The organism is Shewanella sp. GJ50-10 (genome assembly GCF_055808815.1).
In genome coordinates this window covers 4383032-4440702 of record NZ_JBVVSS010000001.1, presented here as the reverse complement: position 1 = coordinate 4440702, position 57671 = coordinate 4383032, and the positions used below count along the sequence as shown (strand labels likewise).

At 40.4% G+C, this 57671-nt stretch carries 47 protein-coding genes and 3 pseudogenes (2 of these 50 running past the window's edge); 21 read left to right on the top strand and 29 right to left on the bottom strand.

Annotation, left to right across the window (positions count from 1 at the left end; translation table 11 throughout):
- On the top strand, positions 1 to 43 hold the 3' portion of the coding sequence (locus tag AC0L4E_RS18755) for a glycosyltransferase family 9 protein (RefSeq protein WP_473681008.1). The gene continues 986 nt to the left of window position 1, outside the view; 43 of the gene's 1029 nt are visible here — the last part of the coding sequence; its start codon lies off the left edge, out of view; its stop codon occupies positions 41 to 43.
- Between the two features lie 3 nt (positions 44 to 46).
- On the opposite strand, the gene AC0L4E_RS18750 is transcribed toward AC0L4E_RS18755, so the two are convergent.
- From AC0L4E_RS18750 to AC0L4E_RS18740, 3 genes are all read right to left on the bottom strand, one after another.
- Entirely contained in the window at positions 47 to 898 is an 852-nt protein-coding gene (locus AC0L4E_RS18750; RefSeq protein ID WP_473681006.1) for a glycosyltransferase, read from the bottom strand.
- Between the two features lie 23 nt (positions 899 to 921).
- The gene (locus tag AC0L4E_RS18745; RefSeq protein WP_473681004.1) at positions 922 to 2040 is read right to left on the bottom strand and encodes a glycosyltransferase family 9 protein; all 1119 of its coding nucleotides are present in this window, start codon (positions 2038 to 2040) and stop codon (positions 922 to 924) included.
- 139 nt (positions 2041 to 2179) lie between these two features.
- Positions 2180 to 3247: a CDP-glycerol glycerophosphotransferase family protein gene (locus tag AC0L4E_RS18740; RefSeq protein WP_473681002.1), complete on the bottom strand. Its 1068-nt coding sequence runs from the start codon at positions 3245 to 3247 to the stop codon at positions 2180 to 2182.
- Between the two features lie 405 nt (positions 3248 to 3652).
- On the opposite strand from AC0L4E_RS18740, the gene AC0L4E_RS18735 reads away from it, so the two are divergent.
- The gene (locus AC0L4E_RS18735; RefSeq protein ID WP_473681000.1) at positions 3653 to 4519 is read left to right on the top strand and encodes an adenylyltransferase/cytidyltransferase family protein; all 867 of its coding nucleotides are present in this window, start codon (positions 3653 to 3655) and stop codon (positions 4517 to 4519) included.
- A 150-nt stretch (positions 4520 to 4669) separates the two neighbouring features.
- Positions 4670 to 5506 (top strand): glycosyltransferase family 25 protein, encoded by an 837-nt coding sequence (locus AC0L4E_RS18730; protein WP_473680998.1) that lies wholly within the window; start codon positions 4670 to 4672, stop codon positions 5504 to 5506.
- A 52-nt stretch (positions 5507 to 5558) separates the two neighbouring features.
- On the opposite strand, the gene AC0L4E_RS18725 is transcribed toward AC0L4E_RS18730, so the two are convergent.
- Both AC0L4E_RS18725 and wecB read right to left on the bottom strand, forming a co-directional pair.
- Positions 5559 to 6686, bottom strand: a complete 1128-nt coding sequence (locus AC0L4E_RS18725) for a glycosyltransferase family 4 protein (protein WP_473680996.1) — start codon at positions 6684 to 6686, stop codon at positions 5559 to 5561.
- Between the two features lie 2 nt (positions 6687 to 6688).
- The gene (gene wecB / locus AC0L4E_RS18720; RefSeq protein ID WP_473680994.1) at positions 6689 to 7819 is read right to left on the bottom strand and encodes a non-hydrolyzing UDP-N-acetylglucosamine 2-epimerase; all 1131 of its coding nucleotides are present in this window, start codon (positions 7817 to 7819) and stop codon (positions 6689 to 6691) included.
- Between the two features lie 254 nt (positions 7820 to 8073).
- Here wecB and coaD point away from each other — a divergent pair, with 254 nt between their 5' ends.
- A complete protein-coding gene (coaD, locus tag AC0L4E_RS18715) occupies positions 8074 to 8583 on the top strand; it encodes a pantetheine-phosphate adenylyltransferase (protein WP_473680992.1) in 510 nt (169 codons plus the stop codon).
- Complete coding sequence (locus AC0L4E_RS18710) at positions 8580 to 10079, top strand: capsule assembly Wzi family protein (RefSeq protein WP_473680990.1); 1500 nt, start codon at positions 8580 to 8582, stop codon at positions 10077 to 10079. The genes coaD and AC0L4E_RS18710 overlap by 4 nt, the downstream gene beginning before the upstream one ends.
- Before the next feature lie 86 nt (positions 10080 to 10165).
- Here the strand turns inward: AC0L4E_RS18710 and mutM are convergent, their stop codons facing one another.
- From mutM to AC0L4E_RS18670, 8 genes are all read right to left on the bottom strand, one after another.
- Positions 10166 to 10981, bottom strand: a complete 816-nt coding sequence (gene mutM, locus AC0L4E_RS18705) for a bifunctional DNA-formamidopyrimidine glycosylase/DNA-(apurinic or apyrimidinic site) lyase (protein ID WP_473680988.1) — start codon at positions 10979 to 10981, stop codon at positions 10166 to 10168.
- A gap of 39 nt (positions 10982 to 11020) precedes the next feature.
- Positions 11021 to 11476 carry a hypothetical protein gene (locus AC0L4E_RS18700; protein WP_473680986.1) on the bottom strand — a complete coding sequence of 152 codons (456 nt, stop codon included), beginning with the start codon at positions 11474 to 11476 and terminating at the stop codon, positions 11021 to 11023.
- 215 nt (positions 11477 to 11691) lie between these two features.
- Complete coding sequence (moaA, locus tag AC0L4E_RS18695) at positions 11692 to 12678, bottom strand: GTP 3',8-cyclase MoaA (protein ID WP_473680984.1); 987 nt, start codon at positions 12676 to 12678, stop codon at positions 11692 to 11694.
- Positions 12679 to 12701: 23 nt separating this feature from the next.
- Positions 12702 to 14516: a bifunctional molybdopterin-guanine dinucleotide biosynthesis adaptor protein MobB/molybdopterin molybdotransferase MoeA gene (locus AC0L4E_RS18690; protein ID WP_473680982.1), complete on the bottom strand. Its 1815-nt coding sequence runs from the start codon at positions 14514 to 14516 to the stop codon at positions 12702 to 12704.
- Positions 14517 to 14557: 41 nt separating this feature from the next.
- Positions 14558 to 15142 carry a molybdenum cofactor guanylyltransferase MobA gene (gene mobA, locus AC0L4E_RS18685; RefSeq protein ID WP_473680980.1) on the bottom strand — a complete coding sequence of 195 codons (585 nt, stop codon included), beginning with the start codon at positions 15140 to 15142 and terminating at the stop codon, positions 14558 to 14560.
- Positions 15126 to 15833 (bottom strand): ABC transporter ATP-binding protein, encoded by a 708-nt coding sequence (locus AC0L4E_RS18680; protein ID WP_473680978.1) that lies wholly within the window; start codon positions 15831 to 15833, stop codon positions 15126 to 15128. Before AC0L4E_RS18680 ends, mobA begins: the two co-directional genes overlap by 17 nt.
- Entirely contained in the window at positions 15833 to 16540 is a 708-nt protein-coding gene (locus tag AC0L4E_RS18675) for an ABC transporter permease (RefSeq protein WP_153915120.1), read from the bottom strand. The genes AC0L4E_RS18680 and AC0L4E_RS18675 overlap by 1 nt, the downstream gene beginning before the upstream one ends.
- Positions 16540 to 17361: an ABC transporter substrate-binding protein gene (locus AC0L4E_RS18670; RefSeq protein WP_473680976.1), complete on the bottom strand. Its 822-nt coding sequence runs from the start codon at positions 17359 to 17361 to the stop codon at positions 16540 to 16542. The genes AC0L4E_RS18675 and AC0L4E_RS18670 overlap by 1 nt, the downstream gene beginning before the upstream one ends.
- A 300-nt stretch (positions 17362 to 17661) precedes the next feature.
- On the opposite strand from AC0L4E_RS18670, the gene AC0L4E_RS18665 reads away from it, so the two are divergent.
- The gene (locus AC0L4E_RS18665) at positions 17662 to 19044 is read left to right on the top strand and encodes a sigma-54-dependent transcriptional regulator (protein ID WP_473680974.1); all 1383 of its coding nucleotides are present in this window, start codon (positions 17662 to 17664) and stop codon (positions 19042 to 19044) included.
- Positions 19045 to 19047: 3 nt separating this feature from the next.
- Positions 19048 to 21177 carry a sensor histidine kinase gene (locus AC0L4E_RS18660; RefSeq protein ID WP_473680972.1) on the top strand — a complete coding sequence of 710 codons (2130 nt, stop codon included), beginning with the start codon at positions 19048 to 19050 and terminating at the stop codon, positions 21175 to 21177.
- Positions 21178 to 21799: 622 nt separating this feature from the next.
- Here the strand turns inward: AC0L4E_RS18660 and AC0L4E_RS18655 are convergent.
- The 3 genes from AC0L4E_RS18655 to AC0L4E_RS18645 form a co-directional block, all read right to left on the bottom strand.
- Positions 21800 to 22255, bottom strand: a complete 456-nt coding sequence (locus AC0L4E_RS18655; RefSeq protein ID WP_473680970.1) for a GNAT family N-acetyltransferase — start codon at positions 22253 to 22255, stop codon at positions 21800 to 21802.
- Positions 22256 to 22457: 202 nt separating this feature from the next.
- On the bottom strand, positions 22458 to 23141 hold the full coding sequence (locus AC0L4E_RS18650) for a 7-cyano-7-deazaguanine/7-aminomethyl-7-deazaguanine transporter (protein ID WP_473680968.1): 684 nt from the start codon (positions 23139 to 23141) through the stop codon (positions 22458 to 22460).
- Between the two features lie 285 nt (positions 23142 to 23426).
- Positions 23427 to 24785: an isochorismate synthase gene (locus AC0L4E_RS18645; protein ID WP_473680966.1), complete on the bottom strand. Its 1359-nt coding sequence runs from the start codon at positions 24783 to 24785 to the stop codon at positions 23427 to 23429.
- A gap of 339 nt (positions 24786 to 25124) precedes the next feature.
- Here AC0L4E_RS18645 and AC0L4E_RS18640 point away from each other — a divergent pair.
- From AC0L4E_RS18640 to AC0L4E_RS18630, 3 genes and pseudogenes are all read left to right on the top strand, one after another.
- Positions 25125 to 26302: pseudogene (locus AC0L4E_RS18640) on the top strand (HD-GYP domain-containing protein).
- Positions 26303 to 26478: 176 nt separating this feature from the next.
- Positions 26479 to 27105: a paraquat-inducible protein A gene (locus AC0L4E_RS18635; RefSeq protein ID WP_473680964.1), complete on the top strand. Its 627-nt coding sequence runs from the start codon at positions 26479 to 26481 to the stop codon at positions 27103 to 27105.
- 196 nt (positions 27106 to 27301) lie between these two features.
- Complete coding sequence (locus AC0L4E_RS18630) at positions 27302 to 27511, top strand: hypothetical protein (protein WP_473680962.1); 210 nt, start codon at positions 27302 to 27304, stop codon at positions 27509 to 27511.
- A 145-nt stretch (positions 27512 to 27656) separates the two neighbouring features.
- On the opposite strand, the gene AC0L4E_RS18625 is transcribed toward AC0L4E_RS18630, so the two are convergent.
- Positions 27657 to 28598: a YeiH family protein gene (locus AC0L4E_RS18625; protein ID WP_473680960.1), complete on the bottom strand. Its 942-nt coding sequence runs from the start codon at positions 28596 to 28598 to the stop codon at positions 27657 to 27659.
- Between the two features lie 190 nt (positions 28599 to 28788).
- Between AC0L4E_RS18625 and AC0L4E_RS18620 the strand changes: the two genes are divergently transcribed.
- The 4 genes from AC0L4E_RS18620 to AC0L4E_RS18605 all read left to right on the top strand — a co-directional run bounded on the left by AC0L4E_RS18620 (position 28789) and on the right by AC0L4E_RS18605 (position 34897).
- Entirely contained in the window at positions 28789 to 30243 is a 1455-nt protein-coding gene (locus tag AC0L4E_RS18620) for a sigma-54 interaction domain-containing protein (protein ID WP_473680958.1), read from the top strand.
- 194 nt (positions 30244 to 30437) lie between these two features.
- The gene (ccoG, locus tag AC0L4E_RS18615) at positions 30438 to 31943 is read left to right on the top strand and encodes a cytochrome c oxidase accessory protein CcoG (protein WP_473681750.1); all 1506 of its coding nucleotides are present in this window, start codon (positions 30438 to 30440) and stop codon (positions 31941 to 31943) included.
- Positions 31944 to 32167: 224 nt separating this feature from the next.
- The gene (locus AC0L4E_RS18610; protein ID WP_473680956.1) at positions 32168 to 33004 is read left to right on the top strand and encodes a formate/nitrite transporter family protein; all 837 of its coding nucleotides are present in this window, start codon (positions 32168 to 32170) and stop codon (positions 33002 to 33004) included.
- 69 nt (positions 33005 to 33073) lie between these two features.
- Complete coding sequence (locus AC0L4E_RS18605) at positions 33074 to 34897, top strand: bifunctional protein-serine/threonine kinase/phosphatase (protein WP_473680954.1); 1824 nt, start codon at positions 33074 to 33076, stop codon at positions 34895 to 34897.
- A 148-nt stretch (positions 34898 to 35045) separates the two neighbouring features.
- Here the strand turns inward: AC0L4E_RS18605 and cynS are convergent, their stop codons facing one another.
- Both cynS and AC0L4E_RS18595 read right to left on the bottom strand, forming a co-directional pair.
- A complete protein-coding gene (gene cynS, locus AC0L4E_RS18600) occupies positions 35046 to 35486 on the bottom strand; it encodes a cyanase (RefSeq protein WP_473680952.1) in 441 nt (146 codons plus the stop codon).
- A gap of 261 nt (positions 35487 to 35747) precedes the next feature.
- On the bottom strand, positions 35748 to 36266 hold the full coding sequence (locus AC0L4E_RS18595) for an aldolase/citrate lyase/malate synthase family protein (protein ID WP_473680950.1): 519 nt from the start codon (positions 36264 to 36266) through the stop codon (positions 35748 to 35750).
- A gap of 216 nt (positions 36267 to 36482) precedes the next feature.
- On the opposite strand from AC0L4E_RS18595, the gene AC0L4E_RS18590 reads away from it, so the two are divergent.
- Positions 36483 to 38006 (top strand): DUF3612 domain-containing protein, encoded by a 1524-nt coding sequence (locus AC0L4E_RS18590; RefSeq protein WP_473680948.1) that lies wholly within the window; start codon positions 36483 to 36485, stop codon positions 38004 to 38006.
- A 74-nt stretch (positions 38007 to 38080) separates the two neighbouring features.
- On the opposite strand, the gene AC0L4E_RS18585 is transcribed toward AC0L4E_RS18590, so the two are convergent.
- Together AC0L4E_RS18585 and AC0L4E_RS18580 are read right to left on the bottom strand one after the other, a co-directional pair.
- Entirely contained in the window at positions 38081 to 38728 is a 648-nt protein-coding gene (locus AC0L4E_RS18585; protein WP_473680946.1) for a type 1 glutamine amidotransferase, read from the bottom strand.
- Positions 38729 to 38743: 15 nt separating this feature from the next.
- A complete protein-coding gene (locus tag AC0L4E_RS18580) occupies positions 38744 to 39457 on the bottom strand; it encodes a hypothetical protein (RefSeq protein ID WP_473680944.1) in 714 nt (237 codons plus the stop codon).
- Between the two features lie 461 nt (positions 39458 to 39918).
- Here AC0L4E_RS18580 and AC0L4E_RS18575 point away from each other — a divergent pair, with 461 nt between their 5' ends.
- Positions 39919 to 41832 (top strand): alpha/beta hydrolase family protein, encoded by a 1914-nt coding sequence (locus tag AC0L4E_RS18575; RefSeq protein ID WP_473680942.1) that lies wholly within the window; start codon positions 39919 to 39921, stop codon positions 41830 to 41832.
- Positions 41833 to 42160: 328 nt separating this feature from the next.
- Positions 42161 to 44112, top strand: a pseudogene (locus tag AC0L4E_RS18570) (BCCT family transporter).
- A 275-nt stretch (positions 44113 to 44387) separates the two neighbouring features.
- Here the strand turns inward: AC0L4E_RS18570 and AC0L4E_RS18565 are convergent.
- From AC0L4E_RS18565 to AC0L4E_RS18545, 5 genes are all read right to left on the bottom strand, one after another.
- Positions 44388 to 47072: a DEAD/DEAH box helicase family protein gene (locus AC0L4E_RS18565; RefSeq protein ID WP_473680940.1), complete on the bottom strand. Its 2685-nt coding sequence runs from the start codon at positions 47070 to 47072 to the stop codon at positions 44388 to 44390.
- Positions 47062 to 48903, bottom strand: a complete 1842-nt coding sequence (locus AC0L4E_RS18560) for a site-specific DNA-methyltransferase (protein WP_473680938.1) — start codon at positions 48901 to 48903, stop codon at positions 47062 to 47064. Before AC0L4E_RS18560 ends, AC0L4E_RS18565 begins: the two co-directional genes overlap by 11 nt.
- A 45-nt stretch (positions 48904 to 48948) precedes the next feature.
- Positions 48949 to 51819 (bottom strand): ATP-dependent helicase, encoded by a 2871-nt coding sequence (locus AC0L4E_RS18555; RefSeq protein ID WP_473680936.1) that lies wholly within the window; start codon positions 51817 to 51819, stop codon positions 48949 to 48951.
- 107 nt (positions 51820 to 51926) lie between these two features.
- Entirely contained in the window at positions 51927 to 52349 is a 423-nt protein-coding gene (locus AC0L4E_RS18550) for a PD-(D/E)XK nuclease superfamily protein (RefSeq protein WP_473680934.1), read from the bottom strand.
- Between the two features lie 395 nt (positions 52350 to 52744).
- Positions 52745 to 52915 carry a hypothetical protein gene (locus AC0L4E_RS18545; RefSeq protein WP_175427307.1) on the bottom strand — a complete coding sequence of 57 codons (171 nt, stop codon included), beginning with the start codon at positions 52913 to 52915 and terminating at the stop codon, positions 52745 to 52747.
- A gap of 223 nt (positions 52916 to 53138) precedes the next feature.
- On the opposite strand from AC0L4E_RS18545, the gene AC0L4E_RS18540 reads away from it, so the two are divergent.
- Positions 53139 to 54050 (top strand): BrxR family helix-turn-helix transcriptional regulator, encoded by a 912-nt coding sequence (locus AC0L4E_RS18540; RefSeq protein WP_473680932.1) that lies wholly within the window; start codon positions 53139 to 53141, stop codon positions 54048 to 54050.
- A 146-nt stretch (positions 54051 to 54196) separates the two neighbouring features.
- Here AC0L4E_RS18540 and AC0L4E_RS18535 read toward each other — a convergent pair.
- Together AC0L4E_RS18535 and AC0L4E_RS18530 are read right to left on the bottom strand one after the other, a co-directional pair.
- Positions 54197 to 55614, bottom strand: a pseudogene (locus AC0L4E_RS18535) (DEAD/DEAH box helicase).
- 5 nt (positions 55615 to 55619) lie between these two features.
- Complete coding sequence (locus tag AC0L4E_RS18530; protein ID WP_473680930.1) at positions 55620 to 56159, bottom strand: response regulator; 540 nt, start codon at positions 56157 to 56159, stop codon at positions 55620 to 55622.
- A gap of 129 nt (positions 56160 to 56288) precedes the next feature.
- Here AC0L4E_RS18530 and AC0L4E_RS18525 point away from each other — a divergent pair, with 129 nt between their 5' ends.
- The gene (locus AC0L4E_RS18525; protein ID WP_473680928.1) at positions 56289 to 56495 is read left to right on the top strand and encodes a helix-turn-helix domain-containing protein; all 207 of its coding nucleotides are present in this window, start codon (positions 56289 to 56291) and stop codon (positions 56493 to 56495) included.
- A 190-nt stretch (positions 56496 to 56685) separates the two neighbouring features.
- Here the strand turns inward: AC0L4E_RS18525 and AC0L4E_RS18520 are convergent, their stop codons facing one another.
- The gene (locus AC0L4E_RS18520) at positions 56686 to 56904 is read right to left on the bottom strand and encodes a carbon storage regulator (RefSeq protein ID WP_473680926.1); all 219 of its coding nucleotides are present in this window, start codon (positions 56902 to 56904) and stop codon (positions 56686 to 56688) included.
- A gap of 267 nt (positions 56905 to 57171) precedes the next feature.
- On the opposite strand from AC0L4E_RS18520, the gene AC0L4E_RS18515 reads away from it, so the two are divergent.
- Together AC0L4E_RS18515 and AC0L4E_RS18510 are read left to right on the top strand one after the other, a co-directional pair.
- A complete protein-coding gene (locus tag AC0L4E_RS18515) occupies positions 57172 to 57396 on the top strand; it encodes a hypothetical protein (protein WP_473680924.1) in 225 nt (74 codons plus the stop codon).
- 29 nt (positions 57397 to 57425) lie between these two features.
- Positions 57426 to 57671, top strand: partial view of a hypothetical protein gene (locus AC0L4E_RS18510; RefSeq protein ID WP_473680922.1) — the start only. 348 nt of this gene lie beyond the right edge of the window; 246 of the gene's 594 nt are visible here — the first part of the coding sequence; the start codon lies at positions 57426 to 57428; the stop codon falls past the right edge of the window.

Below are 57671 nucleotides of genomic sequence, written 5' to 3'. Positions count from 1 at the left end.
TGCAGTTGAAAGTGTGATTGAGAAGCTCACATTGCTTGAGTAGCCTTTATAACCATTGACGACCGATTGTTGGTTTACAGAAGAACTGTAATACTCCTTGGGGAATACTACTTTTCTTACTAAGGTTCTTAATGAATAAGTTCCATGCATCTAATTTCATTGCTGCTTTTTTTTCCGCTGTTACTTTTTCAGGATAAAGTTTACAATAGTCATCAACATAGCGGATTTCTCTGCTCGGGCATTTAATACGGTAACCACGGCCTGCATAGTGAATAAAGCTCGCTTGCTTGTAACCATCTTGCCCCAAAAACTCCATCCGATTAAATTCAGCATCAACACATTGATTTGGTATACAATTATTTTGAATTACATAGTTAATGAATGTTTGGTCATAAAATTTTACTGAGTTACAAATTTTTTGCATGCCTTCTAATGTAGCAAATTGAAAAAGTTTGCACTCTTTAGAAATGAGAAACATGCCAAAATTATAGTAGCTTTGCTTCCCATTAATTTTTTGCCAACTGTCAGCAGCACCAAGCTCCTCATTGATTTGAGAAATCGGTAAATCTCTATTTAAATGCTGGCCCTCATCAAACATATAGACAGTTTCTAGGTCTGTATATTTTTCAAAAATATTTTTTGCTGAAGGTGTTACTAAAATATCGGCGTCTAAGTAGAGTACACGATCATACTTTTTAAGTAATTCTGCAGTATAGAGTTTTTCAGGCCAAGCAGGGCTTGCTGAGTATTGTGGATTTTGAATATCAATATGGTAATGTAACTCGTCCGAAACTATGAGGTCTGCCCCGACTTTGTCCGCATATATTTGAAATGTTTCCAGAGCGGCTTTGTACATTGGATTATTACCAATAGCTAGGGTAAATATCGCTTTTTTCATTACTATATGGCCTTAGTAGTAAGTTATTTTGAGTCAATTGAAGTCATGTTTAAATACTTTTTGAACACTTTTTCAACACTAATATCTGATACATGTCCTTTTCCCTCATTGGCGTACATTACATGGGATGTTGAGGTCTCAGGCGGAGCCCAATAAGGTTTCTTTTGACGCATCATGGCTAAAAGCGGTCGTTTTGCTGCAAAAGCGAAGTGTAAAATAGCGGTATCGACCGTTATAACAAAATCAGCTAAAGCGATAAGTGAAGGCAGCTCGAAAAAGTGCTTATCGACTGTAAATACTACTATTTGAAAACCATTTTCTTGAGCAAAAACTTGTGACTTCTTTTGTACTTCGTCAAAATTTTCAGGTGTCACATTGATGATATACCTGTTGTTTTTATTTGCTCGCTCAAGTGAACTAATCAATGAGAATAATTGGCTCAACTCCCAGTCTTTTTTAGTGCTTGTCGACAAATGATTTAAAAAGAATAGTTTACTGTCGGTTGTTGAAAAGTTTTCTGCTAGCCAAGCTTTAGAGTATTCCGTGGTGTCTTCAGGCACAACTAAGTTAGGCATCATTTGGTCTTTTGAAAGATTAAGATTAAAAATACTATTCATCACTTTCATAAAACGGTCGGTAATGTGGTGGTTGGCTGGTAAGGATTGCGTATCGAGTTGATATACTTTATCGCTATTACGAAATAAGAAGAGGTTTAGAAAACCTTTAAATGGCGCTTTTGAAACACTTGATACGATATAGCCTTTAGGCGATATCTTTCTGGCAATATCTGAGAACTGGTTGGCCTTGCTGCCAGGAGAGTGGCAAACCACAATGTCGTATTGTTTTGTTTGGGCTTCTTTTATTTGAGCATCTCTGGCTTTGATTGAGTCTGTACACCCATAGCTACAACTAAAGCAACCTTCAGCTTGCATCCATTGCTGTAAAATTTTACTGCGGGATAAGCGCCAAGCATCGGTATTACATCGATTGTCATCTAACCAGATATCAATCTCAATATGTGGATATTGTTGCTTGAGTGCAATAAGAAAAGTCTTAAAGTAGAGGAAGTCGCCTAGCGCAAAAGGCGAGATAAAAAGTAAACGCTTACAGCTTTCTAATTGCTCTGAAGAGATGATAGACATATGTGGATTTCATGCTTTAAAAATAATAAGAAAGCATAACCTGAAAGCATAATGATTAAAATCTTATATGCAAAGTTAGTCATCAATTGAAGCAAAATCGATTTTCACAACCCAATTTTTGGGCAGTATATAGAGTCCATTAACTATATTGCTCTAAATAATCCACAATTCTGGTCGAGGCTAAGCCATCAGTTGGGCCGACGTGATCAAATGTATATTTAAGTCGTCTGTCGTTAAACTCGTCCGGATTACCTAGCTGTTGGGGAATTGCAGAAAGTAATGAGCGGTAATCATTTATGTGATAACCAATATCAGAATATAAAACGTTGTCTTTGCCAAATCGCTTATCGAAACGATATTTGAAAATGCCACGATAAGACCATTTTAATTTGAAAAAGTTACACACTACTACTGGCTTACCTAATGCCGCAAATTCAAATAAAGTACTTGATGCTTCACTGAGTAAAATGTCAGCATTTTTCATAAATGGTAGTAAAGAAATATCTTGTTCTTTAGCGACATATACGTTGCTGTATTTAGACCACTTTGCAAGCTTATCTCGTTGTTTTTTATACTGCTCTCTGACCTGAGTTAACGAGTGAGGTTTAATTAAAATATTGTAGTCAGTGAAATCCGTTGGCCAGTTATCTGGAAAGCACTCTAACGAACTTGGGTTAAAGGTTGGCGCATATAAGATGGTTTGTTTTTCTGGATTCAAACCTAAAGCGGATAAATCAAACCCTGGCTCAGTTTGGTTAAACATTGGATCTAGCTTAGAGAACCCCACCTGGATAAAAGTATCACTAGGGTAATACTCTTTGATTTTATTTAATCTCAGCTCACCTTCAATAAATCGAACCGTCATTGGAGTTTTCGATTTGTGATAATAACTGGGTTTAGGGCCAACGCCATGACCTAACTGAGCTGTCTTAGAGTACTGATGCACCTCATCAAGGAAGTCACATTCATTACCAAAAAAGATCCAATCAGGTTTTAGTGATAGATAAGTTTGCTTCGCTTCATGTTTATCTTTCACCCAGAGACAATCTACATTGAGATCATTAATGGTGTTTGAGAATGCTTTTTGATCATTTTTATTGCTATAACAAATTAACTTAACGTTATGATTTCGTTTTTTAAGCTGTTCGATGATTGGAACATATTGGGGTAAATAATATACGTTCAATGTGTCAAACACGATTAACATAGCATTCTCTTTAAAAATTATTTTTACTAGGTGATGTCATAGCCATTTGTATTAAAGCGGCCTTCAATATTTTGGTCGAAAACAGGAGTAATTAATGAGGGTAAGATCACATTGAACCTCACTTCAGCAGCGTTTAGCTCTCGTATTGTTATTCATTATGTAACAATCTTTCTGAAAGTTAAAGAAATGCTGAAACTCCTCTGTTAAAGCTTATTGAGCATGAACTTTTGCTGTTAAAGAATTAGGTCATCAAAATGCTCATCTAGCTCGATAATATAATTCAATCGATACTGTTTAATTGAAAGCGCTTGTTTAAGAGAATGAAAGGTGAGCTTAAGGCTCTTTATAGACGCTTTAAGCGAATTCAATTAAAATATCTATCTCACTCTAAGAAGACACTTTACTATGCCCCAATCTACCCTGAGAACTTTCGATTACCCTTCAAGTTTGATAAAAAGCTATCAGCATTGGAATCTATTACTAAGACCAGGGCAACCTACACTTGGTTCAATGGTGTTGGTATGTAAGGAAAGTGTTCATCATTATTCTGGCATTTCAAATGCTGCCTCTGATGAGCAAAAGCAAATAATTTCAGATATTGAAAAGGTATTAAAGTATCGTTTTGATTGTAATAAAGTAAATTATTTGATGCTGATGATGGTGGATCCAGCGGTTCATTTTCATATTATTCCTCGCTATGAGTTTCCGATTGATTTTTGCGGCAAAGAGTTTATTGACAGTCATTGGCCTAAAGCACCAAGTTTGGCCGATGAACTGCAGCTAGAAGCAATTTATAGAGATGAACTTCTTAAAACATTGAAGAGTGATTTTTGTAATGTGGCAGAAGCTGTCGTTACTGACGCTAAAAAGCCTTATAGAAGAATGTATACCTCAGGTTGCTTTGATATCTTTCATCAAGGGCATTTAAACATTCTTAAGAAAACCAAAGAACTTTGTGATTATTTAATTGTTGGTGTTTCCACCGATGAACTTATTATTAAGTCTAAAGGGCGTCCTCCGATTATTCCTTTTGAAGAAAGGATCTCAATTTTAGAAGCCAATCGATTTGTTGATGAGGTTATCCCGCAAGTTGATAAAAATAAACAAGATATTGTTGACCAATATAATATCGATGCAATTTCTGTTGGCTCAGATTGGAAAGGCAAGTACCCAAAGGTTACATGTGAAATGGAGTATTTTGATTATACTCCCAACGTGAGTTCAACTGTATTGAAGCAAAAGTTAAATATAACACCAAAATCAGACGCCTAAAGGATTAGGTGGTATCCGTTCAAGCTTTTCGACCATTAATAGAACGGTTTGATATTGAAGTTTAGATGTATCATAGGGTGTATTTATTACCTACTTGATAACGCAATATTTGCGGGTTTAAGATGCTTTTACTCAATACATTAAAGTTAAATGACTACAGTCCCATGGTCTCCAACGTCATGGATTATATCGGCAAATTATAAAATGACGCCATGGATGGAAAATAGAGACATTATGCAGTTTAAAGTGTTTGTTATTAATTTAGATAAAAGCTTAGATAGAATGGCTTTTATGCAACAACAATTGACTCAGTTAAACATTGAGTATGAAAGAGTGCCTGCGGTTTATGGTAAAGAGTTATCTGATTCAGAAATAAGTCGTGTTTTCGATGAGAAAACTAACCTAGAAAAATATGACAAAGTGCTTAATGTTGGTGAGCTAGGCTGCTATTTGAGTCATGTTAATTGCTGGAATGAGATGGTTGATAACCATATTGACTATGCGTTGATACTCGAAGATGACTCAATACTCGATAAAGGTATGGGTGACTTAATTGATAGCGTAGGGAAGCTGCAGCAAAAGTGGGACTACATCAAACTGTGCCATGGTCGTAAGCAAAAAGAGGTCATCGATCCGATTGCACTTAATGACCAATTCTCATTAGGAACTTGTTTGAAACTACCATCTTCAACAAGAGGACAGTTTGTTTCTTTAGCAGGTGCAAAAAAACTTTTAGCAACTGCGCTGCCTATTGCAAGGCCTGTGGATATTGATATCCAATATTGGTTTGAAAAAAACTTGGATTGCTTTGTTGTTAGACCGTTTCCAGTATTAGAAGCCGATTTTGATAGCGAAATAGGTTCCTTAGAAAATAGAGATTTTGCTAAAAAACGTCCACTAAAACGTATTTGGCAGAAAATTTCATTTGAAATTAAAGTCAGATTAAATAGCCGCAAACTGCCCAAAATTTCAAACTTAAGCAATTAATCAATTAAGCAATTAAGCAATTAAGCAAAGAGCATACTTTAGGTATGCTCTTTTAGTTTGTGAGATCTTCAATTAAGCCAACCCATTGCTGCTGCCAATGTCCGAATGAACAAACATGCGTAATGGATTGATGGCCTTGAAATGCAAGTTTTTTACTGCTTTCTATATCGACAATAGCTTGCTCAAGCACTTTTTTAAACTCAGTGGCATCTGGCATGATTAAATGTCCGTTATGGCCATCTAATATTAAATTAGAAAGACCACCCACATTACTGCTAACCACTAAACAACCAGCAGCCATAGCCTCAATCATTGAAAGTGATGTGCCTTCAGAGCCTAGCGTAGGGATAACAGCAAGATGATGGGCTTGATGCACTTCGAAACTCTGCTCGGGTTTGTACTGAATGACTTGTACTTGTTGGTGATTTTTAAATCTTGTTTTTAGTTCATCCTCTAAAGGCCCTTCTCCAGCAAATGTTACCTCTAAGTTCGGGTAGGTATTAACTAATTGCTCAATGACTGGGGTTATCATGGCAATGCCACGATAATCAACAAAGCGTCTAGCAATAATGAGCTTTATAGAATGGGTACTTGGTTCAATTTGCCATTTATTATCAAAGGCGTTTTCTGACACTTGCTGGTGAAAAAAGTTATAAATAACTTTGACCTTGGTCTTTTTTACATCAAACCAGGTGCGGTACCAATTAATGAAATTATGATCAACACAAACTAATGCATTACTTTTATTGGTATAAGTTAAGTATTTAATATGGTTAGCTAAAGATGATGCTAATTGCATAAATGTCGTTTGCGATGTTCTTGGTTTATCCCAAGAAACACCGTGTTGAACAGCAATGGTCTTTAGGCTTTTAATGTTAACTGCATAGGAATCCGTTGCAAAAATGACAATGTCGTCACTGCTGGCTTGTGTTTCAACCCATTTGGCTAAAGCGTATTTTTTAGCGTTACCCCTATGCCAACCAGTATTAATGCCATGAATGGTATGAGTCTCTTTTATGACAGTAAATGGTTTTTTGGCAGGCTGAACTATGTGTGTTTGCCAGCCTTTTGCTTCAAATGTTTCAATTAAACTGAGGATATAATTCTCAATCCCACCGATGACATTCATTTCACCGTGATGGTTAAACATCGCCCTGTAAATAATATAAATAGATTTCATGGTTACAACCTATAAGTTGTTGCGATGATATGTTTTATTTTCTGACAAGCTTGGCCGTCTCCGTATGGATTGGTTAGTTCTTTAAAAGAAGAAGCGTCTTGGAGCAATGTTTCAACAGCGGAAGTAATACTTTGTTGGTTGGTACCCACCAGTTTGACTGTGCCTGCTTTGACGGCTTCAGGGCGTTCTGTTTTATCTCTTAATACCAATACGGGTTTATGCAGTGAAGGAGCTTCCTCTTGAATTCCACCAGAGTCAGTTAAAATAATATCGGCTCTATCCATTAAAAATACAAAATCCTGATAATTTAATGGATTAATTAAGTGAAAGTTCTCAATACCTGAAAGGTGCCTGTTGACTGGCTCTTGGACTTGAGGGTTTAAATGAACCGGATAAACTAATACGACATCATGGTGATTTTGGGCTATGTCTTTTAGAGCTAAGCAGATGTTCTCGAAACCTTGACCAAAGTTCTCTCTGCGGTGACCTGTGATCAATATGAGTTTCTTATTCTTTATCGTCTCGGTAAGTTCTGACAAGGTGGCGGCTTGGTAGTTTGAATCTTTAATATGCTTTACCGTTGTGTGTAAGGCATCAACCACAGTATTACCAGTTACAAATACTTGATCTGTAGACACGTTTTCTTGCAGTAGGTTGTCTGCAGCACTTTGGGTTGGAGCGAAATGTAGTCTAGTTATAGTAGAGGTAAGCTTTCTATTGGCTTCTTCTGGCCAAGGAGAGTGAATATCACCGGTTCTTAACCCTGCTTCAACGTGGCCAATATCGACTTTTTTATAAAATGCAGCTAAGGCGGCTGCAAATGATGTCGTGGTATCACCGTGTACAAGTACTAATTGTGGCTTAAAGTCATCAATCACTACACTGACTTTCTCGATAATGGTGCTTGTTAGCCATTCTAATGTCTGGCCTTGCTTCATTAAGTTCAAGTCGTAGTCTGGCTTTATTTCAAAAATATCGAGGACTTGATCTAACATTTCTCTATGCTGAGCGGTGACACAAACTCCGACTTCAAAACGTGGGTCCGCTACCAGACTTTTAGCTAGAGGGCACATTTTTATCGCTTCAGGGCGAGTACCAAACACCAAAAGAACTTTTAAAGGAAGGGTTTTCAAAATAGCGATGCCAAAGAATTTATCAATTAGCTAATTTTACCCCGTTATTAAACCTTTAGCGAATAATCGGCATAAGTGGAATTTAAATTGGGTTGATTATCTGTTTCATTTTAAATTTTGCTGTAACAAGCCAGCATGTAGTATTATTCTGCCAATTTTATGTTTCATGAATAATGTGTTTTAGTTAACTGGATAGATCTTAATAAACGCTATTATTAACAATAAACTCATTGCACCTATAGTGAATAAGCCAAATGCATAGACGCGCGATATATCCAGGTACTTTTGATCCTGTCACCAATGGACATGCTGATTTGATTGAGCGCGCGGCGAAGCTATTTCGTCATGTGATTATCGGCATTGCTTCAAACCCTTCAAAACAGCCTCTTTTTACTCTTGAAGAACGCGTAGCTCAAGTCAACTTGGTTACAGCTCATCTTGATAATGTTGAAGTTGTGGGGTTTACCGGATTGTTAGTCGATTTTGCCAAAGAGCAAAATGCCAGTGTGCTAGTCAGGGGACTTCGTGCGGTATCTGATTTTGAATATGAATTTCAATTGGCGAATATGAATCGTCGCTTAAATCCTGATTTAGAAAGTGTTTTCTTGACTCCGGCGGAAGAAAATTCGTTTATCTCGTCAACCTTAGTTAAAGAAGTTGCGCTGCATGGCGGTGATGTGAGTCAGTTTGTTCATACTGATGTCACGCATTCGCTAATAGAAAAAATAGCCGAAAAGCGTAAAGCAGGACTCGCTAAAAAATGAAGTTAATTAAAGGTCTCAATAATCGGTTATCAAAACTAGCACTCGGAGTCAGTCTTTCTGGATTATTTGGTGTCGCAGTGGCTGCACCTTGGGTAGATACGTCAGATATTTATTTACGTGCAGACATTCAAGCGCTTGCTGATGCGGGAGTGATTACGGTTCCTGTTAATACATTTCCACTGATGTGGTCTGGCATTGGCAATGATTTAAGAAAAGTTGAACCTTCTATCTTATCCCCTGCGCTAATAGATGCGTTTGCTAGGGTTAATTTTTATTATCAAAATGCGCTAGAAAATCGCGGCAATACCAGTATTACAGCGACTGCAGCTACTGATGAAGCTCGATTCCAGCATTTTGGCTCAGATTATCGTGAAAAGGGTGAGTTAAAAGCATCACATGAGTATATGGGCGAACGATTTGCTTTTAAGGTGACGGCTTCAGCTAACTACGACCCTGAAGACGATAAAGAGTTTAGATTAGATGACTCATACATGGCGATGGTATTAGGTAACTGGATTGTTACTGCTGGGACGATTGAGCAGTGGTGGGGACCTGGTTTTGATTCCGGTTTGCATAAATCTAATAATGCTCGTCCAATGCCTTCATTGATGGTGTCTCGCAATAATGCCGAGGCGTTTGAGACTCCGTGGTTATCTTGGTTAGGTACTTGGACCTTAACAGGCGGCATTAGCATGATGGAAGAGGAAAGGTACGCCCCTCATGCGCTATTGTGGAACTTGCGTGCTTCTATTAAACCATTACGACAGCTTGAAATTGGCTTGTCTTGGACCACGCAGTTTTGTGGTGAAGGCCAAGAGTGTGACTTTGACAGCGCTTGGAAGTCGATAACGGGGCAGCGTGATTGTCGTGGTTTTGAAGATGGGGACTGTTCTAATTACGGTAATCAGATGGCCGGCTTTGATGTGCGCTATTCTGAAACGTTTTGGGATGTCCCTGTCGGTATTTTCCTTGAGCGTACCTGTGAAGATTCTAAAGGTCAGCCTTGGGAGATTGTTGATTGCGGCAAAATGTACGGTGTAGATACTCGTTTCAGCTTTGATTCCCAGCAATATAAGTTGTTTTTCGAATACACAGATACCATGGTTTTCTGTGGTGAAGATTCCGAGCAATTTAATTGCTTCTATGAGCATAGCACCTACAGAAGCGGCTCTCGTTACCATGGTCGCGCATTTGGCAGTACTTATGACAGTGATGCTCAAGTTTATGCTTTGGGTTTAGTGGGACAGTTCTCCAATAGCCATGCGTTTACGTCTATTTTGCGTTATGCACAGTTAAATAAAGATGGTGAGAATCGTGATAATGGTTGGGCGCCGCAACCTCCCAAAGAAGACTTGTTAATGTTAGAGCTGTCTTATCGCATGCCAATGCTGAGTGGCATGATGACTTTTGGTGGCAGTATTTCACAATCTGAATTTGAAGTGGATGACACTGAAACGGATGGAACTTTATTTACTCGCTATCAATATAAATTCTAAATCCAAATTTGAATTAAAAAAGCCTCAACGAGAAAATCAAGTTGAGGCTTTTTTGTTTTACCTTATCTAAAGGTACGGTTACAAGGCTATCGTGTTTGGCAAAGCCCACAAAATACTGTGGTGCGCTGGCCTAGCTTTATTTCGCTGAGTAAATTGCCGCACTCGGTACAGTTTTCACCGCCGCGGCCGTAAACATGGAGCTTTTGGGCGAAGTAGCCTGGTTTACCGTCGGCATTAGTAAAGTCTTTCAACGTGGTGCCACCTTGCTTAATGGCTTGGGCAAGGATCTGTTTTACTTCACTCACTAATATCGTCAGTCTTTCTATATCGATATTTCCAGCCGCTGCTTGCGGATGAATTCCTGCTGCAAATAGCGCCTCATTGGCATAAATATTCCCAACACCAACGACGATATGATTGTCCATCAAACATAGCTTAATGGCTTTTTTCTTGTTGGCTAATGCTGCTTGTAACTGCTGTGGATTAAAGTCATCACTTAAGGGTTCAGGCCCTAGCTTAATCAGCAACGGGTGAGCTTCTTCAGGCAGTTCATACCAAAGCCAAGCACCAAACCTGCGAGGGTCGTTATATCTCAGCACTCGACCGTTTTCTAATACAAGGTCGATATGGTCGTGTTTCTCGACAGGGGTATTTGCAGGAAGAATTCGTAAACTGCCTGACATGCCTAAATGGACGATTGTGATACCCGCATCGGTATCGATAAGTAGGTATTTCGCACGGCGGCGAACTTGTTTAATCGTTTGGCCAATGATGTTTTTACAGATGTCAGGAACAGGCCAGCGTAAAGAGGCATTTCTAATGACGAGATCTCGAACTGTCTGATCCACAAGGTGTGGCGATATGCCTTGTTTGGTGACTTCAACTTCAGGTAATTCAGGCATAAGTATCCATGTCAGTGACGTTTAAATATTGGTATTAGGTTATTTACTTGAGATAACGGGTATTAGATCACTTCGTAAACTGGGCGGAATTTGATACCAGTTCTCAGCTGCCGACTGCAATAAGCCTTGTTGTGGATAGTATTGCCAATGCTGCGCTTGCGGCTGGTGGTTAATTGCAATGCTCAATGGTAGCGGGGACGGCAACAATTTAAGCTCATCCTCGGTCATATTAATGGCTGAAATCGCCAGTTCAGACCAAGCTGTTGCTAAAGGCTGGCAGTTCAATACTGTTTCCTCACAACCCCATTTTTTATCTGATTTATTAAGCCAAATACCACTAAATTGTAATTGGGTTAATTGGTTTTGAGCATCAAATAATGCGTGCGCATCCTCAGGCATTTGGTTGGTTTTGGAGTCAATAAAGGTCAGCACTGCGACCATGAACACGCAGGCAATAATAAGGATGTTATTCCATTTCTTTCGAGAGAGTGCCATAAACTAATGCATTATGATTGTGATTTCTATTGTAAGGCATAGTGTATAGCAAAATGATGTTGAGCAAAAAGTGAATAGTTTAACGAGGGCATTGTCGGTTTTTATGGTGAATTAAAGACAATAAAAAAGGTGATGCATTACTTGGCATCACCTTTAGTTAACTTTCGCTGAACGCTATTAGCTTATACACATCTAGCGAGTCGCTACGACGGAGGCTAACCGCCTGTAGAATTCATGAAACGCAAAATTTGTACGTCATCATCAGTACCAAAGTAATGTTCTTTTGGCTTGTGTTGAATGCCCTCTAAAATAGCATCTTTTAATTTGCCGATATTGCCAGGGAATTCACGGACGATTGATTTTAAATCAACAGAGTTCTCATTGCCTAAGCACAACAGTAAACGACCTTCTACCGTTACGCGAACGCGATTACATTCGTGGCAGAAGTTGTTACTGTGAGGTGAGATAAAACCGATATGGATATCACTGTCGGCCATCTTGTAATAACGAGCAGGCCCGCCGGTACGCTTACTTGAAGGGATTAACGGGTAAGCCTCTTCGATAATACCTCTGACTTCTTCGCTTGAGCAGTGACGGCTGCGTTTACGCTCATCCATGACGCCTAATGGCATTTCTTCAATGAAGGCAATATCGAGTTCACGTTCACGGCAGAAGTTGATTAAATCAATGACTTCATGATCGTTCTTACCACGTAAAATCACCGCATTAATTTTGATGTGCTTAAAGCCAGCGGCTTTTGCTGCATCAATACCTGCAATAACGCGTTCGACTTTGCCGTTACGAGTCATTTCGGTAAATAGCTCAGGGTTTAAGGTATCTAAACTGATATTGAGTCGCTTTAAGCCAGCATTATGCATCGGCTGGGCAAGCTTGCTTAAACGCGAGCCATTAGTGGTCATGGATAAATCATCTAACCCTGGCAGTTTTCCCAGTAAATCGATTAATTTATCACAATCTGTTCTGACTAACGGCTCACCACCTGTTAGGCGAATCTTCTTCACACCTAACTCGGTAAAAGCTTGTGCAATCCATGCAAGTTCTTCAAGGCTTAGTACCTGTTCTCTAGGTAAAAAGCTTGGATCTTCACTCATGCAATAAACACAGCGAAAATCACAACGGTCAGTGACCGATAAACGTAAGTATTCTACTTTTCGGTTAAACTTGTCGACTATTAAACTCATGAATTAGCACATCTTTTGGTTAGTTATAACAGTTCAGCGAAAGGCTGAATGTAGACTTGTTGGCCCGGCATGACTGACTCGTCGGCTTCACCGATCACAATCAGACAATTAGCTTTGACCATTGAGTTCAACATCCCTGAACCTTGTGCCCCAGTGGAGGCCACATGTAAACGTCCATCATTGCTTAAATGATACTGACCACGGACAAACTCTGTTCGTCCTGTTCTGCTGCGCAAAATACTATCGGTAATTGCAGGTAAATACTGTGGCGTATAGTTGATTTCGCCAGCAAGTTTACGAATGGCAGGTTGAACGAATTGTAAAAACGACACCATTACAGCAACAGGATTGCCAGGTAAACCGAAAAATAGGCTGTCATTCACTTTACCAAACGCCAGTGGTCTACCTGGGCGCATGTTAATACGCCAGAAGTTAATTTCGCCAATTTTGGCTAATACGGTTTTAATGTAATCTGCATTACCCACTGAAACACCACCTGAGCTGATAACAATGTCAGCATCAACACTGGCTTGTGATAACGCTGCTGTTAACGCATCTTCACTGTCTTCGATAATACCTAGATCAATCACCTTACAACCTAACTTCTGCGCCATTGATTTTATGGTGTAGCGATTAGAATCGTAAATACAGTTAGCTTTTAGTGGTTCACCAGGTTGACTGACTTCATCGCCTGTTGAGAATACGGCAATGGTAGGTTGCTTAACCACATTAGCAGTTGGCAGGCCTAAAGAAGCTAATAAGCCCTGTTCAGCAGCATGTAAGCGGTGACCTTTAGCTAATGCGAGTGCATCTTTGGCGATGTCTTCACCCGCTAAACGCACATGTTGACCTTCAATCACTTTACCTTGTAACTGAACTTGGCCATCTTGCTCGATGACCAGCTCACGCGCTTCTACAGTATCCGCGCCTTGCGGTACTGTGGCACCGGTCATAATACGTACAGCTTCGCCTGCGGCTAACACGCTTGGATACTCGTGACCTGCTAAGACCTCACCCATCAGCTTAAGCGGGGCAACAGGATTTGCAGGACTATTGTCTTGGCTGTAAGCAAAGGCGTAACCGTCCATTGCTGAGTTAGTTTGCTGCGGCACATTCACTGGCGAAATAGCATCAGATGCTAGAACGCGGTTAGCGGCCTCATCAATCGCCACTTGCTCACTGTCTGTTAACGGCTTAACCATCGCCATTAATTGCTCTAAACCTTGGGCAACCGATAAGAATTTTTGCTCATCAGAAACAGGCGTAGCAGTAGCAGGAATTGGTAACTCAATATCTGGGGCTTGCCAGTTAGTTTGATACTCAATGACAAAATCAGCAATTTGGCCGACATTGTTTAAATCTAAGCGAGTGAGCTCTGCTGGTGTTTCAGTATCATCACAGCAAGCGATAGCCACGATATTGTCATCATGGGTATGAATGAGTGGTTTACCATGCGCAGCGCGGTGCAGCTCAATTTTAGGTAGTTCAAGCTTTTTAAAGCCTTCGACTAAAACGATGTCCACTTTATCCGCTTCAATTTGCGCTAATAGGTGCGGTAATTGCGGATCACCCTCAACGGCATCTTCAGTCATTAGAGCCCAACGAACATGAGAGGCAACCAGCATTTGCTTAGCACCAGCTTTACGCATTTCGTAGCTGTCTTTGCCCGGAATATCAACATCGAAATTATGATGAGCATGTTTGATAACGGCTAAACGAACTCCGCGGCGATTAAGCTCTGGGATCAATTGTTTTAATAAGGTGGTTTTACCGGTGCCACTATAGGCACAGAATCCGAGTACTGGAATATTAAGCGGATTGGAAAACGGTATACTCATAAAGACCTCATTGTTGACTTATCATGGCGTGTTGCCACAAATTATTTGGCATTCTCGATGACAAGTTTTTGTTCAAGTGTATTCACATTCACAAATGCATTCGGTTGATCAGCAAAGCTTGTTACCACATATTTGTGTTGTTCATACCAAAGGAAAATTTTTCGGTCGCCAGCATCAAGAAATGCCTGCATTGAATCTTTCAAGTGTGGCTTAAGTAACATGACGACGGGTTGTTGGTATTCTCCGTCACTTGCGACGGCAATATCGGCATCTGCTTCTTTAAGTGATGCATGCATACGTGCACATAAATCGTTAGGTAACATTGGGCTATCGCAAGGAACAACCAGCAAAAAGTCTGCCTGCGTGTTGTCCATGGCTGTAACCATCCCTGCTAAAGGGCCTAAATAACCCGTTTCTTTATCGCTTATCACATCAAACCCAAGGGCAGAATATTGCGCTTGATTACGGTTAGCATTAATCATAATACGATTAACTTGAGGCTTAACGCGCTCGATAGTGTGCGAGATCATCGGCTTACCGCTTAATTCAACTAAGCCTTTGTCGATCCCGCCCATTCTTCTGGCCATACCGCCAGCTAAAATCACCGCATCAATTTGCACTGACATAGTGAAACTCCTGAGACTGCTCAAAGCGAGGTATATGGTTACTTTCAACAACTTTTTGCTCTGAAATATGCCAGTGTTTCTGACATAAAGCTGTTAACCCACAGGTTTGATGGCTACTGATAAGCAGCCCAGTACCTTCTTGTTTTAAAATATTAATCATGGCTAAAACCAGTTTTTGTGACTGCTTATCCATGTTAGAAATTGGTTCATCAAGCATCAGCAACTTAGGCTGAGTAATCCAAGCTCTCGCAACAGCTAAACGTTGTCGCTCTCCGCCTGAAAGATCGGTTGCATCGCTTTTAAGCAATGAGCCTAATTGGGCCATTTCAATGGCTTGGGTAATTCTGTCTTGCTGCTCTTGGGCACTAAAACGTCCTTTGGGAAGGGCGTATCGCAAATTATATTCAACAGAGCCATCAAACAGGTAAGCATGTTGATGTAAATACACCGCTTTGCCAAGTAATGAATTGGCTTGCCACCATTTAGGGGCTGCAAACCCAGAGGCTGACACCGTACCTGAATTAGGTTTAATGATGCCGGCAATCAGCTTCATTAACGTTGATTTACCCGAGCCATTATCGCCTTGAAGGTAAATAACGTCCCCTTCGCAAAACGATAAATCGTTGAAGGTGAATAACTCGCGCTCTTTAAAGTTAATGCGCACATTTTTTGCTGTCAGTTTCGCGGTCATTACTGACTCCTAGGCATGGCTTTACCACGCAAAGAACCGATAGCAAAGTTTATCACTATGGCCAAAATCAGTAGCACTAAACCTAATGCGATAGCTTGAGCAAAGTCGCCTTTACTGGTTTCAAGCGCAATAGCTGTGGGAATATTTCGGGTGTGGTGCAATATGTTTCCGCCCACCATCATAGAACAACCCACTTCGGTAAGAATACGGCTAAATGCGGCGATGATGGCCAATAAAAGTGGCACGCGTAATTCACGGCAAACAGTCCAAATCGCACGCTGCCAAGATGCACCTAATGTTCGAGATGTTTCGTAAGCTCGTTTATCAATACTGCTAAAAGCGGCTTGTGATAGGGCGATTAATACTGGGGCACAAATCATCATTTGCCCTAAAATCATCCCCTCTTGAGTAAACAGCCAGCGTAAGTCACCTAATGGCCCATTTCGGGTTAGTAGAAGATATGCCAATAGGCCTATGACCACGGTAGGAATTGATTGTAAAGTTTGAACTATGTTGGTGACAAACCAACGTCCTGGGAACTGATATGAGGCGAGTAAAAAGCCCAGCATGATTGACGGTATTAATGTGATGATTAATGCCGCAAAAGAAACCGAAAAAGATACGCTTATGATAGACCATACGTCTGGGTCTAAAGAAAGCAGCAAGCTAAAAGCTTGCTGCATTAGGGCTAACCAGCCTTCATTCATTACTTATATGTTGCCTTAAACAATTGTTCTCCCTGAACTTTGAAATCATTAATCATCTGTTGAGCTTTAGGGCTAATAAACCAATCGCTCAATGCTTTCGCTCCTTGATGATTTAAATCAGGATATTTTTCTGCATTAATTAGCATGATTTGATAAGGGTTGGCTAATGCTGCGCCACCTTCAAAAGTAATTGCTAAATCTAATTTAGATTTGTAAGCAACAAACGTACCACGATCAGTTAATGTGTAAGCTTGTTTCTCATTAGCCATCAGTAAAGTCTTACCCATACCTTGACCAATTGAAGTATAGCCTGAAAAATCTGGTGTTACAGAAGCTTCTTTCCAAATTGCGAGCTCTTTCATGTTGGTGCCTGAATTGTCACCGCGAGAGATGAAAGTACTCTTAGTTGAGGCTACTTTTTTGAAGGCTTCAACCACGTCTTTACTGCCTGACATTTTTGCTGGGTCGTTTTTTGGACCTAAAACAACAAAATCATTTTCCATGATCCCACGAGGTGTTGTGCCGTAGCCTTCGTTAACAAATTTGGCTTCAGCAGCGGGTGCGTGAGTCATCACAACGTCTACATCTCCTTGACGCGCAAGCTTTAATGCCTTGCCCGTACCCGTTGCAATCACTTGCACCTTGTAACCAGACTCTGCTTCAAACGTTGGCAAAATAGCACGTAATAGACCAGAGTTATCTGTACTAGTGGTCGTGGCTAATTTGATGACTTCAGTTGCTTCAACAGTATCACTGACCATTGTGCTACCAAGTAATGCCATACCAATAAAAGCGGTTAAACCTGATTTAAAATTAAACATTCTAGCTCCTTGAAAATACTAAAACTGCAAAGGCACCAAGCCGTGCCAATCAATGTATTTTGAAAATGAGGGCAAGGTTGCCCGTAACAATTAATTACATCGCAATTATTATGCCAATGCGAGTCTGAAAGTGTTGATCACGACAAAATTTGAAACTGTGATCTAAGTCTCGCACTAAGCTTATGGTTTACAGACAAATTGTCCCATAGGTCTAATTCTGTAGGGCAAACTGACCCACAGTCGGATTTTTAGTGGTACGATAATGTTAAATCTAGTCAAAATGTCCAAAGCAGAAGCCATATGAACAATAATGAATCAAATTCAAAGCCGTTAACCACAGCTGTTTCGGTGTTGATTGTTGATGATGAACCAGGAATGCGTAGCTTCCTGAAAAAAGCATTATCAAAGAAATTTGCGTTAGTTGAAACGGCATCCACTATTGAAGAAGCTGAGAAACTTCGTAGTCGCGGCCATTTTGACTTATTGATTGTCGATATTCGTTTACCAGATCGCTCAGGTATTGAATGGCATGAAGCATTAAATGAAAAAGAGCGTCGTTCTGACATCATTTTCATGACTGGCTATGCTGATATGGATGTTGCCATTAAGGCGTTGCGAGCCGGTGCTTCTGATTTTATTATGAAGCCATTCCATTTAGAACAAATGATGACATCGGTGGATCGTTGTATTGAACGCCGCCTACTGAAGCGTGAAAACTTTATGTTGCGCCGCGAGTTATCTAGTGGTCATTCAACCACTATGATTGGTAACAGTGATGCAATGATAGAAGTAAAACAAGTCATTGAACGCGTTGCCCCAACTAATGCTGTGGTGTTAATTGAAGGCGAGTCAGGAACGGGTAAAGAACTCGTTGCCAGACAATTACATCAATTAAGTGGACGTACAGGGCCATTTGTACCAGTTAACTGCGGCGCAATCGCCCCAGAGCTATTAGGCAGTGAATTGTTTGGCCACACTGCTGGTGCATTTACTGGCGCCAAGGGAAACCGTGAAGGGTTATTTAACTTTGCGACAGGTGGCACCATCTTTTTGGATGAAATTGGCGAAATGCCAATGAAAATGCAAACAGCGTTATTGCGTGTTCTGGAGCAAAAAGCGATAAGACCCGTTGGTAGCGAAAAAGAAGTCGCTATTGATGTCAGGGTTGTCGCTGCGACTAACCGCACCTTGTCAGAAGAAGTAGCAGAAGGCAATTTCCGTAGTGACTTATACTATCGCTTAAATGTATTAAATATCTTGATCCCTCCATTACGCACTCGTCCAGAAGATGTGATTGAGCTTACGCATCATTTTACTTGGCAACTTGCCCGTGAATTAGGTGTCAAAGAAGTCGTGTGGAGTCATGAAGATTTACAAGTGCTACAACAGCATGAGTGGCCGGGTAATATCCGTGAACTTCGTAATATGATTGAACGATGTATTTTGCTGGGTAAGCCTCCAGCGGAGTATTGGAAGAAAAATGAACAAGCAGAAGCAGTGACTCAAGCGGGTTACCCATTGACCTGGCCGTTAAAAGAAGTTGAAAAGCAGCATGTGATGAGTGTGGTTGATTCTCATAGCGGTAATAAGTCTGCGGCAGCAAGGGATTTAGGTGTGTCTCGTAAAACACTGGATCGTAAATACAAAGAGTGGTTTGAAGTTGAATCGGATAAGGAAGACTAAATAGTGTCTGTTTTTAGTCAGTTTTTTGGAGTCAGTTGGCAGCAAATGCAAGCCAAGGTGCGTTATCGCATTCTCATCTTAACTTTATTACCGATTTTACTGACTTTAATTAGTTTAGTGTTTATCACTATTTACTGGAATATCAGCTACACAGGTAAGCAGCTGTTTATGAAAGTGAAAGCTGATTTAACAGTAGCAACTAACACTTTAGAGCAAGTTCAAAAACAACAAGAGATTCAACTATATAATGTCAGTGAATCTTGGGATTTTCAAAATTCATTTTCAGAGGTTGATAAAGGTAATCAAGCTGAATCAGTGAAGCTTAATCGCTACTTGAAGCAACAAAAAGAGATTCTCCAACTTGATGTTTTACGGCTAATTAGGCTTGAAGAAGCCAATGCTGATCCTGACTTACGTCAGATGTTACCTAGAATTGAAAATCAAGCTTATTCTGGCTTAATGGTGTTATCAGCTAAACGGTTAGATCGATTAGATCCTAATTTGGCTGAACTTGCCAAAGTACCGTTATCAGCGACTATGCGGGCTCAAGAGCCTGAAAAGCTGGCTGAAACTCGCGGAATGCTGAGCCGGACTTTATTACCGATACCCGATGAAACGGGTCAGGTAAGCTGGTATCTCGATGGGGGGACGTTATTTAATAGAGATACCGTTATTGTCGACCATATTCGTGACCTTGTTTACGATAAAGGCACACTACCTGAGCGTTCGATTGGTACCGTAACCATATTTTTAGATAATGCTCGCATTAGTACCAATGTGCCAATGGACATGTTCTCTCCTAATAACGAGCTTCAATCAAGAGCATTAGGCACGCTAGTGTCAGAAGAAGTACGTCAAAAAGTCTTAGTGGAAGGCATTCCATGGGTTGATCGTGCTTTTGTGCTTAATGATTGGTTTATATCAGGCTACTCCCCACTTGAGGATATACGTGGCAAGCGAATTGGGATGATCTACACCGGTTTTTCTGAAGCGCCATTCATTCATACTTATATTCTTAATATCATCGAGCTAGGCACGATATTAATGTTGGTGCTACTCGTGTCAGGCTTTTTAGTTTATCGAGGCGCAAATAGCCTACTAGAACCCATTGAGCGTATTCATCATGTGGTGAAAGCTGTGCAGTCTGGTCGTGACTTACGTATTGGTGAGCTAGGTTTAGATAGAGACAACGAACTTTCAAATCTCGCTGAACAGTTTGATCATATGCTCGACTTATTACAGCGACGAAACTTACAAATTCAATCTGCAGCAGAGCAACTTGAGGTCAAAGTTGAAGAGCGAACCCGCAGCTTGCAAGATAAAACCGAAGAGTTACAACGTAACGTTGCTTTATTGAACGAAACTCGTCAGCAGTTGGTGACAAATGAAAAGTTGACCGCTTTAGGTGAGCTAACTGCGGGTATTGCCCACGAGATTAACAATCCTACTGCAGTAATCTTGGGCAACATGGAGCTAATGAAATATGAGCTTGGCTCAAATGCTAACGTGGTTGAGGAAGAGATTGAGTTAGTGATTCAACAAGTGGGCAGGATCAGCACTATTATCCGCAGTTTATTGCAATATAGTCGCCCTGGTGAATTTAATGCACCTTTAGAAATGCACCAAGTACAATCAATGATTGAAGAAGTATTAGTGCTGGTTCGCCATTCAATTGAAAAGCAAAAAGTAGAACTCATCCAGCAAATTAATACCACTGCAGAAGTTGAAGTAAACCGGCCGCAGGTGATTCAAGTATTGATTAACTTAGTCGTTAACGCCGCTCATGCTATTGAGAGTAAAGGTAAGATTTGGATTCGAGCTAATGATTGGGTAGAACATGGAAAAGTTGTCGGTGTAAAAGTTGAAGTGGAAGATGAAGGTGTGGGGATTGCACCAGAACGTCTAAGTCGAATCTTCGATCCGTTTTATACCACCCGAAAAGATGGCACAGGTTTAGGCTTATCACTGAGTTACGGCATTATTAAACGTATTGGCGGCACGATTGAGGTTAAGTCGACTCTCGGGAAAGGTACTGTATTTTCAATTGGTATCTATTATAAAGCCAAAGAGGAACACGCAGACAATCCTTATGATGGCTTACATTTTGGTGCGGTAGACGACACGATTGTTTAGCTAATGTTTACTGGTGATAAATTTTAGGCAAAAAAAGCCGGGTGATGAACCCGGCCACAAAGAGTGTGTGAGCAATGTCGTGCTTGCAAACTCAGAGGGTTAATAGGAGATGAAGCTATTAACTAAACTGAGCTTTGGAACGCACATAAACAATAATCATTCTCATTATTGTTTGCAATCTTTTATTGAAGTTTATTAACAACTTTACATTCCCTTTACACCTGCAGTTTAAAAATTCATTTAGCTATAACCCCTCAAATATCTTTTAAAACAGATCGTTAAGTAACATTTAACTAAGTTTTGAATATTTGGGAATAAAAATATGAGTTAAGTTTGAGTTGATGAACTGGGCAGGAAGAAGTTTAAGTTATTAAATTTTAGACAAAAAAATGCCAGGTGATGAGCCTGGCCTTCAAAGAGTGTTTGAGCAATGATGTGCTAATTCTCAGAGGGGTTAATAGGAGATGAAGCTATTAATCTTAACTGAGTTTTGGAACGCAACTGAATAATAATCATTATCATTTGCGTTTGCAAGTTAATTAATCAATTATTTTCAACATTATTGTTAATCGGCATAACAACTAAAATACACTCTTTGTTTTTTTAGATTAACCATCTATTTTTACAGTAGTTTCTGTAAAAATAGTTTGTTTTGAGCAATGTTGTCATGGCTCTCAACTTGAGTAATCTGGTATTGATTTGCAACTAACATGTTGAGCATCGCCTTAAATTGGTTGCGGGTTTTTACTTCAAGACGACGGAATCCTTGTGCTGTAGCCCATTTCTCTTGGTACTCAAGCATCGACTTGGCTAAACCTAATTGACGAAAGTCAGCCTCAACGCCACCTAACCAACTGTAAAAACAGTCTTCATCAGTCTGATAGCCCAATTTAAAGCCTGCTAATTCACCTTCAACATAGGCAAATAATACCAAGCATGGCTTGTTTGCTAGACGCTGTTGTAACGACTCAATAGATTGAGCGTGGTCTAGTTCATGGATGCGAGCAGTTAACGCTGCTAATTGTTCAGCAACTTCTGCTGTGAGCTCTGTGTGAGCTTGAATTTGGATATTTAACATTTTATTTTCCACTGGGCTGTTAACTAAACAAAGGCGTGCGTGAATATAAGCAGGCTTAATTTGCTAACAGCAAAAAACACTGACGTATTATAACTCATCGTACCAGTGTGGTGGCGGCATTGGTTAAAAAGTGCCGCGCTGATCAAATTAACAGCAAAAACGCCTAATTAAACAAGCTTAGCTTGTTATCAATGATATGAATTTAGGCTTTTCGCGTTTGCTCAGGGTGAACAGCATCAGACTCTGTTGGAGTCGCGATTAACTTATCGCTTAAGATTTTTAGTAACACACCATATGCCGGCAAAAACAAACCTAAGCTGACGATGAGCTTAAATGCGTAATCGACCATAGCGATTTCTGGCCAGTGCTGCGCCATAAAGGTATCTGTTGAGGCGTAAAATGCGACACTGAAAAAGACGATAGTATCAACAAGATTGCCAAACAAGGTTGAGGCAGCAGGAGCCATCCACCATGCTTTTGCTTTACGCATCTTAGCAAACACAGTGATATCCATCAGTTGGCCAACAAGGTAAGCGACAAAACTGGCGAAGGCGATACGAAATACAAACTGATTCCACTCGGCTAATGACGATGTGCCCTGAAAAGCCCCTTGATGGAACACGACGCCCATAACGTAGGAGATCAGTAAAGCGGGTAGCATGGCTTTGAAAATAATACTGCGAGCTGCCTTTTGACCAAAAATACGCACAGTAAGATCAGTCGCTAAGTATACAAATGGAAAGCTGAAAGCACCCCAAGTGGTGTGATAGCCGAATATCTGAAAAGGTAGTTGTACCAAGTAGTTACTGGCACAAATAATAATAATATGAAAACTGACCAAAAACATCAGTGCTCGACGACATTGCGCCTGAGATAGTTTTAACATCTTGTAGCCTTTTTATTGGGTTAGACGGGGTGAGGGAACCCGTATTTGAATGAGGTTGGCAGTATTATTTTATTGATTATCGCTAACGTATCGGTTTTTATCCAAGTTGGAGTAAAAATCGTCAGCTACGCCAAGGAGGACGCATTATAGAGAGCAAATAAGAAGATGCAACCATCAATTGTGATTTTGGGACTTGTTCTGGGTAAAGGGGCTTATAGCTTGCCGATGATAAAAGCGATATGGCTGCGCTAACTCACTTGTTGCTAGGCTAAGCAAACAATGGGGTTATAGCTCAACCAATATCGATAATATTGTCGTGAGTTTGTTTTCAAGCTCTTGCCATTCGGCAAGTGGATCAGAACCTGCAACAATGCCGGCACCCGCAAAAAGGTTGATTCGACCTGGCTCGATTAACGCGCTGCGAATAGCGACTGAAAATTCACTTTCATATTTATTTAAGTAACCACAAGCGCCAGCATACCAGCCGCGGTTATAACCTTCGCGCTGGCGAATAAAGCTTAATGCAGACTCTTTAGGTAGGCCACCAACTGCAGGTGTAGGATGCAGACCTTGGAGCAACTGAAAGTCATTTACCCCTGCTTTTAACTCTGCGCGAATTGAACGATGTAAATGCTGGATATGTGTCAGTTTGAAGATTTTAGCGGACTCATCAGCACCAACGTAGTTGCTTAATGGGGTCAATACATCGACAATTTGTTGCCTGACTAATTGGTTTTCATGACTATTTTTAGTGTCTTCCAGTAATTGAGTCGCTAAAAAATCATCTTCTTCTTGGTTTAATCCGCGCACTGTTGTTCCTGCTAGTGCTTCAGTAAACAGCTCTTTTTGTCTGCGTAAATACAAACGCTCTGGTGAACAAGAAATGAAGGTTCTTTCAGGGCTAAACTGAAAACCAAACTGGAAACTATTTGGGTTACGACCTTGCCAACATGCCAGCACCATCCAAGGATCAACAACATCGTTGATTTCAAGCTGCGTTTGACGAGATAGCACAACTTTTGGAGTGGTTTGATTAAACTTAGGTTGAGTGACTTGTTCAACTAACTCTTTCCAACGTTGGTAGTTAGGTAGGTCACTACGACCCATTAACGGCAACTTGTTAGGCGGAGATAATGGCTTTGCAGGTTTTAACTGTTTAATTGCCTCAATCGCTGCTTCGCACTCTGCTTGTTGATCAGTATCTTCAAAATTGAGATTGACCAGCAATTTGACAATATTGCCATGACGACGCAGTTCAATACGAGGCAGTACAAAGCGAGTGCGACCAAAATCAGGCCAGCATTCTACGGTACGGTCGAAAGCGACACCGCCATAATAGCGAATATCCTGATTACTGCTTTTACCACGCTGAGATTGGTAAATTGATGCTAATAATTCGTCATCAATTTCTTGTTCTTGCTTAAAGTCTTTACATGCGCCGATAGCGGCTACTTCTTCTTGTTTCTCACGCCCATGCCAATAAATGCGAGGATATTGAGTTTGCGCACCTAACCATGAAAGTAATGGAATTGACTTTGCTTCCACTGAGATTTGCACTATGTGTTCTTTGGCATGGGCCAACTTCATAGCGTTTAGCTTGTCGATTAACTGGCTAAATTGCTCAGAAAAAATGTGGCTAGGCAACAAGGACTCCAATAGTTGATAACTCAAATAGGCTAAATGAGGAAGAGTAGTATGATTATGTAAATTATGCCCTAAGTTAGTGAAGGGTTCAAAAACTGTCAATCTTAAGCCGCTAATGCTGTGATCTTAAAGGCTAATATAATCATATTTTTGCTGTGCGAATGATAATCAATCCCGCTAACCAGCTGAATTTAAGGACAGTTACATAATAGTACATTTTATTTGGAGTATTTAGTTGAGACGAGATAAAATGGCCATGCTTAATTTACATATTCAACATATTAAGTCATAAATATTAGCAATTGTTGTTATTTGATGTATTCGGAGAGTTACCCTTAAATGAGCCAAGTTGATCAGCCACAAGATGTTATTCGCATACCTGTCAGCCGTTTAGGTTTGGGCATGTTTGTGGTCGCTATCGATCGTAAAGAAAGCAAAGTGGCCATTAGTAATGCGGGGCAAATAAAGCATCGTGACTCGATTAGTAAACTACAAATTGCAGGTATTAAAACTGTTTGGGTCGATGTGGAACGCTCATCTGATGGTTGTGGCTTAAAGAAAAAAGCGCTGCGCCGTTAGTACGTAAGCCGGTTATCACTCGCGAAACCAAACAAACCCAAGCGAAAAAAATCCTTTCAGAAGCGAAAACACTAGTGCGTAAAGTGCTGTCGGAAACTTACGAAGGTAAAGCGGTTGAAGTCGCACCATTTGAAGACATTGCTGACAAAATGATTGAATCAGTGATGGATGATGCCGATGCACTCAAGTGTGTTTCGGCGTTAAGAACTAAAGATGCTTATTTGCTTGAGCACTCTGTTAATGTCGCATTTTTGCTGGTGACTTTTGGTAAGCATCTTGAGCTGGATAAGGCATTATTGAAAGAAATGGCAGTAGGTGGAATTTTGCATGATATTGGCAAAATCCAAGTGGATAATAAAATTCTTCACAAGCCTGGAAAGCTGACTGATGAAGAATTTGAAGAAATTAAAAAACATCAAGTATATGCCGTCGATATCATGAAAGAAGCGGAAGGCTTATCGCAAGTGAGTAAAGATGTTTGCTTAATGCATCATGAGAAACTTGATGGCAAGGGTTATCCTAGAGGGCTGAAAGGCGATGAAATACCACAACATGGCCGTATGAGCTGCATTGTCGATATTTTTGATGCTCTTACTGCCACTCGTTGCTATAAAGAAGCAATGAGCCCAGCGGCTGCATTTAAAATTTTAATGAAGTTAACCCCATTTCATCTCGATCAAGCATTAGTTTATGAGTTCATTCGCTGCGTTGGGATTTATCCTGTGGGTTCACTGGTGCAATTATCCGATGAAAGAGTCGGCATTGTATGGGAATCTAAGGGGCGTGATGCATTAAACCCTGTAGTGAAATGTTTTTATTCGCAAAAGCATCGACGTTATACCGATGTCACTTTTGTGGATTTACGCAAATCAGATTTAAATATCGAAAGAGGTATTTCACCTCGTTCGCTCGAAGTCGACCCTAGCCCATTTTATTAATGTTTTCCCAGTTTTGACTACTTAAATAGATGGTTAAGCCGTTGTTTAATGCGATTGCTTAACTGTTTATTCATTTGCTCTTGATGGTTTGATAGCTCCTACTAACAGCTTCACACTTTTTAGTTCTCTTGTTGTATATTCTCTTTGGCTTACTCTCAATCACTCTCGGAGATAAAATGAAATCCTTGGTTAGCATCAGTGTCATTATCTTTTCATTAGCGTTACTTATTCCTGGGGTGACACAGCCAATTTTGACCATTCAAGGCAGTATCGAAAAAGCAGAGTTGGTGGAGACTGGAGTGAATATGTTTACCGAAAGTCTATCTGAAAGTTCGCGTGGCAATGCACGAAGCATGATGGATATGGCGATCAGTATGTTTGGTTTTGACACTATCGAAGGTGAAGTCGAGGTGTTTTATAAAACCCGCAGTATCGTCGATACTGTGAATGAGCTTTATCAATCAAATAATGTCATTGTGGCAGGACTCGTTGGCTTGTTTAGTGTGGTATTTCCGGCATTAAAACTATCGCTGTTGTTAGTTATCTGCTTGCCTTGCTTTTCTCGTCAGCAGCAAAGTGTGATTAAGGTGATGAGCGCTATTGGAAAGTGGTCAATGGCAGATGTGTTTGTGGTTGCCTTAATCATTGTGTACATGGCGGGTAATGCTTCTGCTGGGATGGGGGAGTTATTAAAAACCACAGCTCAATTTGAAACTGGCTTTTACTTTTTTAGTGCCTACTGTGTGTTTTCTATTGCTAGTCAGTGGTTGGTGTCTAGATTTTTTATCAATACTTCAACTTAATCGTTTGAAAGTAATCGTTGAATAGTAATGAACAAGATCAGTAAAGAGGCATGAAAGTAAGGTAATGAGCTCATATTATAAGTTAAACAATGAGTTTTAACGTGTAAGTGCATAACTTAGAAACAATCAGTATTGGCGGCTTAAATAGACAATTTAGATAATTAACCTGAGTATTTACACTGAGGCAATATGTTCATTGTTTAAAAATAGCTTTAACAGCAAAGCCAAAATCAAACTATTTAAAGTCATTGCGATTATTAGTTTGTGCATTATTGCGGTGGTTGCATCAGTGCAAACTACGGGATTAACACGTGCGGTGATTGAGTTATTAGCTTTTGGCGGGCTGATTGGATTGGCGTTAGCTAAGCCTTACATTCAGCCGCAAGATGCACAGGACTCAGAATAGTCAGCGTTTAACCTTATCGGCTCTCAAACGTTAGTTCTAAGCTCATAGCTCTATGCCCTTATCACTATGCTCATAGTGCTAGCCTCTAACTTCTAACTTCTAACTTATAAGCCATCAGCAATGGATCACTGCGATAAGTCCTATTTTATTGCCCTATCCATAAAATATACCCTAGCGATGAGCTACCAATAGCAAGCCAGAGTAATATGCCCAATAATAACGGTTTAGGCCCATTGGCGCGCATTTTACTCACCGTTATCCCTGCGCCAATCAAAAATAAGCATACAATCAGTAATTGCTTAGAGACGTTAAATAATACGTCATAAACAGGCTGGCCTTGAGGGATAAAGTAAGCCGTTAGAATCGCTAAACAATAAAAACCAATAAAGTATGGAATAGATATTTTTGACTTATCGCCACCAAATACGACGGCGCTGAGTAATGCGATTGGAATAATCCACAATGCACGGGCTAGTTTAATTGTGGTTGCCGTTTTTAAGGCTTCATCACCATAGGCTGATGCAGCGCCAACTACCGAAGAGGTATCGTGAATTGCAATGGCGCTCCAAACCCCAAAATCATACTGACTTAATGATAAGGCGTGACCAATGGTGGGGAATAAAAATAACGCGGCTGAATTGAGCAAAAAAATACAGGCTAACGAAACTGCAATTTGATCATTTTTTGCGTTAATTGCAGGTGCAACAGCGGCAATAGCACTGCCACCACAAATTGCAGTACCACAGCTAATCAAATGCCCTGTCTTTTCTTCGAGCTTCATTAACTTTGTTAAACCAAAACCTAAAATCAGGGTAAAGAAAATAGATCCCACAATTAAGCCTAAGTTATTGCTACTGGCAGCAATTGCTTCAGGTAAGTTAATGCCAAAGCCTAAACCGACAATAGAATAAGCTAATAATTTTTTAGTGATTTTATTTAGATCGATACAAACTGGCACCATGCCCAAACTGGCAAGCGTAAATCCCATTAGCAAGGCTATTGGAGAAGAGATAAACGGCGCTAAACACATCAAACCCACAGCGATAAATAGCCATAATTTGAATTGCGAAGAAAAACCAGTAGTCATGAACAATCACTCAAAATATCGATGGGCTATTGTAGCAATTTCGGAGACATTGAACGATAACGGAAGCTGAAAAAGCATCAGATATAGATAATTGTTGATATTAACTAAATACATTCAGCTATAAGTCGCGAAATATCGTGGCTTGATTATAATAACAATACTATTGACCACTTTGATGGAAGGGAATGCAATGACATCGCCAAAAAACTTTGCTTCTAGTCACTTTTTACCAGAGAACACATTACTGCTTAACGCGATTACCGAAGGGGTTTATGGCTTTGACCTTGATGGCAATGCGGTATTTATTAATCCTGCTGCAGAGCAAATGACGGGCTGGAAAAGTGCTGAGTTAATTGGTAAAAATATCCATGATTGTCACCATCATAGCCATGCTGATGGTAGTCATTATCCACAACATGATTGCCCGATTTATCGCACTTTACATGATGGTGTAGCTCGCCAAGTTTCGGAAGATGTATTTTGGCGAAAAGACGGCACTTGCTTCCCTGTTTATTACAGTTCTACACCAGTTTACGATAATGATGTGTTAATCGGCGTAGTCGCGATATTTCGAGATGTGAGCATTCAAAAACACACCGAAGATTCATTACGCGAGGCATTAGCACAGGTGCAAGCACTGTCGGAGCGTCTCGCCTCTGAAAACCAATATTTGCTGACTGAACTTCAAGGTAAACAAGGTGCAATGGGGCTATCTGGTAACAGCCAAGCAATTAGTCACTTAACTCAGCAAATAAATCTAGTGGCTAACACCGACAGTACCGTATTGATTTGCGGTGAAAATGGCACAGGTAAAGAGCTGGTGGCACGGAGCCTTCATCAATTAAGTCATCGTAAAGATCACCCTCTAGTGAGTGTAAACTGTGCGGCATTTTCAGCTTCGATTTTAGAAAGTGAGTTATTTGGTCACGAAAAAGGCGCGTTTACAGGTGCAGTAAGCAGGCGTAAAGGTCGTTTTGAATTGGCCCATAATGGCACCTTATTTTTAGATGAAATTGCCGAGCTAAGCCTTGAAGCCCAATCTAAACTATTGCGAGTTATTCAAGAGCAGTCTTTTGAGCGAGTCGGCAGCAGTGAAACCATCAAGGTTAATATTCGCTTAATTGCCGCGACTCATCACGACCTGCAAGCAAGGGTAGAGCAAGGCTTGTTTAGAATGGACTTGTATTATCGCCTTAATGTGTTCCCCATTTTGGTTCCGCCCTTACGCCAACGAGGTGAGGATATTCCTGCATTAGTGAGTGATTTGGTGGCTTCTTTAAGTCAGAAATTAGGCAAAAAGATAACTAAAGTCAGCGCAAAAGGTTTGAAAAAACTTCAGCAATATTCTTGGCCTGGCAATGTGCGTGAGTTGCAAAACTTAATTGAGCGAGAAATCATTCTTAGTCAAAATCAAACTTTAGACTTTAATAGTCTATCGCTTGGTCATGCTCAAGCAAGTGTGCAAAATACTGGTTCAGTAGCTAAACCTATTTTAACCATGGCACAGGCGGAAGCTGCCCATATTGCAGAGACACTTAATGCTGTCCAATGGCGGATTTCGGGCCCGACTGGCGCAGCGGCAATACTCGATATGCCACCCAGTACTTTACGTTCAAGAATGAAAAAACTATCCATTAACCGATAAACCGAATCATTCCTTCTCAACTAAGGTCACGATATATCACGTATAGGTGATATATCGTGACTTTTGCTTTTTTAAACTTTTATTTTATTGTTTAAAATCAATACCTTACCTTGTTGTGTTGGTTGGCGTAGGTCTTGCTATTCAGCTGTAAGCTAATAAAGGCAAATTAGGACCAGACTATGTCAAAAGCAGCAATGTCAAAACCAGCAACGTCAGAGCCAGTCTCGAGTCGGTTACCCACATCATCTACCCAGCGCATTCCTGTTGTTAATGTCAGCGCCTCTGGCAAAATTCATGTTCGTGAGCAGAAAGGGGTATTTCAGAAAATTCGTCAACACACGAATACCTTACTGATCGCTATTTTTTTCATGATTCCTTTTATCAATTTTCAAGGTCGTCAGGCTATTTTGCTTGACGTGACTGAACAGCAGTTCTTCTTTTTTAATATTACTCTGTGGCCACAAGACTTCACTGTACTTGCCTGGGTATTTATGGCCGCGGCATTTGCACTGTTTTTTGTCACGGTATATTGGGGCAGAGTGTGGTGTGGCTTTTTATGCCCACAAACAGCATGGACTGCAATGTTTATGTGGGTTGAAGCTAAAATTGAAGGTAACCATCATCATCGCACAGCATTAGATAAAGCGTCCTTATCTTTGTCTAAAATCGGTAAAAGAGTATCAAAACACACCGCTTGGGCTGTTATCGCATTGGTGACAGGGTGTGGTTTTATGGGTTACTTCATGCCCGCCCGTGAGTTATATATCGATATTTTTAGTTTCAGTAGTGGGTTTTGGACCGGTGTTTGGGTATGGTTTTTTGCATTGTGTACATACATCAACGCCGGCTGGATGCGCGAAATGATGTGTTTGCATTGCTGTCCATACTCACGTTTTCAAGCGGTGATGTTTGATTCGAATACTAAAACAGTCAGTTATGATGCAACTCGCGGCGAAAACCGTGGTCCGCGTAAGCGTAACAAGAAGCAATTAGCACTGGTAAATGATAACAAGCCTGCTGGTTTAGGTGACTGTGTCGATTGTCATTTGTGTGTTGATGTCTGCCCAACAGGTATAGATATTCGCAATGGCCTGCAATATGAATGTATTAATTGCGGCGCCTGTGTTGATGCGTGTAATCAAACAATGGAGAAGTTTGGCTATTTGCCCAATCTAATTAGCTTTACTAGTGAAAATGCATTGGAAAAAGGCGAAAAGCCCTCGTTTTGGTCAATAAAAGCCTTGGGTTATGCTGGCGCGCTATTGGTGATGTTAGTCATGATCGTGTTGGACTTACAAAGCCGTACGAACATTCAGCTTAATGTGATTCGAGATCGTCAAAGCCTTTACCGTGTGGTCAGCACAGAGCCAAATAAAGAGGTCATCGAAAATAGCTATTTACTAAAAATCCGCAATAAAACACAGCAAGCAGCCTTTTATAAAATTAGTGTAAGTTACGACCATTTGTCTGCTTATGATTTTGAGATTACCAACGACACTGTAGTACTGATTAAAGCGGCTGAGCAATTAGAATATCCGGTGACCGTTAACAGTTCATTGAAACCTAATGCTGATTTTGACGCACTTTATGCTCGTGAAGTGCTGACGTTCTTAATCACTGAAGTGAATTCGGCAGGCGAGGTTGTGCAAACCAAAGTGCTCAATCAAGTCATTCAAGAATCAAGGTTTTTTAGGCCTTAGTTTTTAGACCTTAATAGATAAGCAAGCATAATAAATACTGGATAAGTAGGTAAGTGTGCAACGTTCCATTTTAGGGCGGGCTGAACAAATAACGAACTATTATAGTGCTTTAGATAAATAACTTATCGCATTGAGTAATGTTAACAACTTGTTTCTTTTGGTTTTTTTATAGTGGCATAAAACTAGCAAAACATGATCAGAATTAAATCTAGGAGTGTGTAGCTATGTCGTATATTGAACCAAAAGAGTTCGCCGTCAAAATGGTCGATTCAGGTGAACAGAAAATCTTCATGTCAACCAAGGACACTATTGTCCGCGCCTTTATGGCGGGGGCAATTTTAGGTCTGGCGGCATTTTTTGCCATTACTGTGATTGTTAAGACTGGCAGCTTACTGACGGGATCAATTTTGTTTCCTGTTGGTTTTATCATGCTGTATTTGATGAAGTTTGATCTATTAACCGGGGTGTTCACTCTAGTGCCATTAGCTGTGTTAGATAAACGAAATGGCTGTACTGTTGACCAAATGCTTCGGAATTGGGGCTTAGTTTTTGTGGGTAACTTTGCCGGTGCTCTTACTGTGGCCTTTTTTGCATCGTTCATTTTAACTTATGGATATAACACCGATGGTGGCGTTTTGGCAGCGAAAGTCAGTAGCATTGGTGAGTCACGAACGTTAGGTTATCAAGAACATGGCTTTGCAGGATGGATGACGATTTTCATCCGTGGCATGTTGTGTAACTGGATGGTATCTATGGGTGTTGTTGGTGCAATGATTTCAACTTCAGCCAGTGGCAAAATGATGGCGATGTGGATGCCTGTCATGTTGTTCTTCTTTATGGGATTTGAGCATTCAATTGTGAACATGTTCCTGTTCCCATTCTCGATGATTATGGGGGGTGACTTCACTGTAATGGATTACCTTGTTTGGAATGAAATCCCAACCGCGCTTGGTAATTTAGTGGGTGGCTTTGTGTTAGTTGGTTTACCGCTTTATCTTACTCATGTAAAAGAAAGCCCAGCACGTAAGCGTGAACAAGCACGCCGCGAAAAGCTTGCATAAGCTTTGATGATTAATGCTCTGTACCACTAAGCAGTCTTAGCTTACGGTCACAGAGCATTTTTATTTTCTATGCCTAAAACACTCAAACTAACCATTGGCCAACATAGCGTTAGCGGGCTTAAGCCTGCTAATCAAGATTGCTGTGGCAGCAAACAGCCAGCAAGCCCACAGCTTGATAGTAAAGGCGCCGTGGTCGCGATTGCCGATGGTATTAGTACCAGTGAAGTCAGTGGTATCGCTAGCGAAACTGCGATTAGTAACTTTATTAATGATTACTATGCGACCTCTGATGCTTGGTCAGTTAAAACCTCCGCACATAAAGTCCTACAAGCCTTAAATCATTGGTTGTTTGCTCAAGGCCAGCAAGGTCTGCACCGCCATGATGCGAATAAAGGTTATGTCTGTACCTTCAGCGCCTTAGTATTTAAATCTAATACCGCGCATTTATTTCACTGCGGCGATTCACGTGTTTATCGATTAAGTGGTCAGTCACTAGAGCAATTGACCATAGATCATCGCCATTATGTTGGTGAAACAAGTTACCTGAGCCAAGCATTAGGCATTAGCCCGTTGTTAAGCTGTGATTATCATGATCATCCGGTTAAACAGGGTGATATTTTTGTGCTCACGACTGACGGAGTTCATGAGTTTTTATCAGTTAAAGCCATTGTTGATGCGATTATTCAAGAGGTCGAACAAAGGGAGAAACGGGCTAGTGCTGTTGCGACTTCTGATGCTGCTGATTGTATTGATGTTGATTGTATTGATGTTGATTGTATTGATGTTGATTGTATTGATGCAAAAGGTGCCGACTTTGACAGAGTCGCACAAGACTTGGTGGCGCAAGCGTTGGCAGCAGGGAGCGATGATAATCTGACTATTCAAATTGTCAGCGTTGATGCATTGCCAAGCCATGAGGTGAATGAGTTTAAACAACTACTGACTCAACTGCCTTTGCCGCCAGCTTTGCATAGCGGGCAAGAATTTGAAGGTTTTGTCATTCAGCGTGAGTTATATGTTAGCAGTCGCAGTCGAGTTTACCTTGCTCAAGATAAAGTATCAGGTCAGCGGGTGGTCATTAAGGTTCCCTCTGATGAAATGCGTCAGAATGAAGCTCATTTAGAAACCTTGTTAATGGAAGATTGGGTAGCACAAAGAGTATCTAACACTCATTTATTAAAACCATTCGTATCAACAGTGCCTAAACAATATCTCTATACAACAACAGAGTATGTTGAAGGATGCACTTTGGCCCAGTGGATCCATGACCACGCCCAAGCAGACTTAGATACGGTGAGAAATCTAGTCATTCAAATTGCCCGAGGCTTACAAGCCTTGCACCGACAAGAAATGGTTCACCAAGACTTACGTCCTGAAAATATCATGATAGATACGGCTGGTGTGATTAAAATTATCGACTTTGGCGCGACGGCAGTGGCAGGAATCATTGAAACCCAAGGGGTTGATGATCACATGCTAGGCACTGTGCAATACAGTGGGCCAGAGTATTTTGTTGGGGAGTTAGGGGATAATCGAAGTGATATTTTTTCACTGGCGGTAATTACCTATCAAATGCTCACAGGCTATTTGCCCTACGGCGCGGATGTCGCTAAGGCGACAACATTAAAAGCGCAGCAAAGTTTGCGATATATTCCAGCCCGAAGCCGCAATGCTGCCGTGCCTCATTGGGTCGATTATGCACTTGAAAAAGCGTTGGAAGTCGATCCTGCAAAGCGCACCGCAGAAGTCTCTGAGTTTATTTATAATCTCAAACACCCTCACCCTAAAGCGACTCGAGAAAATATGCCTTTTATTGATAAGGACCCGATTTTATTCTGGCAGCGGTTATCTTTGTTGTTGGGGCTAGGATTAGTAATAGCTTTGTTGAATTAAGTTGAATTAAGTTGAATTAAGCTGAATATACCTAGAGTAAATAGCTAACCCCAAGCTTTTAAACTAATAGCATTCGCTTTAGATCTCAGCTTAATTCATTTTTTATCGTTATTTTTAACACTGCTTTTAACGGTATTTCTAATACTCATTACCAAGCTTTATAAGGCAAAAACTTACCATTCATGGTGATCACCACTCTGTCGCCCTTTGGATCTGCTTGTTTTTCAACATCCATCGAGAAATCAATGGCGCTCATAATGCCATCGCCAAACTGTTCTTGAATGACTTCTTTAAGTGTTTCACCGTAAACACCAACCACTTCATATAAACGATACACTAGCGGATCTTGAGGCACATCACGTTGCCATTTTTTGGTTGGATAGGCCGTAAGCGCTGCTTGGGAACCCGCAGGAAGTTCAAGTAACTGACACAGTTTTTCCGCCACTTTCTCTGGCATGCTGTTCATTCCTAAACAAGCTGATGTGACCCAAACACAGCCCATTTCTAATTCATCAGCAATATTTTGCCAACTTAACTGACGTGCATGTTTTGCTAACACAATGGCTTCAACGACTTGTTCTTTATTCATTTTATTTTCCTATAGGGATGATAAACACAGATAAGGCGTCGCAAGAGTTAGACCATTATTTAACCTATTGTAAATCAGTGTCTTACTATTTTAAGTCGCAAGGCTACGGCTGTTTTAGTGCAAGGTGAGGTAGTTATTGGTGCGATATTATTGGTGTAATAGATGTCAGAGAGCTTTAGAGGAATGGGTTATGCTGGGATTGTTGATAACAAAAAGGCTGACAATTATGTCAGCCTTAATAACAAGATTTAATAACGCTAATTAACGTTGGTGCATTGCGTAATCAGTGCCATCTTTGGCAGTAAACACTTTGCAATTTCCTTCAGTTGGCAAGCAACGAGAATGAAGCATGCTTACCCATTGTTTGTATGGCGTCGGTAAGTTTTTAATTGGCAGTGCCACTTGAATATCTTCGATGTGAGCAGGGTCGTTTGCACCTAACTCACCATTACGGTCAAAACTGACTTCAACATGGGTATCGTTATTTTTTAATACCACTGACGTTGGGTCGCTTTTATGTCCCGTTAGAGCAACAAACTGACACGGATTTTGTAATCCACATTGGCTGCCATCTTTCATAAATGCTAAAAGATGAGTGTAGTAAATAACATAGCTACTAACATCGGCATGAGTGCCTTCAGTTAGCGGGAAGTTGTCATCTAAAAATACTTTCGCATTGGTAATTTTATCTGCGTTAGTACTGGTCGCCACAAATTGTTCCTCAATGAAGCTGTTAAGGTTGTGAGCTGCTGTATTGGTGTGCATTGTAGTCATAGTCATAACCTTATCCTCTTCGCTTGGGTCATTACACTGTCTGGTCAATCTGTCAGTTCAGTGCTGCTTTGTTTGTTAACTGGTGATTCGTTTTATCGTTAATTCAGTTTTAAGCTGCGGTGAACAAATCTTAAAAACTGTTTCCCGATTGCTTAATTTGTAGTCTAGAGTATTTTTTACTACAATTTCACAATAAAAATTTTACACTGTGAATTTTACAAAATGCGTAATGAACAAAGCTTGATGAGAAAGTCACATTTTCTTGGTACCAAGATCCGTAATCTACGTAAACGTAATCATTTGACGATGGAAGATTTGTCCGCCAGATGTATACGCGTTGATTCGAGTTCTGCACCTTCGGTATCGTATCTGTCGATGATCGAACGAGGTAAGCGTGTGCCCAGTGCAGGCATGTTGGCGGTGATTGCCACAGTGTTTCAAAAAGAGGTTGATTGGTTCTTAGATGACATGCCAGAAGAGCAATCAATCACCCCAGAGAAAGGGCGTCGCGGCGGTATAAGCGGAATGCCGCTTGAGCCAAGTTTCTTATTTTCAAATGATATTTTACAAATTGCGATTCCTGAAATGTTGTCACAAACAGGCACATCAGGCAGACAATTTGCCCAGTTACTCATTCGCGCCCACCAAGAACATCACCAAAATCACTTCCCTGATTTAGAACGCGCTGCCGAAGATATTGGCAAAAAACAAATGCCACTGAGCGCCGACGAAATGCTCAATACAGCCAAAAGCATGGGCCTTAAAATTAAGTGGATTGATGAAGTTCCTACAGAAGTGTTAGACGAAACAGGGACGCGTTCTTCACGGTTAACCACCTCATTTTTTGAACCGCCAGCGACGATTTTTATCAATAAAGCACTAAAATCTAATGCGCCAAGACTTAAATATGACTTGGCTGTGCATATTGGCCACTGCGTTTTACACAATAAAGATGGCTTAAAAAGTGTCATGACATCAGGCCGCCGTGTTGAAGTTGATGACGATGCGGCCATGCAATCAAATACCTTAAACGCTCAAGATATTTTGCATGCTTGGCGTGATTTTGAATCCAGCTTTTTCGCGGGTGCGCTCTTGTGTCCTAAAGTGCCATTTAGGCAGTTATTGGACCGACATGGTTACGAGATTGATATTCATAAACAACTGCAAGTGTCGGCCTCGGTTGCTATGAGACGCATGACGGTCGTATCGCCTTACCCCCATTGGCATTACTTTGATGCTTATGCACCAGGTAAGCTTAAAGCGGTTTATCGAGGCAATGGTATCCCATTACCTTGGGGTAATATGCGGATTGTTGAAGATCCTTGCCATCACTGGGCTGTGTTCAGAAAAATCAATGAGCCATCAACAGGAACGTCAGCGCAAATATCTATTTTAAATGTAGGTAATGAGCCACGAATTTACTGCTGTGAGTCGATAAAAGTGGATGACTCTGCAGGTAATCCACATGTGTTATGTGCAGGGATTGATTTAAATCCTGCCATTGAAGCCCAGGGTAAAGATGCCGAAAAAATTACTCAAGACTTAAAACAAGCTTGTGTTGATAATGGCGGCTTAGTCGCGATACCTAAGGCGATAAAGGCGGATCTCACCAGTGTGGCAAAAATTCTCAATATTAATTGGATTGAACGCGGAATTGAAAACGACGCCAGAGTGATCTGCTCACGGGGCGCGGTGTGCCCACGTCAACCAAGCTGTTATGCCAGCGGTAAAGCGCAATGTGAGTAGTTTTTTCGACTATTAATTATTGAGTTGTATATAAAAATACCCTGTTAATGAGTCAGCATTAACAGGGTGTTTCGTTATTTGAATGTGCTATTAAGAAGATGAAAAAACCACTCTTCAAGCTCTTTTTGAGCTGATTGAATTAAGTCATTTTGCTCATTATTGACATCAAACGGGCAATCTTCACCAAAAGCATGCTGCAGATGCTGTATTTGTTCAGCATTCCACTCTGGATGAAATTGAACCCCCACTTGCCGCTGATGATGAAACATTTGCTGTGGCCAATTCATTGAGCTAGCAATTATTTTTACTTTAGATTCAGTAAAATTAAATCCTTGGTAATGCCACTGGGGCACCTGCAATGAGTGACCCGTTGAAAATTGTATTGTTTGCCAGCCTAATTCAGGTGTACTTAAAGTGCTTAACTTGGCGCCTAAAGTTGATGCCAGTAGCTGTGAGCCTAAACATATTCCGAGAATAGGCATATCCAACTGAACCGCTTGTGTGATGAGTACCAGCTCTTTCTGCATCCAAGGCGGGTTATCAATCACATCCATCGGGCCACCTAATATGATTAAACCATCAATGTCAGCAAGCTTGGGGAACTCGCTATTAGGCGCCATAAAGTGAGTTAATTGATGCCGATGATTATCAGCCCAATCAGCTATTCGCCCAGCGCCTTCTGCAGGATGATGTTGAATGATAGCTAACCTTAATTTTCGCATTTTTTCACTCATCATTTACTGTAATTCGCCGGTTTCCAGATAAATCTCAATCAGCTGTTGTGGCTTAATTGAAAGACTTTTAGCCAGTGCGTCAATACTAGAATGCAAGTTGCCATTTAACGGGACAGTGACTTGTGATTGGGTTGAAAAATCGTGATTAAGTACCCGTAAAAGGTGGTCTGCTTCGGGTCGGTTTTCAATCAGTTTTATTAAAAAATGATGCTGGCTTTCAGCATTGGCGGCAATCACTAAATACTGGGCATTTGGCGCTTTATTTTGATCGGTCAACATACTGAGTTCGGAGAAAACTATCACTTTATCAATCACAATATCTTGATCAGAATAACGCTTGCTACCACCGCGTTCAAAGTGACCTTCAACAACGTCGATCTGTAATTGATTCAGGGGATTAGTATGTATTGGGTGTAAACGCATTAAATCAAAAGGCTTTGGGACTATGGTCCATAACTGATCAGATTGACTTGATTGCTGGGTTAGCTTTTGTTTTATCGCTTTATCAATATCGGGGTCACGGAAGTGGAACTGCATCACCATTTGTATGTTATGCGGTTGATGGTACATAGGTAAATGCGATGCAAATAAGCCTTCATTACTGCCGAACAGGGTCATGCCGTGCATGCCAAAATGGCTGTCATTTGCATGTGAAACGGGGGAAATAAAATTAACTATTGCGATGAAAAATACAGTTAAAAACTTAGGTTTGAACATTGTCGGCTCCTATCTGGAATTAGTCAGATGGGGCCGTCCCCGTATGAATATCTATTGGAGTAAAGCACTGAATTGTCGTTTAACCAATAAACTGAGGTCGTCCTCGTAATTTATTTTACTACAAACTACTAACAATTCGAAGCCATAGAATTTGATAGATGATCTGACTGTTTATTGAACAAGTTTTGGTGTTAGTCTCTGTATTGTTAGTGATTGATAATAATCGACTAATTAGCCGTTGAATCTTTAAGCGAAACGCTGCAATATTCGCCATAACATATTTTATATGTCAGGAATCATTTGCCCAAGGAATCGGGAATCACAATTACGCCGCTTTATGTAATCTGTTTTACCTTCTTCCTTGCTAACTGTTTTAACACTTAACGTTACGTTATGTTTTAAGGATAAAACTATCTCTAGTTTCTCTAGTTTCTCTAGCTGATAGCTTTCAAGGAGTCACCATGAAGTACATCAAGTTGATGGTATGGGGAGTGTCATTGTGCATTTCAAATTCTATTCTCGCCGCCTCCGTTGAGGATTATTCCCGCCATAGCGATTATTACAATGTCAAAATATCACCTGATGGTAAACACTTAGCGGTGTTGGTGAATGATGAAGGTAAAAAGAAATTAGCATTTTTACGTACTGATAGTTTTGAACTCACTTTTGCACTTAACGCCAGTAGCAAAGACCAGCCTGATGATTACTATTGGGTTAACAATGAGCGAGTTATTGTTCAAGTGGTTCAAAGTAGAGGGATTTTAGAAAAGCCTATTAATATGGGTGAAATTTTTGCCGTTAATTATGATGGCTCAAAACGCAAAATGATTTTCGGCTACCGCTCGCAAGGTGGAATTGTGTATTCCGGTTCTGGTGGTTTTTTAATTGATAAGCTTGAAGGTGACAAAAAGCATGTGTTAATTAGCAAGCAATCTTTTAGTCGAGATGGTGATGTTTTGCCTGAAGTGGTTAGGCTTAATGTTTATACAGGTAAAGAGCGTCGAGTTAAACGAGCGCCAATTTCTTATAGTCAGTTTTTAGTCGATAACGATGGGGTACCAAGGTTTGCTGTGGGTGCAGATAAGAATGCTAAGACTAAAATTTTCTATCGTGAAGGCAAAGGTGAAGATTGGCAGTCATTTGATCAGCAAATTGATGGTGAGTTCACGCCGTTAGCGTTCACCAGTGATAATCAGTCGGTGTATGCATTAAAAACAGATCCTGAAAAACCGAAAGGTTTATATCGTTATGACTTAGCCACCAATAAAGAAACTTTGCTATATCGCAGCGAGATTGCTGATCCTACTTACGAGATTAAGTCAGATTTAAATGAAGTATATGGCTTGCGATTAGATGAAGACTACTCAAGCTATATATTCATAAAACCTGATACCCAAGAAGCTAAATTACATAAAGCATTAATCCAAGCGTTTAATGGCGACAGCGTAGAAATTACCAGTAAGACTCAAGACGGAAAGCAAATGGTGGTGCATGTTTCTAGCGATCGAAACCCTGGTTCATTCTATTTATTCGATACTGAAACCATGAAAGCACGCTTTTTGTTAGCTAGCCAATCTTGGATTAAAAAAGAACAGCAAGCTTCTACAGAACCTTTCCGTATTAAAACACCTGATGGCCTTGTACTTAACGGTTATTTGACCTTGCCTATTGGCAAAAAAGAGAATTTACCGACAGTGGTTTTACCTCATGGTGGGCCCCATGCACGAGATTATTGGATGTATGATCCTCAAGCGCAAATGCTTGCTAACGCTGGCTATGCAGTGCTTAAAGTGAACTTTCGAGGATCTGACGGTTATGGTGAAAGCTTTATGGAGGCAGGTTACGGCCAATGGGGAACAGGAATACAGGATGATATTACCTTAGCGTTGAATTATGCGATTCAAACAGGGGTTACCAATAAAGATCGAGTGTGTATTTTTGGTGCAAGTTTTGGTGGTTATAGTGCTTTACAAAGTGCAATCCGTGAGCCTGATATGTACCAATGTGCCATCGGTTATGTCGGGGTTTATGATTTACCTATGATGTTTGATGAAGGTGATATCAAAACCATTAAATGGGGCGATGCGTATTTAGATAAGACATTAGGCACCGATAGTGCTGAGCGTATTGCACAGTCTCCGTCGCGTAATGTTGATAAGCTTAAAGCACCAGTGTTAATCATTCACGGTAAAGATGATCAACGTGCTCACTTTGAACATGCTTTAGCACTTAAAGACGCTCTAGATAAAAAAGGCCACCCTTACGAGTGGCTAGTGAAAGACAAAGAAGGCCATGGTTTTTACAACGAAGATAATATTTTAGAAGCCAACAAAGCCATATTAGCTTTCTTAGATAAATACATTGGTACTAATTAAGCTGGCCAATTAACCTGTTTAAGCCCCCGCAATAACTATGTTTGCAGGGGCTTTTTTATGCCGGACTCTAACCGGCTGTGATTAAACGAGATACGGATCACAACCTGATATCAATTGACGCATAAGTTAATCGACATGTTATTGGTTTGGTATTATTTTACGTTCGATTTACTTGATGCTGCTGTAATGACCAAATCTTGTTGGCGTTACAAATAAACGGTTCGCACACACCCACCTCCTTAACTTAGTTAATAACCTGTCTGTCTCGAAGGGGAAGCACTTGTGTGTGGACTCTCTAAAATCTGTTTTAGTTGTTCGGACAAATAAAATGAACAAACACTTCGAGCTTATTGATAAACCGACATTCTTCGGTGCGTTAACCTTGTTATTTGCTGTTGTTATTCCTTTACTGATTTTTCCAAGTGAAGGTGCTGAATGGATTGCTGTCGCTAAATTATTTATGACAGACACGCTAGGTTTTGCCTATTTAGGTTTAGGTCTTGCTGCTTTTTTCTTTATGATTTACATCGTTTTCTCTGATATCGGTCAGATTAAACTGGGTGAGCCTGATGAGGCGCCTGAATTTGGTCTTGCTTCGTGGGCTGCCATGCTTTTTTGTGGTGGGATTGGCGCCAGTATCTTGTATTGGGGCACGATTGAATGGGCCTACTATTATCAAAACCCGCCATTTCAATTAGAGCCTGGTAGTGAAGAGGCGATTCGCTGGGCTGCCACCTATGGATTATTTCACTGGGGACCTATTGCTTGGTGTATTTATATGATCCCAGCCATTCCGATTGCCTATTTTTTCTATGTCCGTAAGCAGCCGGTACTGAAAGTGTCTGCTGCATTAATGCCAGTCATTGGTGAAGCAAATAGCTTCGGCAAGTTAGGTAAATGCATTGATGTGCTGTTTATTTTTGGTTTGCTGGGCGGCGCAGCGACAACATTAGGCCTAGCAGCGCCATTAATTAATGAAGGAATAAGCTATTTATTTGATATCCCTGCCACCACTGGCAGCCAGATAATGGTGCTTATGGTGTGTACTTCCATTTTCGCTTACTCAGCGTATATGGGGATGGATAAAGGCATTAAAATCCTCAGTAATATTAATTTCTGGGGCGCGTTAGGCCTATTGCTGTTTGTGTTGGTGTGCGGCCCGACTATTTTCATGTTGGAAACAGGGCTAGATTCAATTGGGCGCATGCTGTCTAACTTCTTTGTTATGGCGACTTGGGCTGAACCTTTCGGTGGTATGGGTACATTTGAAGATACCCACTTTCCACAGGATTGGACTATTTTTTACTGGGCATGGTGGTTAGTCTTTGCTCCAAGCATGGGACTATTTATTGCCCGCATTTCTCGTGGTAGAACCATTAAGCAAATGATCTCAGGAGCGGTTTTTTTGGATCGTTAGGTTGTTCAATGTACTTTATTATTTTGGGTAACTATGGGCTGTCACTGCAGTTATCGGGTGAATTAGATGTGGTGGGGCTGTTAAATACTGAAGGGCCGACTCGCGCCATTTTTGCCATATTAGAGCAGCTTCCTTTTAGTACGGCTGTCATTGCATTGTTTACTTTGCTGTGTGTCATCTTCACGGCGACAACCTTCGATTCTATCTCTTATATTTTGGCATCAGTGGTGCAAAAAAATGTCACCGAAGACCCTATGCGTTGGAACCGATTATTCTGGGCATTTATGTTGTCGTTTATGCCGTCAGCATTAATGTTTATGGGCGGTTTAGCAACGTTGCAAACCGCTGCGATTGTTGGCGGATTACCTTTATTGATTATCGCTGTAATGCTAATGATTTCAGGGGTTAAAGCGGCAATGTTAGATTTAAGTCATCAAGATGATTATATTGACCCTGTGATTAATATTTCCGATTTGCCGGATGTAGATCCATGGAGTAAAGAAGGTCAAGCATTAGCCCGATTTGAATTGTTACGTGATAATGCGATTGAAGCGGCCAATGCTGAACGCGAAGCGAATGACTCTATTTGGATGCTCAAAAAGCAATTACGCAAAGAGGCATTATCTCGCGGTGAATCCAGTGTTGATTTAGGTGATGCACCTGATGATATTATTGCTAACCTGCAGCAACTTAATGAAGATGCTTTAAAAGCCAAACAGGCAAAACTGGCAGCGTCTGAACTTGCACAACAAGCTCGTGTCGCCTTTGATGTTTTGATGAGAGAAAAGGAAGATGAGGAAGCGTTAGTGGCTCATGAGGAAGTGAAACAAGCTATTCAAGCAAGGTTGAATACACCGAGTTAATCACTTGTTGAGTTGACATAAAAAAGCCGCACAACGCGGCTTTTTTAGTTTGAAAATTACAGTTAAATAAGCGCTTTAACGCATGGTAACTGCATACTGCCACACGTGGAATCTGGAAGATTTCTGTAAAGCCTTTAACAACAAGGCGTGTGTGCATTTTCCAGAAAAATGAGTTTTGACAGTCATTTTTCCTAAAAATGTAGATATCAACATACCATTTTCCAGATTATTTACCACTATGGGTTTGGTATATTCTGTGTAGCGTTAGAGCATACTTAATTTAAGAAACTACGATCGTAGCTACCAGAATCCGCTGCTTTACCTGCTACAATTTCATATCCGATGCCAGAAGCAACTCCCATCAGCTCAGCAGCATCTTTCTTGTCTGCAACATTCTGTGATTCGATCATATGCTCTCCTTTTACCTCAACCATGACATAGGAGCCGTCTTGTTTTTTGATTAAGAAGTCAGGATAGTAGCTGCGCACACGTTGAGTATCGGTGTCCACATAGTGGATGACAAAGTCACTTTGACCGTGCGTTAGCATGCCAGTAAACCAGATTTTATCTACCTTATCTTCATTTAACATATCCCAGAAGAACTGGCGCTCAGGATTAGAGTCGAAACAGTAGTTATCAAGGTGAAAGCTCTTATTTGTTAGTGAGCTAACCGATGAATCTGCCTTGCTGATAACCTTATCCTTGGCAGCGGTGACTGGGTAGTAGCCTGGATCAATTGGCGCTTCTTTTACGAGCTCTACTTCAAACTCTTCAGTAATACTTTCTGATTCGATGTCATACATAGCTTTGAATAAGCGCGGAATAACCTGATCGTAAAGAACTTCGTTAAACTGATTAACCAAATCTAAGATGCCACCAAAACCTTCTTCAGTGCCAGCAATAACTTTCTCAATGTGCAAACATGGCTTGTTTAAGTATCTAGCAATGTCAGCAACTACAGATAAACGTGAAAAAGTACGCTGTTCTTTAAGGTAAGATAAATCCTCACGAGCTCGATTTTTCACCATGCCCAGATCTTCGGGCATCAATAACCCTTGTTGGGTTTCATGAATAAGCCGGTAGTCATCTAGTTCGACCTCATCTAATCCTAGCTTATAGCCTTTTGCTAAATCTTCTTTTTCGATGAGTTTGAATTGACGGCGCACACGCTTAATAGGCACCTTAATACTCGGTTGCTCAACCCTTACTTGAACAATTGATTTATTCGGATCTGGCTCTTTTAGTTCTTCGGTCGAAATTCTAAAGTTTGCCTGAAGTTCCTTATCAAGAAGAATCATATTCTCTTGAGTCAAGAAGACATGGCCGGTGTGTTGGACACTACCTATAGCTCGCAAACAGCGCATTGTTGCTTGAAGCACAAATACCTTTGACTTCGGTTCACGGTAAAGCGCAACGGAGAACAACGAACGACAGTTCCAACCTTCGCGGCCTTTGTTGACCAGCAAAATAAACTGTTTTTCAGAACGAGGGCTATCTAGACGGTTGAATTCGCGAATGTCGTCGTCAGTAGTGAGCTTCTTATCGCCAACGTTAACCAATATTCGATTTGAGGATATACCGTGCTTGGCCAGAATCTTCTCTACCGCAGGTCGCACCTCGTTGTTGATCTCTTCGATGGTGGTACCGAAGATAGCCATCTTCGGCAACATATCCTCAGGACGACCAACCTTGTCAGCCTCGGCTAAGAATTGGTCGATGGCAATCTCGAGGAACTCCTCGTGGCGAGTGTTACTGTAGCCGTTTAGGCGTACTTGCTTGAGGTAATTATTGTCGATTGCTTTCCGCAAACCGTAAGCATAAACCACTTCTGGCAATACATCTTTACCGACGTAGGGCGTACCAGTGTAGTTATAACAACCTACAACGCGTGTCCCTGCTTGCTTTAGATTTAATGCTAATTCATCGATGGTTTTTCGTAACGAGTTTGCTGTGTTGTCAGCTTTTACGCCCATATCCTTAGCCAGTTTCGCACCAAACGCATGGTGTGCTTCATCGACAAAGATACCAAGTTGAGGTAAGCGCTTAATTTTTTCGAAGCGCTGATTGGTAACCAAATCGCTTTCATCTTCTGGCGTGGCTGCCATGGTATCGCCATCAAGGCCAAGAAGGTCGGCCATCTCATCGCCCACGTCACCTAGGCCTTGGTATATTTCTTTGCCGGAGCTAAAAAGCTTATCGGTGGTTGACTTACCTTTGCTATCGCGGCGCAGAATGATTTTCTGACTATTAGATACAATGATGTTGAACTTAGAACCATCCATGGTATTTAGCGACACGCCAGCGTCTTCTAGGTAGTGAAACTTAAACTCGGCGACGATAGGCATGTATTCAGAAGGAACCACTTTAGTGTGGTCAAACGACTCAATTTCTCGCAACGATTGCAGCACCGTTTTATCGGGAGCAAAAATTAACGCATTTTGGATAAAGCGCTCGTCCTTGCCTTTTTTGTTACCGGACAAGAAATCGTAAAAGATACACGTTGCCATTAAAATTGTCTTACCTGTACCCATGGTAAGCGCAAAGATATAGTTCGGATACAAGCGCCCACCGTTGCTGGCCTTCATCTTTTTGAAAATGCCTTTGTAGTCATTTTCTGCCATGTTCCAGAACATGTCTGGTTGCATGATTTGGCCCTCTACGGCACTAATACCCGAAACTTTTTCTGCGAACTTACCTTGGTTGGCATACCAATCTTCGAACAGTTGGTAGACTGGTTTGTTATCTAGGAACTCCTTCAGGAATACATAGATTTCGAGCGCCTCAAACTGTGGGATACGAAGAAAGCTTCCTGGTCTAGCAGGATCATTAAAGTCTAAAAAAGCCTTACTTAAGCGAGTGTAATTTTTACGAATCGTGCCACGATGAATTTTGTAAAATTCATGTAAATGCACATAGAAAGAGTTATTTAACTCAAAATTATCTTGTGCATTACTGGCCATGAACAATCACCTCTTCATAAGATTCTGAGAGTAAATCGGTGATCTTAATCTTAATGTTACTTGCGCCTTCAGGGATATCGTATTCGCCCGCAACAAATTCCTCCTTGGCTGGAATATCGATGACAGCAGGCTCCATCACGGCGCCGTCGAAATTCCAGTCGATCATGATGGATTCCACCATTTCGCGCCACTCAGTCACATCGTCCTTTTGCTGACTAAGTTTTTGCATCAAGTTTAATGGGTAAAAGGCATTAATGGTCAGTTTATCGTCTTCGATTTTGATGGCTGCTTCAGAATCATATTTAAAAGTTAGATTTGACTTATCTCGCAGTATGTCAACTACTTTAACTTTAAGTCTGTAGCCCGACTCATTCTCTAGAATTGCTCCCAATCTTGGCTCATGACCCATACACACCAACATGACCTCTTCGACTGGTTGGTTTGGATTCGCTTCTTTACGTGATTCGAATTGCTTGTAGGGGAAATTAGCGATCAAGTCGTTTAAGTCTTCCTTAGTGGCAATGCGGTTCACTGGCATCATTTTGACTTTGTAGCCGTCTTTTTCGCCGTCGTAAATAGTATTAGAATCTAACTTTTGAATTTCCAGCGCCTCAAGGAGAAGCTCTTTGGCTTCCACTGGATTACGGAAAATTTCATAATTATTTACGTTATAAACTTCAAAACTTGCTTTTTCTGTTGCAAGGCGCTTAGTTGTTGTTTGTATTGCACCCAAGTTTATATCAGCGCCAATAAATCTTCGATTGAGCTTATTAGCAACAGCTTGTGTAGTACCTGAGCCCATAAAAAAGTCCAATACCAATCCACCTTCATCAGTAGAGCACGAGATAATACGCTCTAAAAGGGCCTCAGGTTTTTGAGTTGGATAACCTAATCTTTCTTTTGCTTGAGAGTTAATTGGTGATATGTCAGTCCAAGTATCTGTTAATACAGGACCTTTACTTTCATCAAGATATCTTTTTAAATAAGGCATCCCGTTTTTGGCATATGCAATTCTATTATCTGAAGCAGCTTGTTTCATTCGTTCTTCTGTCCAACGCCAGCAACGAAGATGACCGTTAAATTCAAATGTAAGATTAGGCCTGTCAGGGTTTGGATTTTGTAAGTTATCCATCATATATTTTCTGCCATCACCATCATCGTAACGATACTTAGTCAAATGAACTTCTGAATACACTCCAAATTGCTTACGCCATTTATGCATATTTTTATTTTTAGCATAATAAAAAATAACATCATGTGAGTCAGGAAACTGATTTGATGTTAGCCCTTTAGCTCCACTTCTTTGCCATGAGATTTCATTGACAAATGAATCTGAACCAAATATTTCATCAAGTATAATCTTTAGGTAATGTGAACGAGTAGGGTCACAATGTAAAAAAATAGCGCCTTCATTGGCCAGTAACTCTTTTGATAAGACCAAACGTTCATACATAAATTGCAAATAACCGTCATTATTCCAAATATCTGTATATTGTTTCTCTTCGAATGAATTACTATCACCATCCAGCTTCTTACCTTTTAGTTTAACTTTTTTCTTATAATCAGCATTTGAATCAAATGGTGGATCGATATAAATGACATCAACCTCATTACGGAAATTCTTTAGTAAATGGCTTAATACTTGAAGGTTGTCTCCCCAAAATATTTTATTAATCCAATTATTTTCATCTTCTTCACCATATATTTCTTTGAGTTGTGCAGGGAAGTATTGGGTTGAGTGAAATGGACGTTTTCCTGACCAATTCAAACTCGGGTAGCCTTTGATTGGCTGAAAGTTATAAGTTTCAATATTCGTCTTTTCGTTAGGCATAGCTTATTGTCTCTTCATTATTTTTGCGTTACTTAGTCCATTTGACTAAGTACAAAATGTCCAATTCTTACGGTCGCAATAACCGCGCGCACTGCAATCTACGCAGCTCTTATCTGGGCGCGATTTAAGCGAAAAATTCTTGTTTTCGATTCTGTCGACAATACTATCAAATTGGCTGATGGTTTGGTCGATAGTGCTGCTGTTTTTGTTAAAACTGATGGTCGGTAAGCCCATGGTTTCGCCGGTAAAATACAAGTGCATCTTACTGACCTTGTAACCTGTGTTTTCTTCGACCAAGTGAGCATAAACTTCAAGCTGGTGCTGATGGTGCAAAATACGTTCACGCTCCTTTTCCATATTCGGTTTGCGCTCCGACTTAAAGTCGATGATCTCAACGCTTTCACCTTCACCTCTTATCAGGTCAATGCTACCTGTCAGCACAAAGCGATCTTTGACTAAAGAGATATCCACTTCGGTCTCTTTAATATCACTCCAATCACTACCTTTACGGTCAACGTAGCGCATAACATGTTTAAGTGCTGCACCCAAAGTCGACTCCCCTAGGTACATGCGCTCGCGATTTGCCAAATTTTGGTAATTATCCTGTAACCATGACTCGATGTTCGTTTTAGTTAACTGACTCTCTTCGCCCCTGAGTGCTGCTTTGTGAACGTCTTCTAAGGTTTCATGAATAAGCGTACCGAACAGCATAGGGCTGGCTTTAACGGGTTGAAATTCGAGTTCTTTGAACAACCGATATTGCTCGGCGCAGGTTTCAAACAAGGTAATGTGCGATGTGAACGCATACTCATTTTTGATGTTGACGTCTTTGACTTGCTCAAACTCTATATCCGCAAGCTCATGCTTAACATCTCGCCAATAAGGTAGCTTAGACGTGTAATCGGTAAAATGACGTGACGGGGTTTTACCATGTCCTGATTTCTCTTGGCCTGTAAGTACCAATAGGTTCTGGGGTCGAGAGAAGGCAGTATAGAACAAACGCCAAAAGTCGAAATACTTCGTATCGTCTATAGGCTCAAACGGTGGCTTAGCCATGTATTGATGCTCTATTATCTCATCAAGATCCGTATATTGCTTACGAGGTACCGCTTCTAATGAGCCCACGAATACAATCGGAAATTCCAGACCTTTAGACTGATGGATAGTTAGAAATGATACACATCCTGAAGGTGCGTATTCTGACATATCTTCGTATTCATCAATCCCTCCTTCATAAAGAAACTTAAGGAAGTTATCGAACAGTGAAGTCAGGTTGGAAGTCAGATACTTAGGGTTAAGTACACTTACGCGATGCAAATACTCAAACTTACCGAGCATACGGCTCATTTGCGCCATGTTTCGCTGAGCGCGCTCGTTGCCATTACTTTGCTCTAAATAACGCGAAAAAAGCGGGTATTGTAGTAGTTCATAGAACAGCCCCAAAAAAGCCGAGTCAGCGTTCTTTGTTAGACAAATATGTTGTTTGGCTTTGCGTTGACACCACTGCAATAAGTCCGCTTGTTCAGGTTCCCGTAACTTAGCAATGAACGGGGCTATGCAATGGTCGGCATAATAGTCCCATATCGGTAGTTTTCTGCCTTCGAGCTGCTTTCTCTTTCTCTCAGTCATCACCATAGGGAAGACCATTTGCAGCGCGCCTAGTAAATAACGCACTTCTTCGCGCTCAAAAAATAAGTTAGCGCGTGGTGAATAAACCGGAATACCTTTTTCTTCCAAAGACTGTGCTAAAGCGCGTACTTTATCGGACTTAACCGAGCGAAACAAAAAGGCTGCCTGGTTCCAGTCCGTCAATTTCCCATTTTGCTTTAGGTGCATGAGCATCTGATAAACATCTTCATGCCAATCATCGCCCTCAGGGGTTATTGCACTCACTACAGTAGGACCAGCGTCGAACTCGTTATCTCGTGGTTTGATGGTTTTAGGGTAGCGATAATTCACCCCTTCGCGTAACCAAGGCTTATCACCCATATAGGTATCATAAAAGCCAACAATATCAGGGTGTGAACGATAGTTCGTAGACAACCTGACTTGTTGACACTTGCCAGGAGCAAACTTAGCGGGGAATTCGAGGATATTTCGAACACTTGCTCCACGGAAACGGTATAGTGCTTGGTCATCGTCACCCACAACACATAGGTTACCTTTTCCGCCCATAAGCATTTGCAACAATTGCTCTTGAATGGTGTTGGTATCTTGGTACTCATCGACCATGAGATATTTTATTTTCGAGGTCAGTTCCTCGAGAATTAGAGGGTTCTGTTTTAGCAGGAAAAGCGTTTCTATTTGAATGCTTGAGAAATCTAGCGAATTATGTGTTTTTAGTAGTTCTTGATAAATTTTATAGCACTCACCAAGTGCACAGATTGCTTCATCTGGAGAGCTAACTAATTTATCAATATCTAGTACTTCCTCTGAGATCTTGTTCAGCCAACCTAGTAAGTTATCAGATTTTGCCCAGGCAGGTATTTTATGTTCGCCTTGGATATGTTCGATACCACTGATGTCTTTGAACTCACGAAGCCTTTGATAAATAAAGTACTGTTGATCGAACTGATCCATTAGCACGAAACTGCGCTTAAGGCGTGTAAACTCACGATACTCTTCTAGTATGCGCAAACAGATGGAATGAAAAGTACCGAGGTACATTTTGTTTACATTGAAGTTTGAGCCGCGTTCAAGAAGGCGATTTGAAATTCGGGTTTTCAGTTCTTGTGCTGCTTTCTCAGTAAATGTGACTACTAGTAGCTGCTCAGGTTCAGCTTCATGCGCAAAAATAAGATTCATTATCCGCTCAACTAGCGTATAGGTTTTACCTGAGCCAGGACCTGCAATAATGAGTAAGGGTCCTTGAAAGTGATGAATAGCGGTTTGTTGAGCAGCATTTAGAGATGACATATCAACCTATTTAGCGTTTTGAGTAACCCAAGCTATTAAATACAATAGTAATATCTCTTACTTACAACCTTCTAAGCAAGAGATATTTAGTTAAAACATGAGCAAACCTAAGCAGCTTTAAGTTTTATATCATCGCTTAAAAAGCTTTCAATATCTTCAACTCGTAATGCATGCAGTCGAGGAGCTATGTTCTTTTGCCCATTGAGAAACTTTATCGCTCGACTATGTTTGAGTAGCTCATTACCACCACAAACCACCAAATAGTGATCATGTGTGGTTCGGGCTGCATCTATAGCTGTATAGCCAAGTTTCTCTATTGTCGTACCTGTTGACTCCTGATACTTAGCAACGATTTGTAGCGTTCGTTTAGGTGTGTAAAGGATATAATGAGCATGATCACTTTTATCCGCAAAAATACTCGGATATTTGATGTTAGATTGATAGGTGAAAGGTGCTTTAGTGTTACTTGGAACAAAGCCCATTTTTTCAAAAGTGGTTGATATATCTTTTAAAAGCGTTTTTCTACACATATTCTATTCTCCGAATAGCGTTTACAAAATTATTGAGTGATGCTACTGACAATTTCAGTAGCATCTATTGACCGCTTCTCGGCTATCGAGGAAGCGATCTCAGGTGGCTGCTTATGTATTCTTGCCGACCATTACGGCGGCGAATATATGCACAAACCAGCACATCTTTTTGTCGAATACTCATATGGGTTTCCTCCCAAAAAAGATTGAAGAGGGAATTCTGCTATTGAGATGAACACATTTGAAAGGTATGATTGCGAAACAAATCTGAGCAATCTTGCCTTTCTGTGGGCTTGAAACCTCTTTATGTTGGGCCTTATATAGTCTGTTGGCGCAGAGTATATAATTCACCTCATTGTAAAAAAGCACTTTTAGTCTCTACTAAAAGTGCTTTTTTATTTCTCTTTTCTAACCCCCTTGAATGGGGTTCCATCTTGTTTTACATCCATAAATTGTCCTGTATTGGCATCTCTTTTTACCCAGTGCCCCGATTGTGTTTGAGTTTGAGAGCGTTCACGGACCATTCCGTGTCGGCGGTTATCACCTGATTTACCATTCGTAGCCATAAGGTCTCCTAAATAAAGTAGTTAGTTTGCTTGATATTTGCCTTGCTTGTTTATTATATGATCGATCATCGATCGAGATCAACAGCATTTATACTTTTTATAAGTCAAATTTTATTTTGTTGGTGTTTATTTCTAATTCAACTGTTATCTTGATAGCTTTAATATGTACATGCTGCGGTCTTTGATCTAAGATTAAAACAAAAATAAAGAATGGATACTTTTTATGATTACATTCGAAGAATTGAAAAATACATCCTCCAAAATCGCAGATAGACTAGCTTTTATAGATTTCATGCTTAGATTTACAGGTGTGGTAAAGCGCTCAGACATAAGCGAGATGTTTAATCTTTCTGATGCCGCCTCTTCAAAGGTTCTAGCGGAGTATAGTCACTTAAAGCCTGATAATATTGAATATAATCGAACAGTTAGAGCTAATGCTATATTGAGGGATAGTTTTCGACCGCTATTAGATTTAGATTCTGAGACTGCTTTAGGAATGCTTGCTAATGGCTTTAATAGAAATAAGTTGTCCTCTCCAGTGAGAACAACAATCCCTTTCGAAAAAATAGGTAGAGTTCCGAATAATCTTCCTACAGATTCAGTGGCAATGATTACTAGGGCCATAAATGGAAAGTATGCCATAAGTTGTTGTTACAAAACAGAAAATAGCAGCAACCATGGAAGGCGAATAATAATTCCCTTAAGTATTATGCATGATGGTTCAAAATGGATGTTTAGAGGCTTTGACCGAAACGATCCTAAAAAAGTTTTTTACAAGAATTTTCATTTCTCTAGAGTTAGAGATGTAGAGGAATATTTTCAGAACAAAGATTATCAAGCTGAACCAGAAGAAACTCTTGAAGCGGATAAGCAATGGAACTTGATTTTACCTTTGCAGTTACAGATCCATCCTGATAGAACACCTCAAGAGGCAACTAGGATCCGTAATGATTTCGGTATACCAGCAAGCGCCAATGAGTTAACTATTGAGGTGAGATGCGCCTTGATGTTTTTCGTTGAAAAACAATGGTTCATTGATAAGAGGTTAAACTCAAATCAAGATGGAGAAGGATATTTCAAGTTCAAACTGATGAATGCAGAGATGCTAAAAATTATAATGGAAACAAACTCATAGATGAATTTATGTCACCTGACTATCGAGAGTGAGGCAGCTATTCATATTTAGTGTGTGTAATTTTAATAGCTAAATGAGTCCAAAAGTTTTTCAATATAAATGGTGTCAAAATTATAAATGGTGACACCATTTATATAATTCTCCCTTTAGAAAGGTGAATTAAAGGTCGAAATAACCTTCTCCCTAAATCTACCTAAGATCTCTATTGATAAGTTGATTGAACTGTTGAATTGAACATCTTTAATTGTTCGGCTTGGTAATGAACTAGCCTGTTTTTTATCGAAAACATCACCAACACTGAGTGTAAATGTACGAGATTGATTAGGCGGTCGACTAGACTGTTTATCATGGTTCGCTGCTGAATATTCTACACTGCCCCTACGTTTCGACTCTCTCATCACAACATAGCTATCAGGGAGTTCAAGCTCAATTCTATGCGCAAATTCGACTAGTTTAGGTTCTGCAAAAGTGAAGAGCCAGGCTTGTTGATCAATAGCTCTTGTAGAACGCAAAATACGCCCTAAAATTTGCCTAAAGTACAACTCAGTTTTTACTCTGCTGAGGTGGCAGCAAACCTGTAATCTAGGGATGTCAGTCCCTTCACTGATCATTCCCACACTAACGATCCACTGTGTATTGTCATGCCTAAATTTGTTGATTTTGTCCGATGGGGTAACTTCCTGATAAGTGACAATTGTAGCTGTCTGTTGGAACGTATCCTTGAGTATTTTTAAAATATGGACGGCATGTTCAATTGAAGATGCGACGACCAGTCCAGCAGCATCAGGATTTACTCGTCTGATACTTTCTAACTTATCTATTGCTAGGCCTAAAACGTGATGAATTGCTAAGTCATTTTTGATGACCGATTGATATGAAATTGATGAGCCTTTAAACAAATCATTAAAACTGCTGAAAGTTTGGATTTCATTGTCTTGGTTTGTAACTGATAATTCTTCGTTATCAATTAATACAATTTTCGGGTTCCGGCAAACACTATCTCTCACGGCTTCTCTTAGGCCATAAACATAGTCACATTGAATTAAGTTATCAGGATCTAGATATCGAGATAAGACAATAGGGGCTTGATCTGATCGCCAAGGCGTACCAGTTAACGCCAATGTATACTGTGCTTGATCTTGTATGTTGAGTAAGATCTCCTCCCCCAAGTATTGGCATCCTCAAGAGTACTGCCTGAGCAATGATGGATCTCATCAAAAATTACCAATACGCGATTTCTTTTTAGTAACTGCCAGAAGTCTTCTTTAAAAGACAGCATACCTTGGTAAGTATAAGAGCAACCTACAGAACCTATTACTCCATCGAAGCGACACCCTAGCCGATGTGAAAATGTTTTTTTAATACCTTGTGAGATATTCACTGAAGGTGAAAAGCACAGTACGAAATCGATACAATCTTGTTCGACCAATCTAGCAGCTACTTCAGCAGCCATAATCGTCTTACCAGCCCCTGGAGTTGCTAAGCAGAGGAAGTGCCTCCGATTGTCACTAAAGTGTTTCAGAGCGCGATTGACGCACTCTGATTGCCATTGTCTTAATTGCATTAGAGTTACTTCTGTTGGTGAGCGAGTACGGACTTGATAGCTTTGATCTGCCCAAGAAGTTTTGAGCTGTTTTCACGAGCAAGCATGTATTGAGACTCAAGATGTTCCTTCATCTCAGGAAATGACTCGTATAGCCGCATGTACTCTTCTGATTCACCAATGCTGGTGAGTAGATCAACTTCTGATTGCTTCAGACGTTCTTTTAGCTGTTGGATAGCATCTTGTTCAGTCCTATCTAGTAGTTTTTGTAAGGGCTTACTAGCTTCAATGGGTCCGTTTATAACGAAGTTGATTTGATCAAATAGCTCTGTCTTTTGGTAAGTGACTGTTTTCGCGATCTCCTTATTAACTTTCCGTAAGGCTCTCTTTTTAACGAGTCTACTGACCTGCCTATAAATAAATTTATATGCATCGCCAACGCTTTGGTTGCTAGTGGAGGCAGCTAAAAATCTATCGCGTAACTGTACGACTTGGAAATTATTAAAGCTCTCGTCCTGGAGAATAGTATGCAACGTAGTGCATATTTTGATTGAAACTTTCGGCATGACTTTCTCACAAGGGGGTTAATCACTAGTTCTTAGGGGGAGAAGAACATTACAAATTAAATGCGGATTATAATCCGTGGCTTTGTAAGCCGCAACTTTGGATAGTCTTTATCTTTAACGAGATGAAAAATGAAAGACTTAGCAATCCAATTTGGCATAAATTTACGGAACAAACGCAAGGAGTTGGGAATATCTCAAGATAAATTGGCACTTTTAGCTGAGATTGACCGAAGTTATGCAGGAAGAATTGAGCGAGGGGAAGTTAATATCACGCTCGAAAAAGCATACCAATTGGCTGAAGTCTTGGATTGTGATGTGAGGGAGTTGCTCCCTTAAATTTTGAGATATTGAAATGAGTCTAGTTGTTTAAGCTTTACAAACTCCCGAACCTCTTTTTTTTAAAGGGGAGAATCAAGTTTTCGTAGCTGTTCAAGTGCCCATTGAGAAGAAAGAATAAACGAGAGTTTATAAGAATTATTAGCGAACGAAAGGCTCAGTGTTTTTGTATTTTAACTAAGTGAAATACTCATAGACTGACTTTGTCATGAAACCTAGCATTAAGCTCTTCAACCATTTTACGCTCAATAATTTCAGAGCGTAATATTTCCACAGTTCTATCAGCTTGTATTCCAATTTTATTTTTACCAATGTTCATAATCACAATCGGTTCAAGGGGGTTACCTTCAGCATCATAGATGTTGATAAGATGAAGATATTCGCCTTCAGTTCTTGTTAACTTAAGCATTATACGTCCTTGTTTAATGAATTAAGTAGGAAGTATAGACCATAAAATTACAACTAAATCACAGCTCGGCTAGTAAGCTGGTTTTAATCAAAGTTTAACCATTAATTTTACTCACTAAGAAATATTGAGCCTAACTTCGACTATTTCAATTTGTTCTAATGCTTCTCCTGTGACCTTTGTGACAACTTGTACTCAAAACTATGATTTTGTTTATTTAATAAAGCTTTAAGGTAAACTAAGTCCACAATTTTTATATGGATATTTGAAATGAGAACTTGCACATTAATTATTACTTTCATATTACTTATGGGGTGTAGTTCTAGTCATCGACTAGTCGATGCCAAAAAAGATGGTATTTTTTATGGTGACCCTACACTCAGTCTTGGAGGGAACTTAGAATTACTTGCTGGTAATAAAAAAGTTGAAAGTAAAAATAAAGATGAATTATTGTCTAAAGAAGATGTCAGTTTTATCAAAAAAGGGGGGAGTTAAGTTCGATTGAGACTGCTGATTACCTAGGTGTGACGCAATCATTAGACTTAATTTCGACAGGTGTTCTAGCTGGAACTGGATTTGCAGTTACACAGTTTTTAAGCAATCCTGCAGATTACCCTAGTGTAGGTAATGTTATTCTACTCAAATTAGAAGAAGGCCAAGAACCAAATACACCTACGATGTTAAGGTTGGCATTTGATAAAATGGCTAACCCAGAGTCAGAGTTAATTAAGAATACTCAATGCTTAATGAATGGCAGTGAGCTCAGATGC

Coding starts and splice junctions, on each gene's coding strand:
- AC0L4E_RS18750 (WP_473681006.1), bottom strand. CDS start 898: ATGAAAAAAGCGATATTTACCCTAGCTATTGGTAATAATCCAATGTAC.
- AC0L4E_RS18745 (WP_473681004.1), bottom strand. CDS start 2,040: ATGTCTATCATCTCTTCAGAGCAATTAGAAAGCTGTAAGCGTTTACTT.
- AC0L4E_RS18740 (WP_473681002.1), bottom strand. CDS start 3,247: ATGTTAATCGTGTTTGACACATTGAACGTATATTATTTACCCCAATAT.
- AC0L4E_RS18735 (WP_473681000.1), top strand. CDS start 3,653: ATGCCCCAATCTACCCTGAGAACTTTCGATTACCCTTCAAGTTTGATA.
- AC0L4E_RS18730 (WP_473680998.1), top strand. CDS start 4,670: ATGACTACAGTCCCATGGTCTCCAACGTCATGGATTATATCGGCAAAT.
- AC0L4E_RS18725 (WP_473680996.1), bottom strand. CDS start 6,686: ATGAAATCTATTTATATTATTTACAGGGCGATGTTTAACCATCACGGT.
- coaD (WP_473680992.1), top strand. CDS start 8,074: ATGCATAGACGCGCGATATATCCAGGTACTTTTGATCCTGTCACCAAT.
- AC0L4E_RS18710 (WP_473680990.1), top strand. CDS start 8,580: ATGAAGTTAATTAAAGGTCTCAATAATCGGTTATCAAAACTAGCACTC.
- mutM (WP_473680988.1), bottom strand. CDS start 10,981: ATGCCTGAATTACCTGAAGTTGAAGTCACCAAACAAGGCATATCGCCA.
- AC0L4E_RS18700 (WP_473680986.1), bottom strand. CDS start 11,476: ATGGCACTCTCTCGAAAGAAATGGAATAACATCCTTATTATTGCCTGC.
- moaA (WP_473680984.1), bottom strand. CDS start 12,678: ATGAGTTTAATAGTCGACAAGTTTAACCGAAAAGTAGAATACTTACGT.
- AC0L4E_RS18690 (WP_473680982.1), bottom strand. CDS start 14,516: ATGAGTATACCGTTTTCCAATCCGCTTAATATTCCAGTACTCGGATTC.
- mobA (WP_473680980.1), bottom strand. CDS start 15,142: ATGTCAGTGCAAATTGATGCGGTGATTTTAGCTGGCGGTATGGCCAGA.
- AC0L4E_RS18680 (WP_473680978.1), bottom strand. CDS start 15,833: ATGACCGCGAAACTGACAGCAAAAAATGTGCGCATTAACTTTAAAGAG.
- AC0L4E_RS18675 (WP_153915120.1), bottom strand. CDS start 16,540: ATGAATGAAGGCTGGTTAGCCCTAATGCAGCAAGCTTTTAGCTTGCTG.
- AC0L4E_RS18670 (WP_473680976.1), bottom strand. CDS start 17,361: ATGTTTAATTTTAAATCAGGTTTAACCGCTTTTATTGGTATGGCATTA.
- AC0L4E_RS18665 (WP_473680974.1), top strand. CDS start 17,662: ATGAACAATAATGAATCAAATTCAAAGCCGTTAACCACAGCTGTTTCG.
- AC0L4E_RS18655 (WP_473680970.1), bottom strand. CDS start 22,255: ATGTTAAATATCCAAATTCAAGCTCACACAGAGCTCACAGCAGAAGTT.
- AC0L4E_RS18650 (WP_473680968.1), bottom strand. CDS start 23,141: ATGTTAAAACTATCTCAGGCGCAATGTCGTCGAGCACTGATGTTTTTG.
- AC0L4E_RS18635 (WP_473680964.1), top strand. CDS start 26,479: ATGAAATCCTTGGTTAGCATCAGTGTCATTATCTTTTCATTAGCGTTA.
- AC0L4E_RS18625 (WP_473680960.1), bottom strand. CDS start 28,598: ATGACTACTGGTTTTTCTTCGCAATTCAAATTATGGCTATTTATCGCT.
- AC0L4E_RS18620 (WP_473680958.1), top strand. CDS start 28,789: ATGACATCGCCAAAAAACTTTGCTTCTAGTCACTTTTTACCAGAGAAC.
- ccoG (WP_473681750.1), top strand. CDS start 30,438: ATGTCAAAACCAGCAACGTCAGAGCCAGTCTCGAGTCGGTTACCCACA.
- AC0L4E_RS18610 (WP_473680956.1), top strand. CDS start 32,168: ATGTCGTATATTGAACCAAAAGAGTTCGCCGTCAAAATGGTCGATTCA.
- AC0L4E_RS18605 (WP_473680954.1), top strand. CDS start 33,074: ATGCCTAAAACACTCAAACTAACCATTGGCCAACATAGCGTTAGCGGG.
- cynS (WP_473680952.1), bottom strand. CDS start 35,486: ATGAATAAAGAACAAGTCGTTGAAGCCATTGTGTTAGCAAAACATGCA.
- AC0L4E_RS18595 (WP_473680950.1), bottom strand. CDS start 36,266: ATGACTATGACTACAATGCACACCAATACAGCAGCTCACAACCTTAAC.
- AC0L4E_RS18590 (WP_473680948.1), top strand. CDS start 36,483: ATGCGTAATGAACAAAGCTTGATGAGAAAGTCACATTTTCTTGGTACC.
- AC0L4E_RS18585 (WP_473680946.1), bottom strand. CDS start 38,728: ATGCGAAAATTAAGGTTAGCTATCATTCAACATCATCCTGCAGAAGGC.
- AC0L4E_RS18580 (WP_473680944.1), bottom strand. CDS start 39,457: ATGTTCAAACCTAAGTTTTTAACTGTATTTTTCATCGCAATAGTTAAT.
- AC0L4E_RS18575 (WP_473680942.1), top strand. CDS start 39,919: ATGAAGTACATCAAGTTGATGGTATGGGGAGTGTCATTGTGCATTTCA.
- AC0L4E_RS18565 (WP_473680940.1), bottom strand. CDS start 47,072: ATGGCCAGTAATGCACAAGATAATTTTGAGTTAAATAACTCTTTCTAT.
- AC0L4E_RS18560 (WP_473680938.1), bottom strand. CDS start 48,903: ATGCCTAACGAAAAGACGAATATTGAAACTTATAACTTTCAGCCAATC.
- AC0L4E_RS18555 (WP_473680936.1), bottom strand. CDS start 51,819: ATGTCATCTCTAAATGCTGCTCAACAAACCGCTATTCATCACTTTCAA.
- AC0L4E_RS18550 (WP_473680934.1), bottom strand. CDS start 52,349: ATGTGTAGAAAAACGCTTTTAAAAGATATATCAACCACTTTTGAAAAA.
- AC0L4E_RS18545 (WP_175427307.1), bottom strand. CDS start 52,915: ATGGCTACGAATGGTAAATCAGGTGATAACCGCCGACACGGAATGGTC.
- AC0L4E_RS18540 (WP_473680932.1), top strand. CDS start 53,139: ATGATTACATTCGAAGAATTGAAAAATACATCCTCCAAAATCGCAGAT.
- AC0L4E_RS18530 (WP_473680930.1), bottom strand. CDS start 56,159: ATGCCGAAAGTTTCAATCAAAATATGCACTACGTTGCATACTATTCTC.
- AC0L4E_RS18525 (WP_473680928.1), top strand. CDS start 56,289: ATGAAAGACTTAGCAATCCAATTTGGCATAAATTTACGGAACAAACGC.
- AC0L4E_RS18520 (WP_473680926.1), bottom strand. CDS start 56,904: ATGCTTAAGTTAACAAGAACTGAAGGCGAATATCTTCATCTTATCAAC.
- AC0L4E_RS18515 (WP_473680924.1), top strand. CDS start 57,172: ATGAGAACTTGCACATTAATTATTACTTTCATATTACTTATGGGGTGT.